General features: G+C 72.2%; 39 protein-coding genes and 1 pseudogene. 14 read left to right on the top strand and 26 right to left on the bottom strand.

Annotated features, from left to right (window positions below; genetic code table 11):
- Positions 1-71 precede the first annotated feature (71 nt).
- From ACFV0T_RS36755 to lipB, 4 genes are all read right to left on the bottom strand, one after another.
- Positions 72-773 (bottom strand): DUF4191 domain-containing protein, encoded by a 702-nt coding sequence (locus ACFV0T_RS36755; protein ID WP_385789033.1) that lies wholly within the window; start codon positions 771-773, stop codon positions 72-74.
- A gap of 68 nt (positions 774-841) precedes the next feature.
- Positions 842-1,042, bottom strand: a complete 201-nt coding sequence (locus ACFV0T_RS36750) for a hypothetical protein (protein WP_385789032.1) — start codon at positions 1,040-1,042, stop codon at positions 842-844.
- Positions 1,043-1,383: 341 nt separating this feature from the next.
- Positions 1,384-2,349, bottom strand: a complete 966-nt coding sequence (gene lipA, locus ACFV0T_RS36745) for a lipoyl synthase (RefSeq protein WP_385789030.1) — start codon at positions 2,347-2,349, stop codon at positions 1,384-1,386.
- Between the two features lie 122 nt (positions 2,350-2,471).
- On the bottom strand, positions 2,472-3,314 hold the full coding sequence (lipB, locus tag ACFV0T_RS36740) for a lipoyl(octanoyl) transferase LipB (protein ID WP_385789029.1): 843 nt from the start codon (positions 3,312-3,314) through the stop codon (positions 2,472-2,474).
- A gap of 199 nt (positions 3,315-3,513) precedes the next feature.
- Here lipB and ACFV0T_RS36735 point away from each other — a divergent pair, with 199 nt between their 5' ends.
- Positions 3,514-4,989 (top strand): regulator, encoded by a 1,476-nt coding sequence (locus ACFV0T_RS36735; RefSeq protein ID WP_385789027.1) that lies wholly within the window; start codon positions 3,514-3,516, stop codon positions 4,987-4,989.
- Positions 4,990-5,009: 20 nt separating this feature from the next.
- On the opposite strand, the gene ACFV0T_RS36730 is transcribed toward ACFV0T_RS36735, so the two are convergent.
- The 3 genes from ACFV0T_RS36730 to ACFV0T_RS36720 all read right to left on the bottom strand — a co-directional run bounded on the left by ACFV0T_RS36730 (position 5,010) and on the right by ACFV0T_RS36720 (position 8,725).
- A complete protein-coding gene (locus ACFV0T_RS36730) occupies positions 5,010-6,407 on the bottom strand; it encodes an NAD(P)/FAD-dependent oxidoreductase (RefSeq protein WP_385789026.1) in 1,398 nt (465 codons plus the stop codon).
- 161 nt (positions 6,408-6,568) lie between these two features.
- The gene (locus tag ACFV0T_RS36725) at positions 6,569-7,462 is read right to left on the bottom strand and encodes a TIGR01777 family oxidoreductase (protein ID WP_385789024.1); all 894 of its coding nucleotides are present in this window, start codon (positions 7,460-7,462) and stop codon (positions 6,569-6,571) included.
- Positions 7,463-7,540: 78 nt separating this feature from the next.
- The gene (locus tag ACFV0T_RS36720) at positions 7,541-8,725 is read right to left on the bottom strand and encodes a MarP family serine protease (RefSeq protein WP_385789022.1); all 1,185 of its coding nucleotides are present in this window, start codon (positions 8,723-8,725) and stop codon (positions 7,541-7,543) included.
- A gap of 281 nt (positions 8,726-9,006) precedes the next feature.
- On the opposite strand from ACFV0T_RS36720, the gene ACFV0T_RS36715 reads away from it, so the two are divergent.
- Positions 9,007-9,777, top strand: a complete 771-nt coding sequence (locus tag ACFV0T_RS36715; RefSeq protein ID WP_385789039.1) for a peptidoglycan recognition protein — start codon at positions 9,007-9,009, stop codon at positions 9,775-9,777.
- A 364-nt stretch (positions 9,778-10,141) separates the two neighbouring features.
- Here the strand turns inward: ACFV0T_RS36715 and ACFV0T_RS36710 are convergent, their stop codons facing one another.
- From ACFV0T_RS36710 to ACFV0T_RS36675, 8 genes are all read right to left on the bottom strand, one after another.
- On the bottom strand, positions 10,142-10,660 hold the full coding sequence (locus ACFV0T_RS36710) for a DUF4240 domain-containing protein (protein WP_385789037.1): 519 nt from the start codon (positions 10,658-10,660) through the stop codon (positions 10,142-10,144).
- 56 nt (positions 10,661-10,716) lie between these two features.
- A complete protein-coding gene (locus tag ACFV0T_RS36705; RefSeq protein WP_385789020.1) occupies positions 10,717-11,742 on the bottom strand; it encodes a helix-turn-helix transcriptional regulator in 1,026 nt (341 codons plus the stop codon).
- 78 nt (positions 11,743-11,820) lie between these two features.
- Positions 11,821-14,523, bottom strand: a complete 2,703-nt coding sequence (gene aceE, locus ACFV0T_RS36700) for a pyruvate dehydrogenase (acetyl-transferring), homodimeric type (protein WP_385789018.1) — start codon at positions 14,521-14,523, stop codon at positions 11,821-11,823.
- 297 nt (positions 14,524-14,820) lie between these two features.
- The gene (locus tag ACFV0T_RS36695) at positions 14,821-15,444 is read right to left on the bottom strand and encodes a GntR family transcriptional regulator (protein WP_385789016.1); all 624 of its coding nucleotides are present in this window, start codon (positions 15,442-15,444) and stop codon (positions 14,821-14,823) included.
- Positions 15,445-15,709: 265 nt separating this feature from the next.
- The gene (gene sucB, locus ACFV0T_RS36690) at positions 15,710-17,506 is read right to left on the bottom strand and encodes a 2-oxoglutarate dehydrogenase, E2 component, dihydrolipoamide succinyltransferase (RefSeq protein ID WP_385789014.1); all 1,797 of its coding nucleotides are present in this window, start codon (positions 17,504-17,506) and stop codon (positions 15,710-15,712) included.
- A gap of 59 nt (positions 17,507-17,565) precedes the next feature.
- Positions 17,566-18,954, bottom strand: a complete 1,389-nt coding sequence (gene lpdA, locus ACFV0T_RS36685) for a dihydrolipoyl dehydrogenase (RefSeq protein ID WP_385789012.1) — start codon at positions 18,952-18,954, stop codon at positions 17,566-17,568.
- Positions 18,955-19,287: 333 nt separating this feature from the next.
- On the bottom strand, positions 19,288-20,814 hold the full coding sequence (locus tag ACFV0T_RS36680) for a leucyl aminopeptidase (protein ID WP_385789010.1): 1,527 nt from the start codon (positions 20,812-20,814) through the stop codon (positions 19,288-19,290).
- A gap of 285 nt (positions 20,815-21,099) precedes the next feature.
- Positions 21,100-21,888, bottom strand: a complete 789-nt coding sequence (locus tag ACFV0T_RS36675) for an adenosylcobinamide-GDP ribazoletransferase (RefSeq protein ID WP_385789009.1) — start codon at positions 21,886-21,888, stop codon at positions 21,100-21,102.
- A 60-nt stretch (positions 21,889-21,948) separates the two neighbouring features.
- Here ACFV0T_RS36675 and ACFV0T_RS36670 point away from each other — a divergent pair, with 60 nt between their 5' ends.
- Positions 21,949-22,725 carry a hypothetical protein gene (locus ACFV0T_RS36670; RefSeq protein ID WP_385789007.1) on the top strand — a complete coding sequence of 259 codons (777 nt, stop codon included), beginning with the start codon at positions 21,949-21,951 and terminating at the stop codon, positions 22,723-22,725.
- Between the two features lie 630 nt (positions 22,726-23,355).
- Here the strand turns inward: ACFV0T_RS36670 and ACFV0T_RS36665 are convergent.
- The 3 genes from ACFV0T_RS36665 to cobT all read right to left on the bottom strand — a co-directional run bounded on the left by ACFV0T_RS36665 (position 23,356) and on the right by cobT (position 27,238).
- Positions 23,356-24,075: a hypothetical protein gene (locus ACFV0T_RS36665; protein ID WP_385789005.1), complete on the bottom strand. Its 720-nt coding sequence runs from the start codon at positions 24,073-24,075 to the stop codon at positions 23,356-23,358.
- Positions 24,076-24,099: 24 nt separating this feature from the next.
- Complete coding sequence (locus ACFV0T_RS36660) at positions 24,100-25,866, bottom strand: phosphatidylglycerol lysyltransferase domain-containing protein (RefSeq protein ID WP_385789003.1); 1,767 nt, start codon at positions 25,864-25,866, stop codon at positions 24,100-24,102.
- Positions 25,867-26,092: 226 nt separating this feature from the next.
- Entirely contained in the window at positions 26,093-27,238 is a 1,146-nt protein-coding gene (gene cobT / locus ACFV0T_RS36655; protein WP_385789001.1) for a nicotinate-nucleotide--dimethylbenzimidazole phosphoribosyltransferase, read from the bottom strand.
- A gap of 170 nt (positions 27,239-27,408) precedes the next feature.
- On the opposite strand from cobT, the gene ACFV0T_RS36650 reads away from it, so the two are divergent.
- Entirely contained in the window at positions 27,409-28,560 is a 1,152-nt protein-coding gene (locus tag ACFV0T_RS36650) for a class I SAM-dependent methyltransferase (protein ID WP_385788999.1), read from the top strand.
- 20 nt (positions 28,561-28,580) lie between these two features.
- Here the strand turns inward: ACFV0T_RS36650 and ACFV0T_RS36645 are convergent, their stop codons facing one another.
- Positions 28,581-29,789 carry a bifunctional adenosylcobinamide kinase/adenosylcobinamide-phosphate guanylyltransferase gene (locus ACFV0T_RS36645; RefSeq protein ID WP_385788997.1) on the bottom strand — a complete coding sequence of 403 codons (1,209 nt, stop codon included), beginning with the start codon at positions 29,787-29,789 and terminating at the stop codon, positions 28,581-28,583.
- A 261-nt stretch (positions 29,790-30,050) separates the two neighbouring features.
- Between ACFV0T_RS36645 and ACFV0T_RS36640 the strand changes: the two genes are divergently transcribed.
- The gene (locus tag ACFV0T_RS36640; protein WP_385788995.1) at positions 30,051-30,263 is read left to right on the top strand and encodes a hypothetical protein; all 213 of its coding nucleotides are present in this window, start codon (positions 30,051-30,053) and stop codon (positions 30,261-30,263) included.
- A 45-nt stretch (positions 30,264-30,308) separates the two neighbouring features.
- Here ACFV0T_RS36640 and ACFV0T_RS36635 read toward each other — a convergent pair whose 3' ends face one another.
- From ACFV0T_RS36635 to ACFV0T_RS36625, 3 genes are all read right to left on the bottom strand, one after another.
- Positions 30,309-31,379, bottom strand: a complete 1,071-nt coding sequence (locus tag ACFV0T_RS36635) for a S1C family serine protease (protein ID WP_385788993.1) — start codon at positions 31,377-31,379, stop codon at positions 30,309-30,311.
- 417 nt (positions 31,380-31,796) lie between these two features.
- A complete protein-coding gene (locus ACFV0T_RS36630; protein WP_385788992.1) occupies positions 31,797-32,498 on the bottom strand; it encodes a class I SAM-dependent methyltransferase in 702 nt (233 codons plus the stop codon).
- A gap of 83 nt (positions 32,499-32,581) precedes the next feature.
- A complete protein-coding gene (locus ACFV0T_RS36625; RefSeq protein ID WP_385788990.1) occupies positions 32,582-33,211 on the bottom strand; it encodes a DUF3043 domain-containing protein in 630 nt (209 codons plus the stop codon).
- A 278-nt stretch (positions 33,212-33,489) separates the two neighbouring features.
- Between ACFV0T_RS36625 and ACFV0T_RS36620 the strand changes: the two genes are divergently transcribed.
- From ACFV0T_RS36620 to ACFV0T_RS36600, 5 genes are all read left to right on the top strand, one after another.
- Complete coding sequence (locus ACFV0T_RS36620; protein WP_385789035.1) at positions 33,490-34,287, top strand: PspA/IM30 family protein; 798 nt, start codon at positions 33,490-33,492, stop codon at positions 34,285-34,287.
- 47 nt (positions 34,288-34,334) lie between these two features.
- Positions 34,335-34,613, top strand: coding sequence for a hypothetical protein (locus tag ACFV0T_RS36615; protein ID WP_385788988.1), 279 nt, complete (start codon positions 34,335-34,337; stop codon positions 34,611-34,613).
- A 66-nt stretch (positions 34,614-34,679) separates the two neighbouring features.
- On the top strand, positions 34,680-35,912 hold the full coding sequence (locus ACFV0T_RS36610; protein WP_385788986.1) for a sensor histidine kinase: 1,233 nt from the start codon (positions 34,680-34,682) through the stop codon (positions 35,910-35,912).
- On the top strand, positions 35,909-36,589 hold the full coding sequence (locus ACFV0T_RS36605; RefSeq protein ID WP_385788984.1) for a response regulator: 681 nt from the start codon (positions 35,909-35,911) through the stop codon (positions 36,587-36,589). The genes ACFV0T_RS36610 and ACFV0T_RS36605 overlap by 4 nt, the downstream gene beginning before the upstream one ends.
- 168 nt (positions 36,590-36,757) lie before the next feature.
- A complete protein-coding gene (locus ACFV0T_RS36600) occupies positions 36,758-39,880 on the top strand; it encodes an efflux RND transporter permease subunit (protein ID WP_385788982.1) in 3,123 nt (1,040 codons plus the stop codon).
- 107 nt (positions 39,881-39,987) lie between these two features.
- On the opposite strand, the gene nadA is transcribed toward ACFV0T_RS36600, so the two are convergent.
- On the bottom strand, positions 39,988-41,172 hold the full coding sequence (gene nadA / locus ACFV0T_RS36595; protein WP_385788980.1) for a quinolinate synthase NadA: 1,185 nt from the start codon (positions 41,170-41,172) through the stop codon (positions 39,988-39,990).
- A 315-nt stretch (positions 41,173-41,487) separates the two neighbouring features.
- On the opposite strand from nadA, the gene ACFV0T_RS36590 reads away from it, so the two are divergent.
- On the top strand, positions 41,488-41,844 hold the full coding sequence (locus tag ACFV0T_RS36590; RefSeq protein ID WP_385788978.1) for a HesB/IscA family protein: 357 nt from the start codon (positions 41,488-41,490) through the stop codon (positions 41,842-41,844).
- Positions 41,845-41,947: 103 nt separating this feature from the next.
- Here the strand turns inward: ACFV0T_RS36590 and ACFV0T_RS36585 are convergent, their stop codons facing one another.
- Positions 41,948-43,903, bottom strand: a complete 1,956-nt coding sequence (locus ACFV0T_RS36585; protein ID WP_385788976.1) for a hypothetical protein — start codon at positions 43,901-43,903, stop codon at positions 41,948-41,950.
- A 168-nt stretch (positions 43,904-44,071) separates the two neighbouring features.
- On the bottom strand, positions 44,072-44,281 hold the full coding sequence (locus ACFV0T_RS36580; protein WP_385788974.1) for a hypothetical protein: 210 nt from the start codon (positions 44,279-44,281) through the stop codon (positions 44,072-44,074).
- Between the two features lie 130 nt (positions 44,282-44,411).
- On the opposite strand from ACFV0T_RS36580, the gene ACFV0T_RS36575 reads away from it, so the two are divergent.
- Positions 44,412-45,386 carry a carbohydrate kinase family protein gene (locus tag ACFV0T_RS36575; protein ID WP_385788972.1) on the top strand — a complete coding sequence of 325 codons (975 nt, stop codon included), beginning with the start codon at positions 44,412-44,414 and terminating at the stop codon, positions 45,384-45,386.
- A gap of 35 nt (positions 45,387-45,421) precedes the next feature.
- Here ACFV0T_RS36575 and ACFV0T_RS36570 read toward each other — a convergent pair whose 3' ends face one another.
- Positions 45,422-46,798, bottom strand: a complete 1,377-nt coding sequence (locus tag ACFV0T_RS36570; protein ID WP_385788970.1) for a cysteine desulfurase/sulfurtransferase TusA family protein — start codon at positions 46,796-46,798, stop codon at positions 45,422-45,424.
- 291 nt (positions 46,799-47,089) lie between these two features.
- On the opposite strand from ACFV0T_RS36570, the gene coxB reads away from it, so the two are divergent.
- The gene (coxB, locus tag ACFV0T_RS36565) at positions 47,090-48,049 is read left to right on the top strand and encodes a cytochrome c oxidase subunit II (RefSeq protein ID WP_385788968.1); all 960 of its coding nucleotides are present in this window, start codon (positions 47,090-47,092) and stop codon (positions 48,047-48,049) included.
- Positions 48,046-48,263 (top strand): annotated as a pseudogene (locus ACFV0T_RS36560) (cytochrome ubiquinol oxidase subunit I); the annotation flags it as partial. The gene coxB and the pseudogene ACFV0T_RS36560, both read left to right, overlap by 4 nt.

The following is a 48,263-nucleotide window of genomic DNA, read 5'->3' as shown; positions in this document are numbered from 1 at the left end:
GCGCCCGGAGTGATCCGGGCGCCCCTTTCGCGTATGAGGTCGTCGTACGGGAATCCGTACGCCGTGGTGGTTCAGCGGCCGTTCTGTCCGCCCTTGGGCAGGCGCATGCCCTTCGGCATCGGCCCCTTCGGCAGCGGCATGTTGCTCATCAGGTCGCCCAGCGCGCGCAGCCGGTCGGTGGTCGCGGTGACCTGCGGGCCGGTCAGCACGCGCGGCAGCTTCAGCATGGTCGTGCGCAGCTTCTTCAGCTCGACCTGCCCCTCGCCCGTGCCGACGATCACGTCGTGCACCGGCACGTCCGCCACCACGCGGTTCATCTTCTTCTTCTCCGCGGCCAGCAGGGACTTCACCCGGTTCGGGTTGCCCTCGGCCACCAGGACGATGCCCGCCTTGCCGACGGCGCGGTGCACCACGTCCTGGCTGCGGTTCATCGCCACCGCGGGGGTCGTCGTCCAGCCCCGGCCGATGTTGTCCAGCACGGCCGCTGCGGCGCCCGGCTGACCCTCCATCTGTCCGAAGGCCGCCCGCTCGGCCCGGCGCCCGAACACGATCGCCGTCGCGAGGAAGGCGAGCAGAAGGCCCAGGATGCCGAGATAGATGGGGTGACCGATCAGAAAACCGATCGCGAGGAAGACACCGAAGGTGATGATGCCGACAGCCGCGAGTACAAGACCGATCTTCTTATCGGCCTTGCGGGTCATCTTGTACGTCAGAGCGATCTGCTTCAGTCGCCCGGTGTTCGCGGCGTCCGCCGCGTTGTCCTTCCTCGCCATGCCACGAAGTCTACGTGGCCCCCGGAGCGCCGACGACGGCAGTGCCCGGAGAGCGGGGAGGGGTGCGGTCAGCGACGGGCGGACAGGGTCTCGTCGAGGACGCGCTGGGTCTCGACGCGGTCCTTGGCGCGCCGGCGGTCCTCCAGTACGGAGGTCCAGGCGTTGCGGCGCGCGGTGCGCTGGCCGCTGCTCATGAGCAGCGACTCGACGGCACGCAGTGCGTCGGTGAAGGACGGAATCGCGGTGGCGCGAACGGGCGCGGCCTGCATGGTGGGAGGTCCCCCCTCGGTACGGCTCCGGGAACGGGTGCGGTCTACGTGGTGTGACATCAGCGTCACTGATTGGTGTTACCAGGGCGTGACCGACCGGTCAAACGCCAATGAAACCTTGATGCGGGTCCCCGAAAGACTGACGCGGTCCTGACGACGCCCTCATCTGCGAGGACGGTCGGGACCGCGTCGAATCAGCCGTTACTGGCCAGTAGTATCTTGTGCGCGAATTCACACGCTTGTCTCGCGCCCATCCGGGGTACGGCGGGTGACGGTCCGTCGAGCGGACCGTCGGCCCGATCGTCGGGTGGAACCGCCGGGGCGGACCGTCGGGCGGTTCGTCAGACGGCCTGCGTGGCGATGTAGGCGCCCCGCTTCTCGACGGCCATCTGGTAGAGCCGCCCGGCCCGGTACGACGACCGGACCAGCGGGCCCGACATCACACCGGAGAAGCCGATCTGCTCGGCCTCGTCCTTCAGCTCGACGAACTCGTGCGGCTTCACCCAGCGTTCCACCGGGTGATGGCGCACGGAGGGGCGCAGGTACTGCGTGATGGTGATCAGCTCGCAGCCGGCGTCGTGCAGCTGCCGGAGCGCCTCGCTGACCTCCTCGCGGGTCTCGCCCATGCCGAGGATCAGGTTGGACTTGGTGACCAGGCCGTAGTCGCGCGCGGCGGTGATCACCTGCAGGGAGCGCTCGTAGCGGAAGCCGGGGCGGATCCGCTTGAAGATCCGGGGGACCGTCTCGACGTTGTGCGCGAAGACCTCGGGCCGGGCGGAGAAGACCTCCGCCAGCAGCTCGGGGACGGCGTTGAAGTCGGGGGCGAGCAGCTCGACCTTGGTGCGGCCGGCCTCGCGCTCGGCGGTCTGCGCGTGGATCTGGCGAACCGTCTCGGCGTACAGCCAGGCGCCGCCGTCCTCCAGGTCGTCGCGGGCGACGCCGGTGATGGTGGCGTAGTTCAGGTCCATGGTGACCACGGACTCGCCCACGCGGCGCGGCTCGTCACGGTCGAGCGCCTCGGGCTTGCCGGTGTCGATCTGGCAGAAGTCGCAGCGCCGGGTGCACTGGTCGCCGCCGATGAGGAAGGTCGCCTCGCGGTCCTCCCAGCACTCGTAGATGTTCGGGCAGCCGGCTTCCTGGCAGACCGTGTGCAGGCCCTCGCTCTTCACGAGGTTCTGCATCTTCGTGTACTCGGGACCCATTTTCGCCCGGGTCTTGATCCACTCGGGCTTGCGCTCGATGGGGGTCTGGGCGTTCCGGACCTCCAGGCGCAGCATCTTGCGTCCGTCGGGTGCGACTGCGGACACATCGGCTCCCTGCTGATTGCTGTGAGTAGTCTTCGATTCTTCGGCGTACACCAGCGTACGCCCGTGTTTGCCGGGCTCTGCCGTGAGGCCAACCCGAGAACCGCCGGTTGCATTCCCCGGGGTCAGGCGGTCGCCCTCTCGATCTCGCGCGGCTTGAGGTCCGCGTTCCCCAGGACGTCCCTCAGGTGCCGTTCGGCGACCGGCAGCACGTCGGCGATGGTGAGGGCGCGGCCCAGTTCGTGGGCGAGGGACGTCACCCCGGCGTCGCGGATGCCGCACGGGATGATCTTGTCGAAGCTGGAGGTGTCCGGGTTCACGTTCAGGGCGAAGCCGTGCATGGTGACGCCCTTGGCGACGCGGATGCCCATGGCGCAGATCTTGCGGTCCTCGCGGCGCTGACCGGCGTTGGAGGGCGCGTACTCGGGGCCGTTGAGACGCGGGTCGAACTCCTCGTCGGTCAGCCGCGGGTCGAAGTCCAGCGAGAGGCCGCCGATCGACGGGCGCTGTTCCACCGGGTCACCCAGCACCCACACGCCGGCCCGGCCCTCGACCCGGCTGGTCTCGACGCCCAACTCGGCGCAGACGCGGATCATCGCGTCCTCCAGGCGGCGCAGATGGGCGACGACGTCGACCGGACGCGGGAGCTTCTGGATGGGGTAGCCCACCAACTGCCCCGGTCCGTGCCAGGTGATCTTGCCGCCGCGGTCCACGTCGACGACCGGGGTGCCGTCGAGCGGGCGTTCGTTGTCCGCCGTGCGCCGGCCCGCCGTGTAGACCGGCGGGTGCTCCAGGAGCAGCACGGTGTCGGGGACCTCGTCGGCGAACCGCGCCGCGTGCACCCGGCGCTGCTCGTCCCACGCCTGCTGGTACTCGACGGCATCCGCACCGAACCCCATGCGGACGAACCGCAACTCACTCACGGCAAGCGCCTCCCTAGAAGCTCGTAAGGCACGAAACGTGCCCACGCCACTGTACGTCCGGCGGAATCCCGTCAGCCTTGCGGTCAATCCTCACACGATCGGATGAATGAACGTCGAGATGTGCGATCGACTGCTTACGCTCCGCTACATTCGCGCCGTTCACGAGGCCATTTGGGCTGCTCACAGGCAATCCGGGCACCGCAGGGCCTCCGCGAGGCCCGAAAGGCAGGAGACCGCACCGCAGATGACGGACCGACCCGCGCAGCGCACTCCCAACCGCCAGCTCGCCGCGCTCATCGCAGAAGCGGGGTTCTCCAACGCAGGTCTCGCCCGTCGCGTGGACCAGCTCGGTCTCGAGCACGGGCTCGACCTGAGATACGACAAGACATCCGTGACGCGCTGGCTGCGCGGACAGCAGCCCCGGGGCGCCACCCCCGCGTTGATCGCCGAGGTCTTCACCCGCCGGCTCGGACGCCGGCTCTCGGCCCAGGACCTCGGCCTGGACGCCTGCGCCCCGGTGTACGCCGGGCTGGAGTTCGCCGGCACCCCCGAGGAGGCCATCGACATCGTCAGCGGGCTGTGGCGCAAGGACTCCGGCAGCCACGCCGAACTGCGCAAGATCGCGTTCACCCCGGCGGGACTCGTCGTGCCCAGCCGGGACTGGCTGATCGGCCGGGCCGACGAACGGGTCGCCCGCGGCGAACCGGCCGCCCGGGTGCCCGCCCAGGGTCCGGCCCCGGTGCCGGCCCAGCTGTCGGTCCAGGCCCGCTCCGCCGTACCCCGCCAGCGCGGCCAGGCCGAACGCGGCATCGGGCAGCGCGTCACCGGCGGCGACATCGCGGCGCTGCGCTCGGTCGGCGAACTGTTCCGCACCCTCGACGACGCCTACGGCGGCGGCCACGCCCGCCAGGCCCTCGTGCGCTACCTGGAGCACGAGTGCGAGCCGATGCTGCGCGGCACCTACGGCGAGCAGACCGGGCGCCGGCTCTTCGCCGCGGCCGCCGACCTGACCCGGCTGGCCGGCTGGACCTCGTACGACATCGCCGCGCACGGGCTCGCCCAGCGCTACTTCGTGCAGGCGCTGCGGCTGGCACAGGCGGCCGGCGACCGGGCGTACGGCTCGTACGTCCTGGTCACCATGAGCCGCCAGGCCGTGTACCTGGGGCACGGGCGCGAGGCCGTGCAGCTCGCGCGCGTGGCCCAGCAGGGCGTCGGCACCAGCGCCCCGCCGGTCGTGCAGGCGCTGCTGCACTCGGTCGAGGCCCGCGCGCACGGGACGCTGGGCGAGGTGCGGGCCAGCACCGCCTCCCTCGTGCGGGCCGAGCGCGCCCTGGAGGCGGCCAGGACCGGGGACGACGTGCCGTACTGGGCGAGGTTCTTCGACGAGGCACAGCTCGCCGACGAGTTCGGGCACTGCCACCGGGACCTGCAACAGTTCCGGGCCGCCGCCCAGCACGCCGAGCGCTCGCTGCAACTGCGCGCCCCCGCCTTCGCCCGCAGCCGGGTGTTCTGCCGGATCGTGCTCGCCTCCGCCCGGCTCGGTCTCGGCGAACTCGACCAGGCCTGCCTGCTCGGCGCCGAGGCGGCCGGGCAGGCGGCGGAGATGCGGTCGGTGCGGGCGATCGAGTACGTGCGGGACTTCGAACGGAGGCTGGAGCCGTACAAGGACGCGGCGCCGGTGCGCGGATACCGGGACAAGGTGGCCGCCGCCCTGGGGTGAGGGGGCGGGCGGCGGCCGGCTCAGGCCGCGGACCGCAGCGGCTCGGCCGCGTGCGGCGATCCCGCAGCCCCCAGGTCCGCCAGGATCGCCGCGCAGGCCCGCCGGCCCGAGTGCAGCGCTCCCTGCACGGTGCTGGTGTCGCGGTGGTCACCGCACACGTACAGACCCGCCAGCAGCCGCACCGGCCGCCGCAGGTCGTGCGGTGGCCGCATCGCGGGCACGGCCTCGGCGGTGTGGTGCACGGCGAGGGTCTCCCAGCGCGCGGTCGAGGTGCCGTACAGCCGGGCCAGGTGTGTCCGTACGGCGGTGTCGAGGTCGGCCGGGGGCGTGCCGAGGACCGTGGACGACACCAGGGCCCGGCCCTCGGGCGCGCGGCTGGGGTCGACCTCGCTGACCACGGCGGTGTGCGCGACGGGACCGCCGCGGTCGGCGTCCAGCAGCAGGGACGCGCCGGTCCGCGGCGGCTCGTCCGTGGCGTGGTGGACGACCGTCACGGGGTGGAAGTCCGGCACCCGCAGCCCGGGCAGCAGTTCGGCGGCGGTGCGCGCGTCGGTGGCCAGCAGGACGGCGCGGCAGCGGAACTCGCCGTGCTCCGCGGTGGTCACCACGTTCGTGGCGACCGAGGTGACCCGGACGCCGGTGCGCACGGTGCCCGGCGGCAGCGTCCGCGCGAGCAGTTCGGGCAGCACCTCGGCGCCGCCCTCCGGCAGGCACAGCCGGCCGGACGCGAAGGAGTGCAGGGCGAGGTCGGCGCACCGGCTGGAGGTGGTGAGGTCCGGGTCGCACAGCAGGGCGGCGAGCAGCGGGCGCAGGAAGCCGTCGATGGTCCGGGCGGGCACACCCCGGGCGGCGAGGGCGTCGGCCGCCGGTGCCTCGGGGCGGGCCAGCAGCCGTTCGACCGGGGTGTGCGCGATCCGGGTGAGCGCGGCGCCCAGCCGGGCCTGGTCGACGGCGGAGCCCAGCGGTGCGCCGGTGCGGGCCCGGGGCACGGACGACGGCCTCGGGACGCCGCTGCGCGGCCGGGGCAGTGGGCGGGGCAGGGCGGCGGGCCGGGGGGCGCTTGCGAGGGCGCGTACGGCGTGGAGTGCGCCCCTTGCGCTCCCTCCGCCCGCCGGGGCGCCCGCCCGGCGCCGCTGCCCGTCGCTGTGCAGCAGGACGCCCGGGGCGAAGGGGCGCAGCACGAGCGCGTCCAGCCCCGGGGTCCGGCCCAGTTCGGGATACGACGTGGACAGCAGCTGTCCGATCCGGTCCAGCCGGAACCCGTCGACTTTCTCGGTCGCCATACGGCCGCCCACGCAGGGGGCGGCCTCCAGGACCACGGTCGTGATTCCTGCGCTGGTCAGCCGATGCGCCGCGGTGAGACCGGCGACCCCGGCTCCCACGACGACCACATCTGCCTGGTACGTGGGCTCAAGCACGTGCCCCTCCTCGAGGTTGCGCGGCCGGTGGAGACGTCATGCCCCCAACGGGCGTCCGGGATGCCCGAGTTCGGATCGAGGTTAGGGCTGTGATCGGTCAGGGGCAGTCGCGCATGGGCAGGGCACGGTCGCACGGCGGTCGCATACGGGCGCCGACGGGGTCACGCCGCCCGGACGGCGTCCTCGATCCCCGGAAACGCAAACGCGAACCCCGACTCCAACAGCCGCTTCGGCACCACCCGTTGACTGCCCAGCACGTCGTCGGCCAGCTCCCCGAGGGCCGTGCGCAGCACCGGCTCGGGCACCGTGAAGAGCGTCGGCCGGTGCAGCACGCGCCCCATCGCCGCCGTGATCTCACGGTTCGTCAGCGGCTGCGGGGCGGTCAGATTGAACGGCCCCGACAGATCGTCGCGGTCGAGGAGATGCCGGATCGCGGCGACCTCGTCGTGCAGCGAGATGTACGACCAGTACTGCCGCCCGTCGCCCAGCCGCCCCCCGAGCCCCGCCTTGAACAGCGGGAACAGCCGGCCCCAGGCCCCGCCGCCGCGCGCCACCACCAGCCCGGTCCGCGGGAACACCGTGCGCACGCCCGCCTCCCGCGCGGGCGCCGCGGCCGCCTCCCACTCCACGCAGAGCTCGGGCAGGAAGCCGCGCCCGGCCGGCGTGTCCTCGTCGGCGACCCGGTCCCCGGTGTCCCCGTAGAAGCCGATCGCACTGCCGTTGACGAACACCCGCGGCGGCCGGTCCAGCGCGGCCACCGCCTCCGCGAGCGCCGTCGTGCCGAGCACCCGGCTGTCGTGGATCCGTTTCTTGTACGCCTGCGTCCAGCGCCGGTCGCCCACCCCGGCCCCCGCCAGATTGACCACGGCGTCACAGCCGTCGAGCCCGGCCGTGTTCACGTACCGCTCCGACGGGTCCCAGCAGACCTCGTCCCCGCCCCGGGCCGCCCGGCGCACCAGCCGCACCACCTCGTGCCCGTCGGCGGTCAGGGACCGCACCAGAGCGCTGCCGATGAGACCGGACGCACCGGCCACCGCGATTCGCGTACGTTCCATGGTCACCATCCTGACCCGTGTACCCCCGCGAAGCCCATCAGAGCGACGCGAGGGGATCAGGAAGCGATCGGGACCCGATCAGGAACTGATCAGGTCGCCCGTGTCCACCCGTGCCTTCGCCTTCGCCGCGCGCGCCGCGTCGGAGGCGACCTCGGCCGCCGTCAGGGCGTAGCCGGTCTGGTCGTCCGAGGTGGAGCGGGCGAAGACGACGCCGAACACGCGGCCGTCGGTGGTCAGCAGCGGGCCGCCCGAGTTGCCCGGAAGGACGGTCGAGCGGATCGAGTAGATCTCACGGGTGACGGTGGAGTCGTTGTAGATGTTCCGGCCGGTCGCCTTCAAGCGGTTCGCGACCGTCGCCGCCTGGAGGTCCAGGGCGCCGTCCTGCGGATAGCCCGCGACCACCGCCTGGTCGCCGCGCGCCGCACGGTCGTCGAACCGCAGCACGGGGGCGTGCAGACCGGGGACGTACAGCACGGCCACGTCCTTGTTCGGGTCGAACAGCACGACCCGGGCCTCGTACGACCGCCCGACGCCGCCGACGCGCACGTTCGGCCGGTCGATGCCCGCCACCACGTGCGCGTTGGTCATCACGTGCTCGGTGGCGTACACGAAGCCGCTGCCCTCGCGGCCCTGGGCGCCGGAGGCACCCTCGATCTTCACCGTGCTCAGCTTGGCGGCGTTGGTCGCGCTCGCCGTGACGCTGTCCCCGGACGGCTCGGCGACCTCGGCGGTCGACTCGTTCTCGAACGGGTTGAAGACCTGGGGGAAGCCCGCCTGGGTGAGCGCGGACGTGGCGTTCGAGAACCAGGCCGGAGTGGTCTCCGGCATGGCTCTCTGCACGGTCCCCAGCAGCGCCGAGTCACGGATCGCCGTCGTCACCAGCGGGGACGAGGACGCGCCCAGGACGCTCGCCGCCACCCACGCCACGATCAGCACGGAGACCGTGTTGGCCGCGGCGCCGCCGACCCCGTCCGCCACCCGCAGCGGCCCCCGGTCCAGCTCGCGCCGCAGTTTCAGGGCCAGCCGCCCGGCAAGCTCGTGGCCCACGGCGGCCGGGGCGAGCACCGTCAGCACCGCCGTGACCGTCGCCGCCGTCGTCCCCGGCGTGACCAGGTCCATCACCCACGGCAGGATCCACACGCCGACCACCGCACCGCCCACGAACCCGGCGAGCGAGACGCAGCCGGCCACCAGGCCGCGCCGGTAGCCGGATCCGGCGTAGGCCAGGATCACCAGCAACAGCAGGATGTCGAGCAGGTCCACGGAGCCGCCTTTCTCTCGGACCCTCAGGGGGCGTCTCCTAGTACGCGCGGGACGGTCTCGGTGATCAGTCACGCGCCCGTGGCCGATCGGAACCGTCACGCGTGCGTGTACCCCGAAAAACGTCGCGGACCGGGACGATGGTTCCACCGGGTGGCACAGCACACATCGCGGACGTCGCGGTTCGCGCCGACAGTGGGTCCATGTCTGTCTTCCGACCGGGCCTCCGAAGAACACGGAGCGACCGACCGCGGCGTGTTCCGCGGGTACCGAGCACCGTGCTGGTGCTGCTGGCCTGTCTGCCCGGACTCACCGCCCTCGGCGCGCTGGTGCTGTGCGCGGACGGCGTCGACAACGCCGTGTCGGCCTCCCTGGCCGCCCGTCCGGCGCGTCCCTCCGTCGCCCGCGACCTGTCCGCCCCGCACACCGCGGACAAACCCCGCATCGTGCCGCGCTCGGTCTGGGTGGACGCCGGGAACCCGCACGCACAGCCGCCCCCGCGCTACGACGACAAGATCCTCGCCGTCTTCGTCCACCACACCGACTCGCCCAACGGCTACGCGTGCGCCGACGCCCCCGAGATCATCCGCCACCTCTACGAGGGCCAGACCGGCGCCCGCCAGTGGGACGACATCGGCTACAACTTCCTCGTCGACCGCTGCGGCACCATCTACGAGGGCCGCGCGGGCGGTGTCGACCGCGCCGTCACCGGCGCCCACACCCAGGGTTTCAACCACCGCACCACCGGCATCGCCGCCCTCGGCACCTTCACCTCCGGGGTCACCGTCCCGAAGGCGATGACCGACGCGATCGCGGCACTGGCCGCCTGGAAACTGGGCCCCGCCGACATCGACCCGCGCGCCACCGTCCACCTGGTCTCCAGCAACAGCCTCAGCCGCTATCCCGTCGGCAGCACCGCCACCCTCGCCGCCCTGGCCGCCCACAAGGACGGCTTCATGACCAACTGCCCCGGCGCGGCCCTGGACGCCAAGCTGCCGGAGATCCGGAAGGCGGCGGCCCGGCTCCAGGGCCGTACGGTCACAGCGACGCCATAGGCGGCACGCGGACTCCCCGGATCCCGGCGCCCTGCGCTCGCGACATCACCAGTCGGCTGGCGGGGAGCTCATGACCGGCAGTCGTACGACCCGTACGAACAGCCGCCGCACGGAGCGCGCGGGGGCCGTACGAGCGCGGAGGCGGCGGAGCGGGCCTCGGGCCGATGGCGGGCCGCGCGCGGCCCTGGGGGGTGGTCTGTGCGGTCGCGGCCGTCGTCCTGGGGCCGACCACGGTGACCGGGTCCGCTCTCGACCAGGCCGACAGGGCGCCGCTCCACCACGCGGTGCGGGCCGGACTGAAGCAGGCGTACATCCCGTCGGACCCGGGCCGTCGCCGTGCGCCGGCGTGACGCGCGCGTGAGCGTCAGCCCCTGAACCGGTCCCAGAGCTTGGGGTAGCGCTCCGCGAGCGTCGTCTCGCTCTCGAAGTCGACCGGCGTGCCCTCGGGCTCCGCGGAGGCGGGCGGGATGCCGAGGTCCGGGGCGACGACGCCGGTGAGCTGCTCGTAGGCCTCGTCGGCCGCGTAGCCCAGCTCCTCGCCGTCGCCGTCGATCTCCTCGTCGAAGTCGTCCAGCAGGTCGGCCAGCGAGTCCGGGCCGTGCAGCGCGCCCTCGAAGATCTCCCGGCCCTGGCCGATCAGCCAGCAGCGGAAGAAGTCGAACGCGTCGTCACTGGCCCCGTCCAGGAGCACCCACGCGGCGCCCCACAGATCCCAGGTGTAGGCGCGGTTGTAGCGCGACTCGAAGTGACGGGCGAAGTCCAGCACCGAGTCCGGATCCAGCTGGAGCAGCCGGTCCGTCAGCACCTCGGCCTGCTCCTCGGGGTCGCCGTCGGCGGCCTCACGGGCGGCGTCCACGAGTTCCCAGAACTCCGTCTCGTCCATCACGGGTCCAGCATCGTGCCTGGCGGAGGGGGACGCACGTGGAGTGTGGCGGATCGTTATGGGCCGTACAGCCCGGCGAGCCGCGCCGCGTCCCGCGCGAACCGCTCCCGCAGCCCCGCGGGCGCCAGCACCTCCACCTCCGGCCCGAGCCCGGTGAGCTGGGAGTGGGCGACCTCCTCGGACTCCACCGGCAGGGTCGCCGTCACCCGTCCCTCCTCGTCCGGGGCGCCCGCGGCCGCCAGCGCCTCCCGGGCGGCGGGCGGACCGACGGCGTACGGCAGCCTGCGCACCCCCTCCCCGGACAGCCGGACCACGACCTCGGACCGCAGGATGGAGCGCGCGAACTGCTCGGCCCGCTCCGCCCAGAAGGCCGGCAGATCGAACGCCTCGTCACGCTCGAAGCGCTCGCCGTCGGCGGCCACCGCGGTGAACCGCTCGATCCGGTACACCCTGAAGCCGCCGTCGCCAGCCACTCGCGCGCACAGGTACCAGACACCCGCCTTGAGCACGAGCCCGTACGGCTCCAGCAGCCGCTCGACCTCCCGGGCGCCCGAGCGCTCACCCTCGCGCACGGCCTCCCGCGCGGCGTCCTCCTGCCCGCCGCGCCGGTATCGCGCGGTGATCCGCCGGTCGTCCCACACCGCGTCCGCCACGGCCGGCAGCAGCTCGGGCGTGGCGGGTTCCTCGAACCAGTTGGGCGCGTCCAGATGGAACCGCTGCGCGGCCGTGCGGGACGCGTCGCGCAGGGAGGGCAGCAGCGCCGCCGACACCTTCAGCCGGGCCGCCGAGGCCGCGTCGTCCAGGCCCATCTCCCGTAGCGCCCCGGGCACACCGCTCAGGAACAGCGCCTCCGCCTCACCGCGGGCCAGCCCGGTCAGCCGCGTCCGATACCCGCCGACCAGTCGGTACCCTCCGGCCCGGCCCCGTTCGGCGTACACCGGCACACCCGCCTCCGACAGCGCCTGCGCGTCCCGGGTGACGGTCCGCTCCGAGACGTCCAGTTCCCGGGCGAGTTCGGCGGCGGTCATGGTGGGCCGGGACTGGAGCAGCAGCACCATCTTGATGAGCCGGGCAGCGCGCATACGGCCATGATGCCGGGCTCCACTGACAGTGGAGGGGTACGGCGGTCGGTCGCCGTACCCCTCCACCACTGACCAGTGTTACAGGCCGTACCTGTCCCGCGCTTCCTTCACCGCGGTCGCCTTGACCTCGCCGCGCCGGGCGAGCTGGGCCAGGGCCGCGACGACGACCGACTGGGGGTCGACGCCGAAGTGACGGCGGGCCGCCGCACGGGTGTCCGACAGACCGAAGCCGTCGGCGCCCAGGGACGAGTAGTCCTGCTCGACCCACTGCGCGATCTGGTCCGGGACCTGGCGCATGTAGTCGGAGACCGCCAGCACCGGACCCTCGGCGCCGTGCAGCGCCTGACGCAGGTACGGGATGCGCTCCTCGCCGCGCAGCAGGGCCGCGTCGGCCTCCAGCGCGTCACGTCGCAGCTCGGTCCAGGAGGTCGCGGACCACACGTCGGCCGCGACACCCCACTCCTCGGCGAGCAGCCGCTGTGCCTCCAGGGTCCAGTGGATCGCCGTGCCGGAGCCCAGCAGCTGGATCCGCGGGGCGTTGGCCGCCGGGGACAGGCCCGCCGACTCCGCCGTGTTGAAGCGGTACAGGCCCTTGACGATGCCCTCGTCGACGCCCGGGCCGGACGGCTTGGCCGGCTGCGGCATCGGCTCGTTGTAGACGGTGAGGTAGTAGAAGACGTTCGGGTCCTCGCCCGGAGCCGCCTCGCCGTACATCCGGCGCAGACCGTCCTTGACGATCGCCGCGATCTCGTACGCGAAGGCCGGGTCGTACGTCAGGGCCGCCGGGTTGGTCGCGGCGATGACGGGGGAGTGACCGTCCGCGTGCTGGAGGCCCTCACCGGTCAGCGTCGTCCGGCCGGCCGTGGCGCCGACCAGGAAGCCGCGGCCGAGCTGGTCGCCGAGCTGCCACATCTGGTCGGCCGTGCGCTGCCAGCCGAACATCGAGTAGAAGATGTAGAACGGGATCATCGCTTCGCCGTGCGTGGCGTACGCGGTGGACGCGGCGATGAAGTCGGCCATCGAACCGGCCTCGGTGATCCCCTCGTTGAGGATCTGGCCGTTCTTGGCCTCCTTGTAGTACATCAGCTGGTCGCGGTCGACCGGCTCGTACGTCTGGCCCTTGGGCGAGTAGATGCCCAGCGACGGGAACAGGCTCTCCATGCCGAAGGTGCGCGCCTCGTCCGGGACGATCGGCACCCAGCGCTTCCCGGTCTCCTTGTCGCGCACCAGGTCCTTGATCAGGCGGACGAAGGCCATGGTGGTGGCGATGTTCTGGGAGCCGGAGCCCTTGTCGAAGGAGGCGAACGCCTTCTCGGCGGGGGCCGGCAGCGGAGCGAGCGCGTGCGTACGGCGGGCCGGGGCCGGGCCGCCCAGGGCCGCGCGGCTCTCCTGGAGGTAACGGACCTCGGGGGAGTCGGCGCCCGGGTGGGCGTAGGGGACCACGCCGTCGACGAACCGGCTGTCGGGGATCGGCAGCTCCAGCAGGTCGCGCATCGTCTTGAACTCGTCCACCGTCAGCTTCTTCATCTGGTGGTTGGCGTTCTTCGACGCGAAGCCCTCGCCGAGGGTGTGCCCCTTGACGGTCTGGGCCAGGATGACGGTCGGCGCGCCCTTGAACTCCACCGCCGCCTTGTAGGCCGCGTAGACCTTGCGGGCCTCGTGGCCGCCGCGGGAGAGGTGGAAGCAGTCGAGGATCTTGTCGTCGCTCAGCAGCTTCGCCATCTCGGCGAGCGCCGGGTCCTTGCCGAAGAAGTCCTCGCGGATGTAGGCGGCGCCGCGGGTCTGGTACGTCTGCACCTGCGCGTCCGGTACCTCGCGCAGCCGACGGACCAGCGCGCCGGTGGTGTCCAGCTGGAACAGCTCGTCCCAGGCGGTGCCCCACAGCGTCTTGATGACGTTCCAGCCGGCACCGCGGAACTGGGCCTCCAGCTCCTGCACGATCTTGAAGTTCGCGCGGACCGGGCCGTCGAGGCGCTGGAGGTTGCAGTTGATGACGAAGGTCAGGTTGTCCAGACCCTCGCGGGAGGCGAGTGCGAGTGCCGCCGTCGACTCCGGCTCGTCCATCTCGCCGTCGCCGAGGAAGGCCCAGACGTGGGACGCGGAGACGTCCTTGATGTCGCGGTTGGTCAGGTAGCGGTTGAAGCGCGCCTGGTAGATCGCGGAGAGCGGGCCGAGGCCCATCGACACCGTCGGGAACTCCCACAGCCAGGGCAGCCGCCGCGGGTGCGGGTAGGAGGGCAGGCCGTTGCCGCCGGCCTCCTGACGGAAGTTGTCGAGGTGGTGCTCGTTGAGCCGGCCGTCGAGGAAGGCGCGGGCGTAGATGCCCGGGGAGGCGTGGCCCTGGATGTAGAGCTGGTCGCCCGAGCCGTCGCCCTCCTTGCCCTTGAAGAAGTGGTTGAAGCCGGTCTCGTACAGCCAGGCCGCGGAGGCGAAGGTGGCGATGTGGCCACCGACGCCGTGCTTCGCGCCGCGGGTCACCATGGCGGCCGCGTTCCAGCGGTTCCAGGCGGTGATCCTGGCTTCCATCGCGGCGTCACCGGGCACGGTCGGCTCGGCGGCGGTCGGGATGGTGTTGACGTAGTCCGTCTCGAGGAGCTTGGGCAGCGCGATGCCGTTGCCCTCCGCGCGCTCCAGCGTCCGGCGCATCAGGTACGCCGCACGGTGCGGTCCGGCCGCTGCGGTCACCGCGTCCAGCGAGGCCTGCCATTCGGCGGTCTCCTCCGGGTCACGGTCCGGGAGCTGGTCGAGCGCGCTCGGCTGGATGGCGTTGGGGTCGGTCATGTCGCCGCCTCCCTCAGTCGAAGGGGGGTTCCCTGTGAGGTGTTGGTTCGGGGGTGCCCTTGGTCTTTGGCAGGACAGGGCGTGGGGCTCTGGTGCGGTGCCGGTGTGTGGCTCCGCCGCGCGGCCCGTCGGAGACTGTAACCCCCTGATCGATGATCGATCAAAGGGTTGAGGCCCAAAACCTCTTGATCACGAGAAAGTCGGCACCGGGTGCCTGCGTTCCAGGCACCCGGTGCCGACTTTTCGAGGGATTTCTCACTGTGTTTTCGCAGGTGAGCGGGTGCGTGCTCGGCTGCGTCAGGGGCGCGGCGCGCACCCCAGGACATGGGCCTTCACGAGCTCCGCGATCCGCGGGTCCCGGCGCCGGAACGCCTGCACCAACTCCTCGTGCTCCTCGGCGTACGACTGCTGCACCGTCCCCAGCCACCGGATCGACAGCGCCGTGAAGACCTCGATGCCGAGCCCCTCCCAGGTGTGCAGCAGCACCGAGTTGTCGGCCGCCCGCACCAGCTCCCGGTGGAAGCCCACCGTGTGCCGCACCTGGCCGGTCCCGTCGGCCTTGCGGTCGGCCTCGTACAGCGCCGCGACATGCGGCTCCAGGGCCGAGCAGTCCTCCGCCAGCCGCTCCGCCGCCAGCTCCGCCGCGATGGCCTCCAGACCGGCCCTGACCGGGTAGCTCTCCTCCAGGTCGGCCGCGGTCAGGTTCCGCACCCGTACGCCCTTGTTCGGCGCCGACTCGATCAGCCGCAGGGACTCCAGCTCGCGCAGCGCCTCGCGCACCGGCGTCTGGCTGACCTCCAGCTCGGTCGCGATCCGCCGCTCCACGATCCGCTCGCCCGGCTGCCAGCGCCCGCTGACGATCCCCTCCACGATGTGCTCGCGGATCTGTTCGCGCAGCGAGTGGACGACGGGCGCGGTCATGAGGGCTCCTTAGGGAGAGGCTCAGAATCCATGCGGTGGGCCGAAGGGCCTCGTTGAGGGGCGGCGGTCGGGCGGCGAGCGGGACGGCGTTCGACGTTTAGACAATAAGGCCGCGGGAGCCTTCCGGTGGGGCGCACGGGGGCGCTTCGGTGCAGGTGAGACGAGGCTTACACGCTGCTGACAAGGCGTGACCCGTGCGGACGTCACACGACGGTGCCCCGGCCGGAAGACTCCGGCCGGGGCACCGTACGACTGCTCCTGAGGGCTACAGACCGAGCTCGACCTCGAACTCGCCGGCCTCCAGGATCGCCTTGACCGCGGTCAGGTAACGCGCGGCGTCGGCACCGTCGACCAGACGGTGGTCGTAGGACAGGGTCAGGTACGTCATGTCGCGGACGCCGATGACCGTGCCCTCCTCCGTCTCGATGACGGCCGGACGCTTGACCGTGGCACCGATGCCGAGGATCGCGACCTGGTTCGGCGGCACGATGATCGTGTCGAACAGCGCGCCGCGCGAGCCGGTGTTGCTGATGGTGAAGGTCGCGCCGGACAGCTCGTCCGGGGTGATCTTGTTGGCCCGGACCTTGCCCGCGAGCTCGGCGGTGGCCTTGGCGATACCGGCGATGTTGAGGTCGCCCGCGTGCTTGATGACCGGGGTCATCAGGCCCTTCTCGGAGTCCACCGCGATACCGACGCTCTCGGTGTCGAAGTAGGTGATCGTGCCCTCTTCGACGTTGATCCGGGCGTTGATGGCCGGGTGGGCCTTCAGCGCCTGGGCCGCCGCCTTCACGAAGAACGGCATCGGGGAGAGCTTGACGCCCTCGCGCGCGGCGAAGGAGTCCTTGGCCTGGGCGCGCAGCCGCATCAGCCGCGTGACGTCGACCTCGACGACCGACGACAGCTGGGCCTGCTCGTGCAGCGCCTTGACCATGTTGTCGCCGATGACCTTGCGGATGCGGGGCATCTTGACGGTCTGGCCGCGCAGCGGGGAGACCTCGAGCTTCGGCGTCTTCCTGCCGGCCGGGGCAGCGGCGGCGGCCGGAGCCGGAGCGGCTGCGGCGGCCTTCGCGGCCTCGGCGGCGGCGAGGACGTCCTGCTTGCGGATGCGACCGCCGACGCCGGTGCCCTTGACGGCGGACAGCTCGACACCGTGCTCGGCGGCGAGCTTGCGCACCAGCGGGGTCACGTAGGCGCCGTCGTCACCGGCGGGCGCGGCCGGAGCCGGAGCCGAAGGAGCCGGGGCGACCGGGGCCGGAGCCGCCGGGGCGACCGGGGCCGGAGCCGGGGCGGCGGCGACCGGGGCGGGAGCCGGAGCCGGGGCGGGAGCCGGAGCTGCCGGAGCCGCGGGGGCGGCCGGGGCGGGCGCCGGGGCAGCGGCGGCGGGCGCCGGAGCCGGGGCGGCCGGGGCCGGGGCAGCCGCCGGAGCGGCACCCGGGGCGCCGATGACGGCGAGCTTGGCGCCGACCTCGGCGGTCTCGTCCTCGGCGACCACGATCTCCAGCAGCACGCCGGAGACGGGCGCCGGGATCTCGGTGTCGACCTTGTCCGTGGAGACCTCGAGCAGGGGCTCGTCCTCCGAGACCTCCTCGCCGACCTCCTTCAGCCAGCGGGTGACGGTGCCCTCGGTGACGGACTCACCGAGCGCGGGCAGGACCACGTCCGTGCCCGACGCGCCACCGGCCGGAGCCGCCGCGGCGGCGGGGGCCTGCGGAGCCGGGGCGGCGGGGGCGGCCTCGGCCACGGGGGCCGGAGCGGCGGCCGGAGCCGGAGCGGCGGCCGGGGCCGGCTCGGCGGCCGGGGCCGGAGCGGCAGCGGGCGCGCCCTTGCCGTCGTCGATGACGGCGAGCTCGGCGCCGACCTCGACGGTCTCGTCCTCGGCGACCTTGATGGAGGCCAGCACACCGGCGACGGGCGAGGGGATCTCGGTGTCGACCTTGTCGGTCGAGACCTCGAGCAACGGCTCGTCGGCCTCGACGCGCTCACCCTCGGCTTTCAGCCAGCGGGTGACGGTGCCCTCGGTGACGCTCTCGCCGAGCGCCGGAAGGGTTACGGAAACCGCCATGGTTTCGGTTGCTCCTTACGAATTGCGGAAGTCTGTGTCGTCGCGTGGGTGACCGAGGGTCAGTCGTGCGAGTGGAGCGGCTTGCCGGCCAGGGCCAGGTGGGCCTCGCCGAGTGCCTCGTTCTGCGTCGGGTGGGCGTGGATGAGCTGGGCCACCTCGGCCGGCAGCGCCTCCCAGTTGTAGATCAGCTGGGCCTCGCCCACCTGCTCGCCCATGCGGTCGCCCACCATGTGGACGCCCACCACGGCACCGTCCTTGACCTGGACGAGCTTGATCTCGCCCGAGGTGTTGAGGATCTTGCTCTTGCCGTTGCCCGCCAGGTTGTACTTCAGAGCGACGACCTTGTCCGCGCCGTAGATCTCCTTGGCCTTGGCCTCGGTGATGCCCACGGAGGCGACCTCGGGGTGGCAGTACGTCACCCGCGGCACGCCGTCGTAGTCGATCGGAACGGTCTTCAGGCCGGCCAGACGCTCCGCCACCAGCATGCCCTCGGCGAAGCCGACGTGCGCGAGCTGGAGCGTCGGGACCAGGTCACCGACGGCGGAGATGGTCGGGACGTTGGTGCGCATGTACTCGTCGACCAGGACGTAGCCGCGGTCCATCGCGACGCCCTGCTCCTCGTAGCCGAGGCCGGCCGAGACCGGGCCGCGGCCGACGGCGACGAGGAGGACCTCCGCCTCGAACTCCTTGCCGTCCGCGAGGGTGACCTTGACACCGTTCTGGGTGTACTCGGCCTTCGAGAAGAAGGTGCCCAGGTTGAACTTGATGCCGCGCTTGCGGAACGCGCGCTCGAGAAGCTTGGAGGAGTTCTCGTCCTCGACCGGGACGAGGTGCTTCAGGCCCTCGATCACCGTGACGTCGGAGCCGAAGGACTTCCACGCGGAGGCGAACTCGACGCCGATGACTCCGCCGCCCAGGATGATCGCGGACTGCGGCACGCGGTCCAGGACGAGGGCGTGGTCGGAGGAGATGATGCGGTTGCCGTCGATCTCCAGGCCCGGCAGCGACTTCGGCACGGAACCGGTCGCCAGGAGCACGTGACGGCCCTGGATCCGCTGACCGTTGACGTCGACGGAGGTCGGCGAGGACAGTCGGCCCGTACCCTCGATGTACGTCACCTTGCGGGACGCGATCAGCCCCTGCAGACCCTTGTACAGGCCGGAGATGACGCCGTCCTTGTACTTGTGGACGGCGGGGACGTCGATGCCCTCGAACGTGGCCTTGACACCGAACTGCTCGCTCTCGCGGGCCTGGTCGGCGATCTCGCCCGCGTGCAGCAGGGCCTTGGTGGGGATGCAACCCCGGTGCAGGCAGGTACCGCCGACCTTGTCCTTCTCGATCAGGGCGACGTCCAGACCCAGCTGCGCTCCGCGCAGGGCCGCGGCGTAACCACCGCTGCCACCGCCGAGGATCACTAGGTCGAAAACGGTGCTGGCGTCGTTCGCCACGTCACGTCCTCCATGCATGTGCGCCACGCCGGTCTCCAGTGACCGGTCGGCGGCTGGTGTCCGGCCGCTCTTTGTCATCGGCCCTTCGGTGGGGGCCCTGTCCTGCCGTGCCCCATCTTCGCACCTGTCGGCGGCGGACGAGACGCGGGGCCGGGGTGTGAGACGTCCCACGTTCAGTCCCGACGTGGGGAGACCGCCTGCGCCGAAGGGGCGCGGGACCATGCGGATCCGCGGCCGCGCCGCGTGGGCGCGTCCGGCGAACACCCGGCCCGCCGCCGTCGTACGACGCAACGAGCCGGGTGATGAGGAGCACAGCCCCGCCCCGCGGGGGACTCAGCCGAGTTCGCCCGCGGCCGTGACCTCCGCGAGCCGCACCAGCGTGCGCACCGCCGTGCCCGTGCCGCCCTTCGGCGTGTAACCGAACGCGCCGCCCTCGTTGAAGGCCGGTCCCGCGATGTCGAGGTGCGCCCACGTGATGCCCTCGCCGACGAACTCACGCAGGAAGAGACCGGCGACCAGGCCGCCGCCCATCCGCTCGCCCATGTTCGCGATGTCCGCGGTGGCGGAGTCCATGCCCTTGCGCAGGTGCTCCGGCAGCGGCATCGGCCAGGCCGGCTCGCCGACCTCCTCGGCGGCCTCGTGCACCGCGGAGCGGAACGAGTCGTCGTTCGCCATGATGCCGAAGGTGCGGCTGCCCAGCGCCAGCATCATCGCGCCGGTCAGGGTCGCCACGTCCACGACGGCGTCGGGCTTCTCCTGGGAGGCGGCCCACAGCGCGTCCGCGAGCACCAGGCGGCCCTCGGCGTCGGTGTTGAGGACCTCGACGGTCTTGCCGCTGAACATGCGCAGCACGTCACCCGGACGGGTGGCGGAGCCCGACGGCATGTTCTCCGCCAGCGCCAGCCAGCCGGTGACGTTGACCTCCAGGCCCAGGCGGGCCGCCGTGACGACCGCGGCGAACACGGCGGCGGCACCGCTCATGTCGCACTTCATCGTCTCGTTGTGACCGGCCGGCTTCAGGGAGATGCCGCCCGAGTCGTAGGTGATGCCCTTGCCGACGAACGCGAGGTGCTTGTCCGCCTTCGAGGAGGTGTACGACAGCTTGACCAGACGGGGGCCGGAGGACGAGCCCTTGCCGACGCCGAGGATGCCGCCGTAGCCGCCCTTCTCCAGGGCCTTCTCGTCGAGCACCTGCACCTTGAGGCCGTGCTCCTTGGCCGCGGCCTGCGCGATGGCGGCGAACGCCGCCGGGTCCAGGTCGTTCGGCGGCATGTTGATCAGGTCGCGGGCGCGGTTGAGCTCCTCGGCGACGGCCGTGGCCCGCTCGACGGCGGCCTTGTGCTCCTTGTCGCGGGGCTTGCCGCCGAGCAGCGAGGCCTCGCCGAGCGGGGTCTTGCCGGCCCGCGCCTTGGCGTCCTTGCCGTTGTCCTTGTAGGTGTCGAAGGAGTACGCGCCGAGCAGCACGCCCTCGCCGATCGCGCCGAGGTCGGCGGCGTCGTCGAGCGGCAGCGCGAAGGCGGCCTTCTTGGCGCCGACCAGGGTGCGGGCGGCCGCGCCTGCGGCCTTGCGCAGCGCCTCGGCGTCGTAGGAGGAGTCCTTCTCGGGTACCGGGCCCAGCCCCACCGCCACCACGAGGGGCGCCTTGAAGCCCGTCGGTGCCGGCAGCTTGGTCACCTCGCCCTCGGCACCGGAGGCACCGAGGGTCTCGAGGACGCCGGCGAGCCTGCCGTCGTAGGCCTGGTCCACGGCCTCGGCGCCCGGCGCGACGACCGGACCCTTCGGACCCTTGCCGACACCGATCACGATGGCGTCGGCCCGCAGACCGGGCGCCGCGGCGGTGCTGAGAGTGAGAGCAGTCACGGTGGTGAAATCTCGCTTCCGATGTGAAGTTTCAGTGGCCGAACTGTGTGGGTCGACCGAGCCCGGCTGTCGACCCTAGATCCGGTCGACGGGAGCGGTCTCCACCGGGGCCCTCACCGGTGCGGCGGACCGGTGCGGACACCTGGGAGGAGACTACGCGCGTACGGGCGTCCGCTCAGTCCCGCGGGCGTTCACTCGCGGGTGGCGTCGTCGTCACCTGCCGATCCTCGCACTCCATGACCTGGGCCACACGCATCGGGTGCGCAACCGCTTGCACCCGCCGCGTCAACGGCCGAGGGACAGCACCACGAGCGCGGCCGTCGCGGCCGTCTCCGCGAGGGCGCCGAACACATCACCGGTGATCCCGCCGAAGCGGCGCGTGCAGCGGCGCAGCAGGAGTTCGGCGACGGCGACGGCGGCGAGCACGGCGAGGGCCGTGCGCACGATGTCGTACGTCCCGAGGAGCGCGCCCCCGGCCGCGGCGCCGAGGACCACGACGGCCGCCGCGCCCGCCGCCGCCCGCACCGGGACCACCCCGGCGACGGCGGCCCCCAGCCCCTCCGGCCGGGCGGCCGGCACCCCGCCGCGGGCGGCCAGGGTCAGGGCCAGCCGTGCGGCGGTCGCCGAGACCACCGCGGCGAGCGCGCCGCGGGCCCAGGAGGCGCCGTACAGCTGGGAGAGCGCCGCCATCTGGGTGAGCAGCACGAGCACGAGCGTGATCACCCCGAACGGTCCGATGTCCGACTGCTTCATGATCCGCAGGGCGTCCTCGGCGGGCTTGCCGCTGCCCAGCCCGTCGGCGGTGTCGGCCAGCCCGTCGAGGTGCAGCCCGCGGGTGAGGGCGGCGGGCACGGCGGCGGTGGCGACGGCGGCGAGCAGCGGGCCGGCCCCGAGGAACAGCAGCAGCGCGCCGAGTGCGGCGGCGCAGCCGCCGACCACCAGGCCGGCCAGCGGCGCGCACAGCATCCCGCCGCGCGCGGCCTCGCGGTCCCACCGGGTCACCCGTACCGGGAGGACGGTCAGGGTGCCGAAGGCGAAACGGAGGCCGTCCGGCAGGGCGGGGGTCTTGGACACCGGCGCAGATTACCCGGCGGCCCGGGAAGCCCTCACGGGCCTCATGGATAAAGTGCGCATATGGGACATTGGTTGTACCGGAACATCGTCGAGCCGGGCAAACTACCGCTGCTCCTCGCCCTCGCGTCCTTCGTCGTCACCTTCGTCGTCACCCGGGTCATCACCCGCATGATCCGCGCGGGCAAGGGCCCCTTCGGCAACGTCAAGGCCGGCGGCATGCACATCCACCACGTGGTCCCGGGTGTCGTACTCACCGTCATCGGCGGTTTCGGGGCGGTCGCCAGCGGCCGGCACGGCTTCGGCGCGGCCCTGTGCGCGGTCATCTTCGGCGTCGGCGCGGGCCTCGTCCTGGACGAGTTCGCGCTGATCCTCCACCTCGACGACGTCTACTGGACCGAGCAGGGGCGCAAGAGCGTGGAGGTCGTGGTGGTCACGGCCGCGCTGGTCGGCCTGCTGCTCTCCGGCTTCGCCCCGTTCGGCGTCAACGACCTCTCCCAGGACGAACTCCAGGACCGCGGCGGAGTCCTCGCGACCGTCGCCGTGAACTTCTTCTTCTCCCTCCTCGCGCTGAGCAAGGGCAAGGCGCGGACCGCGATCTTCGGGGTGATCGTCCCCGTCGTCGCCGTCCTCGGCGCGATCCGCCTGGCCCGCCCCGGCTCCCCCTGGGCCAAGCGCTTCTACCGCCGCCGTCCCCGCGCCCGCGCCAGGTCCCGACTGCGCGCCTACCGCCACGACCGCCGCTGGCTGGGCCCCCGCCGCGCCCTGGAGAACTGGATCGGCGGCAAACCGGACCCCACCCCGGCCCGGCTGCCGGGCGCGGGGCCGGAAACTCGATAGGGGGTTCGGGGCGGTGCGGGGGAGGCCCGGTGCGGGGGAGGGCTCGGGCCGGAGCTCGGGGTAGGGCTCGAGGTAGGGCTCGAGGTAGGGCCCGGCCGGGGTTCGGCCCGGACCTGGGTCCGAACCTCGCCGGGTCGTCGGCCTGTTGACAGTCGCCCCGGCAGCCGGAGGCCAGGCAGTCAGTGGCCCTGCGGCCGATGGCCCGGAGGCAGCTGGCCCGGCGGGTCCCGACGGCCCGATGACCGTCGCCTCGGCAGTCGGCAGTCGGCAGTCGGCAGTCGGCAGTCGGCAGTCGGCAGCCGGTGGCCGGTGGCCGATGCCCGGTGGCCCAGCGGGCAGTGGCCAGGGTGGCCGATGGCCCGCGGTCGGTGGCTCGGAGGCAGTTGGCCCGGCGGGTCCCGACGGCCCGATGACCGTCGCCTCGGCAGTCGGCAGCCGGTGGCCGGTGGCCGGTGGCCGATGCCCGGTGGCCGGTGGCCCAGCGGGCAGTGGCCAGGGTGGCCGATGGCCCCCGGTCGGTGGCTCGGAGGCAGTTGGCCCGGCGGGTCCCGACGGCCCGATGACAGTCGCCCCGGCAGCCGACAGTCGGCAGCCCAGCGCGCAGTGGCCCGATGGCTGCCGGCCCCGCGGTCAGCGGCCCGGTGGTCGTCGGGCCGGTGGTCGGTGGCCGCGTGGTCGGCGGTCCCGTAGCCGTCGGCCCGGCGGCCGGCCGCGCAGGGTCGTCGCGCCGCACAGCAGCACCGCCACCGCGATCGCCGCCAGGTGCTCCTTGCCGGCCAGGTTGTCCTTCAGGAGCACCTCGACGACCATCGCGAGGGCCACCGCACCCGCGGTCACATACGCGCCGTAGCGCCAGCCGAGGAAGATCGCCAGCCCCACCACGGCCGCGGACGGCCCGGTGTCCACGACCTGGGCGTCCGAGGCGGGCAGCCCCAGCGGGTGGCCGGGGCCGAGCCGGATGCCGAGACGGGCGTAGAGCGTTCCGGCGAATGTGGCGACGTAGGCGATGACCAGGGTCCGCCACCAGCCGAGGCAGATCTCCGCGATCCCGAACACGAACAGGATCTGGGCCAGCGCACCCCATACCGGCAGGTCGAGCGCCGGTACGAACAGCGACAGAGGCGTGCGCAGCAGGGCCGGCCAGAGCGGGTCCTCGGCGCGCACGGCACCGACGTCCTGCACGAACCGAAAGCCCCACGACTGGTTCTGCACGATCTGTATGACCGTCGTCAGACACACCGCCCCGATGCTCATCGGCATCGCCCGCCAGCGCCGCTTCAGCAGCGGCTCCCGCACCGTGACGTACAGCAGCCCCCATTCGGCGCGGGCCCAACGGGCGAGCCTGTTCATCCGGTGTTCCTCATCCCCGTGGTCTCATCTGTGCGTGTCCAGGTGCCTGCGGTGCAGCCACTTGGGCAGGCCCGGCGCCTCCAGGAACCCCTCCGCCCGCGCCGACGCGACGCCGATGCGCGGCAGGTCCGCGCTCTTCTCGAAGAGCAGGAAGCGCGGCTCCCAGATGGGCCGGTACTTGGCGTTGGCGCGGTACAGCGACTCGATCTGCCACCAGCGCGAGAAGAAACTGAGCAGCGATCGCCACAGCCTCAGCACCGGCCCGGCACCGAGACGCGCACCACGTTCGAAGACCGAACGGAACATGGCGAAGTTGAGCGAGACCTGCGTGACCTCGATCTCGCGGCCCCGCCGCAGCAGTTCGATGACCATGAACTCCATCAGCCCGTTGTCGGAGTCCCGGTCCCGCCGCATGAGGTCGAGCGACAGCCCGTGCGGCCCCCACGGCACGAAGGAGAGCAGCGCCCTCAACTCCCCGTCCGCGTCGGTGCACTCCAGCATCACGCAGCGCCCGTCCTCCGGGTCGGCCAGCCGGCCCAGGGCCATGCTGAACCCGCGCTCGGTCGCGCCGTCGCGCCAGTCGTCGGCACGCCGGACGAGGTACGCCATCTCGTCCGCGCCGATGTCCTCGTGCCGCCGGATCCGTACGCCGTGGCCCGCCCGCCTCACGCGGTTGTGCGCCTGCCGCACGGTCCGCAAGGCCCGGCCCTCCAGCGTGAACTCGGCGACCTCCACGAGCGCCTCGTCGCCGAGTTCGAGCGCGTCCAGGCCGTGGCGCGCGTACACGGTCCCCGCCTCCTCGCTCGCTCCCATCACCGCCGGGATCCACCCGTGCGCGCGGGCCTCGGCGAGCCACGGCTCGATGGCCCCCGGCCAGGCCTCCGGGTCCCCGATCGGATCCCCGGACGCCAGCGACACCCCGCCGATGACCCGGTAGGCGACCGCCGCCTTGCCCGTAGGTGACCAGACGACGCTCTTCTCCCGTCGCAGCGCGAAGTACCCCAGTGAATCGCGCTCGCCCTGCTGTTCGAGCAGCGCCCGCAACCGCTTCTCGTCGTCCTCGGTGAGCGGGTCGACGGCGCGCCGCGAGCGGAAGGCGGCGTAGAACACGGCCAGCACCAGGGCCGTACTGAGCACGTTGACGGCGACGTCGGCCCAGTTCGGCGTCGAGATGCCCGGGTAGCGGGACTCGTCGGCCGCGACCGAGACCAGCCGCAGTGTGCCGTACCGCCAGCGCTCCGGGAACGTCGAACGTCCCGCGTCCGCCGCCTGGTTGGTGACCGTCACGAGCAGCGCGGCCAGCAGCGAGGAGAGCAGCAGCCCGCCGACGGCCACGACCGCGGCGAGCCGGGGGTTGGCGCGGTCGCCCTTGGCGTAGAACTCGCGCCGCCCGACCAGCAGGGTGCCCACGAAGGCGGCGGTGAGGCCCAGGGAGATCCAGTTCTGCGGGTACCGCCGGACCTCCGGGAACACCATCGCGAAGGCGAACAGCGCCAGGAACGGCCCGCTGAGTCCGAGGTTGAGGATCCAGGAGGCCCGCTTGCGGCGCCGCATGGTGACGGCCAGGAACGCGGTGAACACACCCGAGGCGAACCCGGCCGTCAGCAGGTAGGGCGTGAAGAAGTCCTCCTGGTTGTGTCGCCGTACGTCCTGCCCCAGGGAGACCCACACCGCGCTGAGGAAGTTGACGAAGGCGACGGCCCGCAGGTACCAGACGGCGAGGCCGGCGGCCCGCCGGGAGGCTCCGGTGCTACGGCGGTCCTGGAAAGGCGCGATTCGGACATCTCCCATGAAGGGTGATCATATGGGCGTGTAACCCTCGAATCGCTCTTTCGTCGCCGCCCTTTCTGGCGGCTACGCCTCCTGCCCGCCCGCGTGCCTCCTGCTCACCCCGCGTGTCCTGCTCGCCCCGCGGCCCGGCTTCGCCCTTCGAGCTCCACGAGCCCTTCGAGTCCCACGCGCCCTTCGAGTCCCACGCGCCCTACGAGTCCCACGCGCCCTACGAGTCCCACGCGCCCTACGAGTCCTGCGGGCCCTGCCCGGCCCGCCCCTCGTGCTCGGCCGGCTCTTCCCGCTCGGCCTGCGACGCGTCCTCGGTGTCCTTGGCGTCCTCGGCCTCCGGCTTCTCCGGCAGCTCCGCCGCCAGCGCAGCCGCGGCCTGCACCAGGGGCAGGGCCAGCAGGGCCCCCGCCCCTTCGCCGACGGTCACCCCCTGGTCGAGCAGCGGCTCCAGCGCCATCCGGTCCAGCGCCTTGGCCTGTCCCGGCTCCCCGCTGCTGTGCCCGGCCAGCCACCAGTCCGGCGCCCGGAACGCGACCCGCTGGGCGACCAGCGCGCACGCGGCCGCCACGACCCCGTCCAGGACCACCGGCATCTTCCGTACCGCGCTCTGCAACAGGAACCCGGTCATCGCGGCGAGGTCGGCCCCGCCGACCGTCGCCAGCAGCCGCAACTGGTCCCCGAGCACCGGCCGGGCCCGACGCAGCGCGTCGCGGATCGCCGCGCACTTGCGCATCCAGGCCAGGTCGTCGATCGCCAGGCCGCCGCGCCCGGTCACCACGGACGCGTCGGTCCCGCACAGCGCGGCGATCAGGACCCCCGCCACCGTGGTCCCGCCCACGCTCACATCGCCGAGCACCACCAGATCCGTACCGGAGTCGGCCTCCTCGTCGGCCACCGCGACCCCGGCCCGGAAGGCGGCCTCCGCCTCCTCCAGGGTCAGCGCGTCCTCGACGTCGACGGACCCGCTGCCGCGCCGCACCCGATGCCGTACGACATCCTCGGGCAGCGTGTCCGGTGCGCAGTCCAGGGCCATGTCCACGACCCGTACGGGCACACCCAGCCGGCGCGCGAGCACGGAGACGGGCCGGCCGCCCTCCAGCACCTCGCGCACCAGTTCCGCCGCGCTGCCCGCGGGCCGGGCCGAGACGCCCCGCCCGGCGATCCCGTGGTCCCCGGCGAAGAGCACGACCCGGGGCCGCTCGATCGGCCGCACCGGCACGGCCGACTGCGCCGCGGCCAGCCACTCGCCCAGGTCGTCGAGGCGCCCCAGCGATCCGGGCGGCACGATCTGACGCTCCCTGCGCGCCTCGGCGTCGCGGCGCACCCCGCCGTCGGGACGCTCGATCAGATCGGTGAAGTCGTCGAGATTAAGCGAGCTCATTCGCCGAACAGTACCGGCACTGATCGAACGTGTCGGCGCCACATCGCCACCCCGCGGACACGACGTCGTTGCACCCAAGATCGCGATCCCATACGTTCCACTTTGCGGCGAATTGGCCCGCTCGTGATCCTGCTCCGCTCGCCGCCCTCTCGCCCCACCGGGAGCCGCACATGTCCGCCCAGCCCGCCCCGACCCCCGCCCCGACCCCCGGCTCGCCCCCCGGCTCGCCCCCCGCCTCGACCCCCGCCCCGTCCGGCGCCCCCCAGGCGGCCGAGCGGCGCCGCGCCCGCTACGCCGCGGAACTCGCCGAGGGCACCGACCACTTCCACGAGCCGCGCCGCGCGGACTGCCCCTGGTGCGGCTCGACCCGGCTGCGCACCCGGCTGCGCGCCCCCGACCTGCTCCAGGGCAAGCCGGGCACGTTCGTCGTCGACGAGTGCGGCAGTTGCGCGCACGCCTTCCAGAACCCTCGGCTGACCGCCGAAGGCCTGGCCTTCTACCACCGTGACCTGCACGAAGGACACCTCGACGAGATCGCCGCCCTCGCGGAACGCGCCCTCGGGGCCCGCGGTCGCCGCCGGCACCTGCGCGCCACCGCCCGCGCGATGCTGTCCTTCCCCGAGCCGGAGAGCTGGCTGGACGTGGGGACGGGCCACGCCCACTTCCCGGAGACCGCGAAGGAGGTGTTCGCCTACACCTCCTTCGACGGCCTCGACCCCACCCCGCGGGTGACCCGGGCCAGGGCGGCCGGCCGCGTCGAGGAGGCGTACATCGGCCGGCTGACCTCCCCGGAGATCACCACCCGGCTGCGCGCCCGTTACGACGTGGTGAGCATGCTCCACCACCTCGAACACACCCCGGATCCCCGCGAGGAACTCCGTGCCGCCCTCACCGCCCTGCGCCCCGGCGGCCACCTGCTGCTCGAACTCCCCGACCCGCAGAGCGTGTTCGCCACCCTGCTGGGCAAGTGGTGGCTCCCGTACGGCCAGCCCCGGCACCTCCACCTCATCCCGCTGCCCAACCTGCGCACGGAACTGGAGTCCCAGGGCTGCACGATCGTCACCGTCGACCGCCGGGCCTCCCACGTCCCGCACGACCTGGCCGGCGCCCTGTCCCTCGGCCTGACCCGGGCCCTCCCCGAGCCGGACGCACCCTGGCGAGCCGCCCCGCCCGGCGAGTTCCAGCGCCGGCTGCGCGCGGTGCTGCTCGCCGCGAGCACGCCGCTCGTCGCCGCGGCCGCGACCCTGGACCACACCCTGGCCCCGTTGCTCCGCCGCACCCGCTTCTCGAACACCTACCGCGTCATCGCCCGGCGGAACTGACCCCCGCCCCCGCACGGCGCTCAGCCGCGCAGTACCAGCGCCTGCCCCGCCACCACCAACAGCACCTGCTCGCACTCCCCGGCGAACGCGGCGTTGAGCCGCCCCAGCTCGTCCCGGTACCGGCGCCCCGACGCCGTGGCCGGCACGATCCCCGACCCCACCTCGTTCGACACGGCCACCACCGTCCGCCGGGCGGCGCGCACCGCCGCCGTCAGCTCCCGCACCCGCTCCCGCAGCGCCCGTTCGCCCCCGTCCGCCCACAGCGCGTCGTCCCACGCCCCGACCGTGTCCATCGCGTCGGTCAGCCAGAGCGACAGACAGTCGATCAGCAGCGGTGCCCCGTCCTCCGCCAGCAACGGCACCAGGTCGCACGTCTCCACCGTCCGCCACGACCCCGGCCGCCGCTCCCGGTGCGCCGAGACCCGCGCCGCCCACTCCTGGTCGCCGCCGCGCGAACCGCCGGTGGCGACGTACAGCACGTCGGGGAAGGCCTCCAGCCTGCGTTCGGCCTCCACCGACTTCCCGGACCGCGCGCCGCCCAGCACCAGCGTCCTTCGCGGTACGTCGGGCACGTCCTCGTACATCCCCACCAGCAGCGTCGACCCGTCGGGCACCGCCCGCGCCCCGGCCGCCGCCAGCCGCCGCCGCAACTCGGGTCCCGGCGGCACGTCGTGATCGAGGTGCACGGCGACGACGTCGGTCGTCGGCCCCACCGCGCCCACCGCCCGCAGCTTCGCGAGCGCGTCCGGGCGCCCCACGACATCGGCGAGCACCATGTCGTACGGTGCCGCCGTCTCGTTCCCCTCCTCCAGCCCCGCGGGCGCGCACCCCGGCGGCAGATACAGCAGCCGCTGCCCGTCCTGCCCCGTCACCGCGTACCCCGTGCCCGGCGCGTCCATCGCCAGCGCCCGCACCCGATGCCCCGTCAGCAGCGCCAACTCCCGCCCGTCGGGCACCCGGCCGGGCTGCGGCAGCCCGGCCGGCACCTCCACCGCGGGCCCGTTGTGCGGATGCGACAGCAGCACCTGCCGTACGCCGCCCAGCGTGCGCCCCGCCCGGGCCGCCGCGAAGGCCGCGCCGGGCGTCAGGTCCAGCAGCAGCGTGCCGTCCACGAGCAGCGAGGTGGCCGCCCGCGCGTCGGCGCCGAGCGCGCAGGCACAGGCCGCGCAGGGACAGTCGGGGCGGGGGAGTCCCGCGGGGGCACCGGTGCCGAGCAGAGTCAGTTCCACGGAAGCGATTTTCGCCTGTCACCGCTGGTCCCGCGTGATGGAGACCCCCTTAAGGGGCGTGGCGCCGTCTGCCCGTGGGGCTTCGTCGGCCCGTACGGGTGCGCCGGGCGGGCGCGGGCGGCCCCGGCCGGCGCGGCCCGCGCCCGACGGATGATCCGCGGCCTGCTCACGGCCGACCCGGCGGAGCGCATAGGCTTCGGGGCAGCGGCCGGACCAAGATCCGGCTTCTGCTCTGCATGTGCTCACATCTGGGAGGCGTACATGGCGGCATGGCTGTGGCGGTTCGAGAAGGCCGACGGGACAGAGGTTCAGCCCGCGGTGCAGCCCGAGGAGTTCACGACGCAGGGGGACGCCGAGTCCTGGATCGGGGAGGCCTGGAAGGCCCTGGTCGAAGGCGGCGCGGACCAGGTGCGGCTGTTCGAGGACTCCACGGAGATCTACGGGCCGATGAGCCTGCACGCCGAGGAGGCCTGAGCCCCGAGCCCCCGGGCGGGGGCCGCCGTCCGGCCCTCGCCCCGCTCACTGCTCGCCCAGCGTCACCTCCGCCGTCCCGCCGACGCCGTCGCGCGTGAACGTCACCGTCGCCCTGTCCCCGGGCCGCTTCGCCGCGAGTGCCTCCGACAGGGTGGTGACGGAGGTGATGTCGGCGGTGCCCAGCCCGGTGACGACGTCCCCGGCCCGCAGACCGGCCCGGGACGCGGCGCCGCCGCTCTGCACCTCGACCAGGGCGACCCCGGTGGCCCGGTAGGCGTCGTCGACGACCGTACGGCCGGTGATGCCGAGCGACGCCCGGCCCGAGTCGGTCACCTTGCCGGTCCTGACGATCTGGTCGGCGATCTTCCGCACCGTCGAGGCGGGGATCGCGAACCCGATCCCGGGCGCCATGGCGCCCCCGAGCCCGGGGTCGGCGGCGGCGAGCGTCGGGATGCCGATGACCCGGCCGGCCAGGTTGACGAGCGCGCCCCCGCTGTTGCCGGGGTTGATGGCCGCCGAGGTCTGCACCATGTCGCCGATGGTGGCGCCGGTGCCCCCGTCCGTCTGTCCCTCGCTGACCGTCCGTCCGGTGGCGGACACGATGCCCTGGGTCACGCTGGACGACAGCCCGAGGGGCGAGCCCATGGCCAGCACGATGTGCCCCACCTGCACCGTGGCGGAGTCCCCGAAGACCGCGGCCCGCAGCCCCTTCGGCGCCTTGTCGAGTCTGATGACGGCGAGGTCCTGCTCCGGGTAGGAGCGGACCAGGCTCGCGGTCAGCGGCTGCTCGTCGTCGGCGGTCGTCACCTGGAAGGTCGTCGCCTGTCCGACGACGTGCGCGTTGGTGACGATGTGCCCCTTGTCGTCGTAGACGACGCCCGATCCCAGGTCCTCGTCGGCCTGGATCTGCACGACCGACGGCAGTACGTCCTTGATCACCCGCTGGTAGGCGCTCTCCAGGTCGTTGACCGGCCCGGGCACGGCCGCGGCGTCCGCGGCAGTCCGCGCCGCGTCCGCGGTCCCGCCCGGTGAGCCGAACGTGGAGCACCCGCAGACGAGCGCGGCGGAACAGACGAGCACGGCCGGCCGCAGGGCACGGGCAGGGAAGACGTCCATACCCCGAGTCTCCCGGCGGGGTGGGCCCCCGGCTTGCCCTGCTCCCCCGAACGAGCGCACCCTCGCGCGAAGGCGGTTCTCGCGCCGCACCGGGGCGATGTCCGCGCGTTGCCGGTCTGCTGAGTCCCGCATTCCACCCGAGCGCGGCCGCACACTCCGCGCGGGCTCAGCCCCGTAGTCCGCGCAGGCGCGACGCCGTACTCCGGGCGGTCGTGCCCTTGTACCCGCTCCGGGCGGTTGTGCTCTCGTGCCGGTTCCGGTCGGTTGTGCTCTCGTACCCGCTCCGGTCGGTCGTGCTCTCGTACCGGTTCCGGTCGGTCGTGCTCTCGTACCCGCTCCGGGCGGTCGTGCTCTCGTACCGGTTCCGGGCGGTCGTGCTCTCGTACCCGCTCCGCGCGAGGGCGACCTCGCGAAAGCTCAGCCCCGTACCCCGCACAGGTGCAGCAGCGCCGCGACGGCACGGTACGGGTCCGTGCGCCCGGCCCGTTCCTCGGCCGCCAGCAGTGTGTCCATGTCGGCCGGCGGTTCCGCGTCGTCCGGCGCGGTGTCCGTGAAGACCCGCACGCCGTACCAGGCGTGCAGCGGCGCTCCGATACCGGCGAGCGTGGCGGTCAGCGTGGCGAGGCGGTCCGCGCGGACGTCGAGGCCGAGCCGGTTGCGGTAGACCGTGCCGTCGAAGGCGGCCAGCGTGCCCGGCCAGTCCTCGGACAGCCCCGGCCGCAGCGCCAGCGCGTCCGCGTTGCGCACCAGCAAAGACAGCAGTCCGCCCGGCGCCAGCATGCGCGCGAGCCCCGCCACCAGCGGGTCGGGCTCCTCGACGTACATGAGGACGCCATGACACAGCACGACATCGAAACTGCCCGGCAGGAAGTGCACCCCGGTGTCCCGGCCGTCACCCTCCAGGATCCGCACCCGGTCGCGGATCCCCTCCGGCTCCGACGCCAGTGACTCCCGCGCCGTCGCGACCATCGTCGCGTCCCGTTCGAGCCCGGTCACCTCATGACCGGCCCGCGCCAGCCGCAGCGCCTGCGTGCCCTGGCCCATCCCGACGTCCAGCACCCGCAGCCGTTGCCCGACGGGAAACCGCCCGGCTATCTGCTCGTCCAGCTGGCGAGCCACCAGCTCCTGCCTTACGACGTTCCGCAGCCCGCCCAGCTTGCTCAGCCAGGCATCCGCCGCGCCCCCGGAGAAAGACGTTGTGCTCAGGGCCGCGCTCCGCGCTTGACCTGCGGCTTCGGCAGCCGGAGCCGGCGCATCTGGAGGGAGCGCATCAGGCCGTAGGCGACCGCGCCCCGCCTGCTCTGGTCGGGGAAGCGCTCGGCCAGCCGCTTCTTCAGGCGGAAGCCGGAGAGGATCGAGTCCAGCACGATCAGCACGATCACCACGAGCCACAGCAGCAGCGCGATGCTCTGCAGCGAGCCCACCCGCACCATGCTCAGCACGAGGATGACCACGGCCATCGGCAGGAAGAACTCCGCGATGTTGAAGCGCGAGTCGATGAAGTCGCGCGCGAACTTGCGCACCGGACCCTTGTCACGGGCCGGGAGGTACCGCTCGTCGCCACTGGCGAGCGCCTGACGCTGCCGGTCCATGGCCTGGCGGCGCTCCTCGCGCTGACGCTTGGAGGCGTCCTTGCGCGAGAGCGACGAGGTGCTGGCGACGCTGCGGCGCTGGGACTGGGCCTCACTGCGCTTGGGCGTGGGCCTGCCCTTCGGGGCCTGCGGGTCGCGGGTCTGCTTGGAGTCGGTCACCTGCGCCTTGTCGGCGGGGGCCTTCTCTTCCTTGGCACGGCTACGGAACACAAAACCCAAGGGTACGGGGTGCGGGGGCATGGACCCCAGCCCGGCGGGGAACGATCCGGCAACACCGGTCGTCTGTAGGGGGACAGAGGGGACGTTGCAGACGGTTCACCCGGTGCACACCCGGGAGGCCACCGCGGGCAACCCCGGGGGTCACCTACTCCTCACGCCGGAGCGGAGTCGTCGTCAGTCGTCCTTGGGGATGAGCGCATCCGTCCCCGAACAGTGCGGTAATGGATGTGGGGCCCGTACTGTGGGTCCTGTTGCAGTCGCTGGAGCTGGAGTCCGTCAGAAGGGGGCGCGCGAAGCCCATGAGCGGTGTCATGAAGCGTATGGGGATGATCTTCCGCGCGAAGGCGAACAAGGCCCTTGACCGGGCCGAGGACCCGCGCGAAACCCTCGATTACTCGTACCAGAAGCAGCTGGAGCTGCTCCAGAAGGTGCGCCGAGGTGTCGCCGACGTGGCGACCTCGCGCAAGCGGCTGGAACTCCAGCTCAACCAGTTGCAGCAGCAGTCCTCCAAGCTGGAGGACCAGGGCCGCAAGGCGCTCGCGCTGGGTCGCGAGGATCTGGCCCGCGAGGCCCTCTCCCGCCGCGCCGCGCTCCAGCAGCAGGTGACGGACCTGGAGACGCAGCACTCCACGCTCCAGGGCGAGGAGGAGAAGCTCACCCTGGCGGCCCAGCGACTCCAGGCCAAGGTCGACGCCTTCCGTACGAAGAAGGAGACGATCAAGGCGACCTACACGGCGGCCCAGGCCCAGACCCGGATCGGCGAGGCCTTCTCCGGCATCTCCGAGGAGATGGGCGACGTCGGCCTGGCCATTCAGCGCGCCGAGGACAAGACGGCCCAGCTCCAGGCCCGCGCCGGCGCCCTCGACGAACTGCTCGCCTCGGGTGCCCTCGACGACCCCACCGGCATGGCCAAGGACGACCTCCAGGCCGAGCTGGACCGGCTCTCCGGTGGTACGGATGTAGAGCTGGAGCTGCAGCGCATGAAGGCGGAGCTGGCCGGAGGCACGTCCGCGGGCCAGCAGGCCATCGAAGGCGGCACGGGTCAGGCGCAGTCCCAGCAGCAGCCGCAGGACACCCCGCGCTTCGACAAGCAGTAGTCCGTTCCCACAGACCGCAGCCGGGGCCCACGCCGAGGAGGGCGAACATGATCGTACGGATCATGGGGGAGGGGCAGGTGAGGCTGGCCGAAAGCCACCTCACCGAGCTGAACACGCTGGACGACGAGCTCCTGGCCGAGGTGGAGAAGGGGGACGGCCCCGGTTTCCGGCGTACCCTCCAGGCACTCCTGACCAGGGTCCGCGAGCTGGGCGAGCCCCTCGCGGACGACTCCCTGGAACCGTCGGAGCTCATCCTGCCCGCCGAGGACGCGACCCTGCAGGAAGTCCGGGACCTGCTCAGCGACGACGGCCTGATCCCGGGCTGACACCCGCGGTACGGGGGTACGACGGCACCGGTTCCGGCGCCGACGACTCCCCCGTACTGTTCAACCGTGAGCACCCTCGAGCGCGCCCGCGGCCGGCTGAAGGCCCATCCCCTGGCGCTGGACGCGGCGCTGGCGGCGGCCGTGCTCGTCTGCATGGTGGCCGGTTCCTTCGTACGGCCGCAGGGTGAGCACGGCGTCAGCTGGAGCTTCCGTTCCCCGGACCCGCTCAGCCTCGTCCTGATCACCCTCGGCGCGGTGGCGCTCGTCTTCCGCCGCAGCGCCCCCATGACGGTGCTCGCCCTCACCGGAGGATTCGCGCTCGTCGAGAGCGTCACCGGCGACCCCCGCGCCCCCGTCGCGATGTGCGCCGTCATCGCCCTCTACACCGTGGCCTCCACCACCGACCGCCACACCACCTGGCGCGTGGGCCTGCTCACCATGAGCGTTCTGACCGGCGCGTCCATGCTCGCCGGACCGCTGCCCTGGTACGCCCAGGAGAACCTCGCCATCTTCGCCTGGACCGGCATCGGCGCCACCGCGGGAGACGCCGTCCGCAGCCGCCGCGCCGTCGTCCAGGCCATCCGCGACCGCGCCGACCGCGCCGAACGCACCCGCGAGGAGGAGGCCCGCCGCCGGGTCGCCGAGGAACGCCTGCGGATCGCCCGCGACCTGCACGACGTCGTCGCCCATCACATCGCCCTGGTCAACGTGCAGGCCGGAGTCGCCGCCCACGTCATGGACAAGCGCCCCGACCAGGCCAAGGAGGCCCTCGCCCACGTCCGCGAGGCCAGCCGCTCCGCGCTCAACGAACTGCGCGCCACCGTCGGCCTGCTCCGCCAGTCCGGCGACCCCGAGGCGCCCACCGAGCCCGCCCCCGGCCTCGACCGCCTCGACGAACTCGTCGGCACCTTCCGCAGCGCCGGTCTCCAGGTCGAGGTCGCCCGCGCCGACCAGGACACCGCCCTCCCCGCCGCCGTCGACCTGGCCGCCTACCGCATCGTCCAGGAGGCCCTCACCAACGTGCAGAAACACGCCGGCACCGAGGCCAAGGCCGAGGTCAGCGTCGTACGCGTGGGACCGCACATCGAGATCACCGTCCTCGACGACGGCCGCCCGGCCCCCGACGACGTCCCGCACGCCGGCGGCGGCCACGGGCTGCTCGGCATGCGCGAGCGCGTCACCGCCCTGCGCGGCACCCTCACCACCGGTCCCCGGTACGGCGGCGGCTTCCGCGTCCATGCGATCCTGCCGGTCAAGCCCCGCACCACCGCGGCGGGAGAGCCGGGGGAGACCGTATGACCATCCGTGTCCTGCTCGCCGACGACCAGGCACTGCTGCGCAGCGCCTTCCGCGTGCTCGTCGACTCCGAGCCCGACATGGAGGTGGTGGGCGAGGCGTCCGACGGCGCCCAGGCGGTCCGGCTGGCCAAGGAGGAACGCGCCGACGTCGTCCTGATGGACATCCGGATGCCCGGCACGGACGGCCTCGCGGCCACCCGCCTGATCAGCGCCGACCCGGCCCTCGCCCAGGTCCGCGTGGTGATCCTGACGACCTTCGAGGTCGACGACTACGTCGTGCAGTCGCTGCGGGCCGGCGCCTCCGGCTTCCTCGGCAAGGGGAGCGAACCGGAGGAACTGCTCGCCGCCATCCGGATCGCGGCCGGTGGCGAGGCCCTGCTGTCCCCGGCCGCCACCAAGGGACTCATCGCCCGGTTCCTCGCCCAGGGCGACGCGTCGGAGGGCGCCGACCCGGTCCGCTCCGAACGGCTCGGGGCACTCACCGTGCGCGAGCGCGAGGTACTGGTCCAGGTGGCCGGCGGCCACTCCAACGACGAGATCGCCGAACGCCTGGAGGTCAGCCCGCTGACGGTGAAGACGCACGTCAACCGGGCCATGGCCAAGCTCGGCGCCCGGGACCGGGCCCAGCTCGTGGTGATCGCGTACGAGTCGGGACTGGTACGTCCGAGGGTGGAGTGACCTCTACCCCCTCGTACTGCGCCGGGAGTAGGTGCCGTATAAGGAAATGGACCTGGGGCCTACGGAACACCGCCCCGCGATGGCCCAGGGTGTAGGGGCGGGCGCTCACATGTGCGTGTGCGTGCGCTCTGTGACGTCTGCCGTCCCCAAAAGAGAGACCCAAGATCCATGTCCTGGCTGTCCAGGTTCAGCCTCGGGCAACGGGCCCTGATAGGCCTGATGTCCCTCATCGCGATCGCCTTCGGCGCGATCGCGATCCCGCAGCTCAAGCAGCAGCTCCTGCCCACCATCGAACTGCCCATGGTGTCGGTGCTCGCGCCCTACCAGGGAGCGTCCCCGGACGTCGTCGAGAAGCAGGTCGTCGAACCGATCGAGGACACCCTCGAAGCGGTCGACGGCATCTCGGGTGTCACCTCCACGGCCGCCGAGGGCAACGCCGTGATCGTGGCGTCCTTCGACTACGGCATCGACTCCAAGCAGCTCGTCGCCGACGTCCAGCAGGCCGTCAACCGGGCCCGTGCCCAGCTGCCGGACGACGTGGACCCGCAGGTCGTCGCCGGCTCGACGGACGACATGCCGACCGTCGTCCTCGCCGTCACCTCGGACAAGGACCAGCAGGCCCTGGCCGACCAGCTCGACCGGACCGTCGTCCCGACCCTGAAGGACATCGACGGCGTCGGCCGGGTCATGGTCAACGGGGTACGCGACCTCCAGGTCACCGTCACCCCCGACGACGCGAAGCTGAAGAAGGCGGGCCTGACCACGGCCGCCCTCGCCCAGGCCCTCCAGGCCGGCGGCGCGACCGTCCCGGCCGGCTCCTTCGACGAGGCCGGCCAGAACCGGACCGTGCGGGTCGGCGGCGGCTTCACCACGCTGGAGCAGATCGAGAACCTGATGGTGACGGGACCGGCCGGCAAGAAGCCGGTGGCCCTCGCCGACGTGGCCTCGGTCCGCCAGCAGGAGGCCCCGGCCGACTCCATCACCCGTACGAACGGCAAGCCGAGCCTCGCCGTGATGGTCACCATGGACCACGGCGGCAGCGCGGTCGCGATCTCGAACGCCGTCGAGGACAAGCTGCCGGCCCTGCGCAAGGACCTGGGCACCGGCGCGTCGATCACCGTCGCCAGCGACCAGGGCCCCGCCGTGTCGAAGGCCATCGAGGGCCTGACCACGGAGGGCGGCCTCGGCCTGCTCTTCGCGGTCCTGGTGATCCTGGTCTTCCTCGCGTCGATCCGCTCGACGCTGGTGACCGCGGTCTCGATCCCGCTCTCCGTGGTCCTGGCACTGATCGTGCTGTGGACGCGCGACCTGTCGCTCAACATGCTGACCCTCGGCGCGCTGACGATCGCGATCGGCCGGGTCGTGGACGACTCGATCGTCGTCCTGGAGAACATCAAGCGCCACCTCGGCTACGGCGAGGAGCGCCAGTCCGCGATCATCGACGCGGTCCGTGAGGTGGCCGGCGCGGTCACCTCCTCGACCCTGACCACGGTCGCGGTCTTCCTCCCGATCGGTCTGGTCGGCGGCATGGTGGGCGCGCTGTTCGGCTCGTTCAGCATCACGGTGACGGCGGCCCTGCTGGCCTCGCTCCTCGTCTCGCTGACGGTCGTCCCGGTCCTGTCGTACTGGTTCCTGCGCGCCCCCAAGGACACGCCCGCGGACGCGCAGGAGGCCCGTCGCAAGGCCGAGGAGAAGGAGGCCCGCAGCCGCCTCCAGCGCTTCTACGTCCCCGTCCTGCGCTTCGCGACCCGTCGCCGCCTCACCAGCGTGGCGATCGCGGTGGTCGTCCTCATCGGCACCTTCGCCATGGCCCCGCTGCTGAAGACGAACTTCTTCGACCAGGGCGACCAAGAGGTCCTCACCGTCAAGCAGGAGCTCGCACCGGGCACCGGCCTGGCGGCGACCGACGAGCAGGCGCGGAAGGTCGAGCAGCTGCTCGCCGGAGTGAAGGGCGTTAAGGACTACCAGGTCACGGTCGGCTCCTCCGGCTTCATGGCGGCCTTCGGCGGCAGCACGGACACCAACCAGGCGTCCTACCAGGTCATGCTCGACGACTCGGCGTCGTACACCGACGTGCAGAACAGCATCGAGAAGGGCCTCGCCGGGCTGAAGGGCATCGGCACGACCACGGTCTCCGCCGGTGACGGCTTCGGCAGCCAGGACCTCAGCGTGGTCGTCAAGGCCGCCGACGAGGACGTGCTGCGCGAGGCGGCGGGCCAGGTCCGCGACACCGTGGCCGGCCTCGACGACGTCACGGACGTCACCAGCGACCTGGCCCAGAGCGTGCCGCGCATCTCGGTCAGGGCGAACGCGAAGGCCGCGGCCGCGGGCTTCGACGACCAGACGCTCGGCGCGGCGGTCGCCCAGGCGGTCCGGGGTACGACGGCCGGGAAGGCGATCGTCGACAACACCGAGCGCGACGTCGTCATCAAGTCGGCCAAGCCCGCCCGGACGCTGGAGCAGCTCCGCGACCTGCGCCTGGGCGCGGTCGAGCTGGGCGACATCGCCACGGTGGAGCTGGTGGACGGCCCGGTGTCGATGACCCGGATCGACGGCCAGCGGGCGGCGACCATCACCGCCAAGCCGACCGGCGACAACACGGGCGCGGTGAGCGCCGACCTGACGTCGAAGCTCAAGTCCCTGAAGCTCCCGGCGGGTGCGACGGCGCAGATCGGCGGCGTCTCGCAGAACCAGGACGACGCGTTCAAGAACCTCGCCCTGGCGATGCTCGCGGCCATCGCGATCGTCTTCATGCTGCTGGTGGCGACGTTCCGCTCGCTGGTCCAGCCGCTGATCCTGCTGGTGTCCATCCCGTTCGCGGCGACGGGCGCGATCGGCCTGCTGCTGGTCACCGGCACTCCGATGGGCGTCCCCGCGATGATCGGCATGCTGATGCTGATCGGCATCGTGGTGACGAACGCGATCGTGCTGATCGACCTGATCAACCAGTACCGGCGACAGGGCTACGGCGTCGTCGAAGCGGTCGTCGAGGGCGGCCGCCACCGACTGCGCCCGATCCTGATGACCGCACTGGCGACGATCTTCGCCCTGCTCCCGATGGCGCTGGGCGTCACCGGCGAGGGCGGCTTCATCGCCCAGCCGCTCGCGGTGGTCGTGATCGGCGGTCTGATCACCTCCACGCTGCTGACCCTGCTGCTGGTCCCGACGCTCTACGCGATGCTGGAGCTGCGCAAGGAGCGCCGCGCGAAGAAGCGCGCGGCCAAGCGGGAGGCGCAGGCGAAGGGGCCGGAGAAGGTCGAGGCGCAGGTGCCGGAGCCGGCGAACGTATGACGCCGTGACGCCTTGAGCGACAGAGCGACGGCCGGGTCTCGAATCGAGACCCGGCCGTCCTTGCTCTGTGCCCTCGCGCCGAAGGCTTCGTGCCCTGGCGCCGGGGGCTACGGCAGCGCCAGCATCCGCTCAAGCGCCAGCTTCGCGAACGCCTCGGTCTCCTTGTCGACCTCGATGCGGTTGACGAGGGTGCCCTCCGCCAGCGACTCCAGGGTCCACACCAGGTGGGGGAGGTCGATGCGGTTCATGGTGGAGCAGAAGCAGACCGTCTTGTCGAGGAAGACGATCTCCTTGCCCTCGGGGGCGAAACGGTTCGCCAGCCGGCGGACCAGGTTCAGTTCCGTGCCGATGGCCCACTTGGAGCCGGCCGGGGCGGCCTCCAGGGCCTTGATGATGTACTCCGTGGAGCCCACGTGGTCCGCCGCCGCCACGACCTCGTGCCGGCACTCGGGGTGGACCAGGACGTTGACACCCGGGATGCGCTCGCGCACGTCGTTCACCGAGTCCAGCGAGAACCGGCCGTGCACCGAGCAGTGGCCGCGCCACAGGATCATCTTCGCGTCACGCAGCTGCTCCGCGGTCAGGCCGCCGTTCGGCTTGTGCGGGTTGTAGAGCACGCAGTCGTCGAGGGACATGCCCATGTCGCGGACCGCGGTGTTGCGGCCGAGGTGCTGGTCGGGGAGGAAGAGCACCTTCTCGCCCTGCTCGAACGCCCAGTCCAGTGCCTTCTTGGCGTTGGAAGAGGTGCAGATCGTGCCGCCGTGCTTGCCGGTGAACGCCTTGATGTCCGCGGACGAGTTCATGTACGAGACCGGCACGACCTGCTCGGCGATCCCGGCCTCGGTCAGCACGTCCCAGCACTCGGCGACCTGCTCGGCGGTGGCCATGTCGGCCATCGAGCAGCCGGCGGCGAGGTCGGGGAGAACGACCTTCTGGTCGTCGCCGGTCAGGATGTCCGCGGACTCCGCCATGAAGTGCACACCGCAGAACACGATGTACTCGGCCTCGGGGCGGGCGGCCGCGTCCCGGGCCAGCTTGAAGGAGTCGCCCGTGACGTCCGCGAACTGGATGACCTCGTCGCGCTGGTAGTGGTGGCCGAGCACGAAGACCTTGTCGCCGAGCTTCTCCTTGGCCGCGCGGGCGCGTTCGACCAGGTCCGGGTCTGACGGCGAGGGGAGGTCACCGGGACACTCGACACCGCGCTCGCTCCTCGGGTCGGCCTCCCGGCCGAGAAGCAGCAGGGCGAGGGGCGTCGGCTGTACGTCGAGCTCCGTGGTCTGGGCGGTGGTCACGACACGCACCCTTTCTGTTCTGCGGCTCGCCGGCTCGGAACATCCGGGCCGACGCTACTTTTCGTCTAAATGACGTTATCTATCATAACCGCTTCACGTCACTTTGACGATGCCGAGATTGTCGGTGTGACGTGAATCCCGATCAGCCGTTTTCCGCTCCCCGGCACATGTGCGAGCATGAAGAGGGAAACGAAGGAACCGAAGGAACCCACACGGAACCGACGGAACCGAAAGACACGCGCCCGGAATGAATCCGCGGCCCCGCCGGTTGCAACCGTCGGCAAGCAGTCTCCGTACAACCCGGGAGAGATGTAGATGTCCGTATCGGACGAGACCGGCACCGTCACCGACGGCATCATCCTTAGCGACGCCGCCGCGTCCAAGGTCAAGGCCCTGCTCGACCAGGAAGGCCGCGAGGACCTCGCCCTGCGCGTCGCCGTCCAGCCCGGCGGCTGCTCGGGCCTGCGCTACCAGCTGTTCTTCGACGAGCGCTCCCTCGACGGTGACGTCGTCAAGGACTTCGGCGGCGTCAAGGTCGTCACCGACCGCATGAGCGCTCCGTACCTGGGCGGCGCCTCCATCGACTTCGTCGACACCATCGAGAAGCAGGGCTTCACGATCGACAATCCGAACGCGACGGGCTCCTGCGCCTGCGGTGACTCCTTCAGCTGAGCCTGAGCACCCTCAGCCGGACCTGAACGACGAGAAGGCGGCGGCCCCCTCCGAGGGACCGCCGCCTTCTCGTCGCGCGCGGACATGACCGCGGCCCGGCGGGCTACCGCGGAAGCCGGGCCCCCGCCTTCTCCAGCGGGACGTCCTTGCCGTCCGAGCCCACGACCTTCCGGTCGCCCAGCGGCTGGTCGAGCCGCACGGTCTGGTGGAACAGCTTGGCGATCTTGATGCAGATCTTGTTCGGCCACGGCTTCCCGGTCACCTTCACCGTCACCTTGTCCGAGCTCTCGACCGCCTTCGCGTCGTAGTCGGCGCAGACCCCGCCCGTGTAGCTCACGGTGAGCTCCCTGCCCTCGGCCGTGTAGCCGTCCACCTTCACGTCGTACGACGTCGGCGCCGCGGTCGGCTCGGGCGCGGTGGCCGACGGGGCCGGCGTCAGGTACTTCGGGTCCACCGCCGGATACGTCACGGTGAAGTCGTCCTGCGCGCCCGACCCGCGGGCCTCGAACAGCCACGACGGCACCAGCGCCTGCCGCCCGTTCGCCCCGCGCACGGTCAGCCCGAGCACCGCGTCCTCGACGGTGATCGTCTGCCGGTCCCCACCGGGTGCTGCGGTCGACGCGCTCGACGACCCGCACGGCTCCTCCAGCCGGTCCTTCAGCGGGACGGGGCTGGCGCAGCCGCCGATGCCCATGCGGTGCGCGGTCGACCCGGGTGCCGCGTTCATGAGGTCCAGCGTCTCGCGGGCGCTCAGCACGGGGTATGTGTCCCCCTTCGCCGGCGTGTTCAGCCGGCCGTTCCCGCCGACCACCTCGCCCTGCGTGTTGACGGTCAGCCCGGTCGTCAGGCCGGACGTGGGCAGCCCGCCGACCAGCGGGTCCGCGTTCACCACCCGCTGGGCGCCCATGACCTGGCTCGCGTCGATCTTCGCGTCGTCCTGGTCCAGCGCCTTCAGGACCGGCGCGGCCGCCTTCTTCGCGGCCGCCTCGCTCACCGGGTCGTCGGCCGGGGCGGCGGGGTCCTGCTCGCAGACGACCGTGCTCCTGCAGTTGTCCGTGCCCGGCGCGTAACGGCTGAAGGTCCAGGTCCCCGGCGCCTCCTTGCTCACCTGGAGCATCGGGCCCGCGCCGTCCTTGCCCGTGCCGACCTTCCAGACCTCTCCCCGCGCCACCGGTGTGCCGTCGACGCCGAGCGACTCGGCCAGCCGGGCCACCTCGTCCTTGGTGACCGTGCCGGTCGCCCAGTACACCGGTGCCGAGCCGGGGCCCTCGGGCAGCGTGCCCGCGGCCCGGTACGTCACGCCGTACGGATTCGGCTCACCCGGCGCGATGCCGTTCGAGCCGCCGGAGCTCCCCGCACCGCCCTCGGTGTAGCCGTCGAGGGCCAGCGGCGGGGGGTTGCCGTCGTCGCCCGCGGGCATCCCGGAGCCGGAGTCCTTACCGCCGCCCGAACCGCCGGACGCGCCGGCGGCGAGGTACGCGCCGCCGCCTCCGACGAGCAGCACGGCGGCGGCCACCGAGGCGACGACCACGGGCGAACGCCGCCGGCCCGCGGGCCGCCCGGCGCCACCCTCGTGGGTACCGTCCCGGTCCCGGTCCTGGTCGGCGGTGGCCTCGTCCGCGTGGTCCTTGCCGGCGGTGCCCCCGGCGAGTCCCTCCTCGGCGAGACCGACCTCCTCGGCGTGAGCCGCGGCGGGGACCTCCGGCGGGGCCGCCTTGGCACCGACCTCTTCGCGGTTCCCCTCGCGCTTCTCTTCACGGGTCTCGTCGCCGTCGCCGTCGCCGTCGCCGTCGGCATCGGGCTGGGCCGGTGCCCGGACCTCCTCGGCCAGGGCCCGGTTCCCGTCGCCGGGGGCCTTCGCCCGCTTCTCCTCGCGGGCCTCTTCACCGTCCCCGCCGCCGGGGGCCTCGGCCCGTTCCTCCTCGCGGGCCTCAGCCCGGTTTTCGCCGCCGCGAGGTCGAACCCGATCCTCGTCGCCCCGGACCTCTTCCGCACCGGCGGTCTCGGCGGCGCCCCGCTCGCGTGCGGTGTCGTCGTTGTCGGGTCGCTCGGTGTTCACCGCATCGCTCCTTCGGCTGGTGTCCCAGTAGCCGACCCTGACCCGGCCCTGTCAAAACGGCCGGCCTGAGGGTCGTATCCCGCATCCCCTAGACGGGGGACAGCGATGGGACGCAGCGGGGGAGCGCACGGTTCCCTGGAGCGCGCCGACGGGCGATCCGGGCGCCGCTCAGTCCCCGTACTCCGACATCGCGTCCAGCAGTCGCGCCGACCGGGACGGCACGGTCACGCCGTGAATGCGTGACGGGGACACCGGAAGGGGAGTGACCCGGTCGGGGACCGCCCAGTGCGGGGCCATCCGGGCGCAGTCGCCGCGCAGTGACGCGAGATCGCCCTCCAGGTCGGCCGGGGCGGGGGCGCAAGGCTTCAGGTTCGTCATATCGGCACCGTATGTAGGGGAAGCGCGCGAAGAAAGATCTACTATCGGGTAGTTTCGACTGCTTCAACGGTACCCGGCCGACCGGGTAGCGTGAACTGTCAATGCCCCTCCCCCCAGGAGAGTCCACGCCGTGCGCATCGCAGTCACCGGCTCCATCGCCACCGACCACCTCATGACCTTCCCCGGCCGCTTCGCCGACCAGCTCGTCGCGGAGCAGCTGCACACGGTCTCGCTCTCCTTCCTGGTCGACAACCTCGACGTACGCCGTGGTGGTGTCGGTGCGAACATCGCGTTCGGCATGGGACAGCTCGGTACGGAGCCGATCCTGGTCGGTGCCGCGGGCTTCGACTTCGACGAGTACCGGGCCTGGCTGGACCGGCACGGCGTCGACACCGACTCGGTCCGCATCTCCGAGACGCTGCACACCGCCCGCTTCGTGTGCACCACCGACGCCGACCACAACCAGATCGGCTCCTTCTACACCGGCGCGATGAGCGAGGCCCGGCTCATCGAGCTGAAGACGGTCGCCGACCGTGTGAACGGCCTCGACCTGGTCCTGATCGGCGCCGACGACCCGGAGGCGATGCTCCGGCACACCGAGGAGTGCCGCTCCCGGTCCATCCCGTTCGCCGCCGACTTCTCCCAGCAGATCGCCCGCATGAACGGCGACGAGATCCGGATACTGCTGGAGGGCGCGACGTACCTGTTCTCGAACGAGTACGAGAAGGGTCTGATCGAGACCAAGACCGGCTGGACGGACGCGGAGATCCTCGCCAAGGTCGGCCACCGCGTCACCACCCTCGGCTCGCGCGGTGTGCGCATCGAGCGGGTCGGCGCGGACCCGATCGAGGTCGGCTGTGCCGAGGAGGAGCGCAAGGCCGACCCCACCGGCGTCGGCGACGCCTTCCGCGCCGGCTTCCTCTCCGGCCTGGCCTGGGGCGTCTCCCTGGAGCGTGCCGCCCAGGTCGGCTGCATGCTCGCCACGCTCGTCATCGAGACGGTCGGCACCCAGGAGTACCAGCTGCGCCGCGGCCACTTCATGGAGCGCTTCACCAAGGCCTACGGCGACGAGGCCGCCGGCGAGGTCAAGCAGCACCTGGCGTAGTCACGACCCGGCGGACCACGTACGCCGAACCGTAGTCACGACACCCGGCGGACCACATAAGCCGAACCGTGGTCCGCCGGCTCCTCACCCACGTACTCCTGCCCCCGCATCTCGCACCACGCCGGGATGTCGAGCCGGGCCGCCGTGTCGTCGGACAGGACCCGGACCGTGCCGCCCACCGGCACGTCCCCGATCACCTTGGCCAGCTCGATGACCGGGATCGGGCACCGCTTGCCCAGCGCGTCCACCACGAGCTCGTCCGCGTGCACGACCGTCGTGGGAGCCGGTGCGCCGAGCTTCTCGCGCACCGCCGCCACCACACCCGGCAGCACGGACAGGAACCGCTCCACCTCGTCCGCCGGGGTACCGAAGGGCAGCGACACCCGGACGTTCCCCTCGCTCAGCACCCCCATCGCCCTGAGCACGTGGCTGGGCGTCAGCGTGCTGCTCGTGCAGGACGATCCGGACGAGACGGAGAAGCCCTCCCGGTCCAACTCGTGCAGCAGGGTCTCCCCGTCGACATAGAGACACGAGAACGTGACCACCCCGGGCAGGCGCCGTGCCGGATCGCCGACCACCTCGACATCCGGCACGACCGACGGCACCCGGGTCCTGATCCGGTCCGTCAGCTCCCGCAGCCGTACCGCCTCCTGCTCCGCCTCGGCCCGCACCGCCCGCAGCGAGGCCGCCGCCGCGACGATCGCCGGGAGGTTCTCGAAGCCGGCCGCCCGCCCCGACTCGCGCTCGTCCACCGGCCCTTGGGGCGCGAACCGCACCCCCTTGCGGACCACCAGCAGGCCCACCCCGGACGGTCCGCCCCATTTATGGGCACTCGCCGTCAGCACCGACCAGCCGCCCGCCACCCGGCCCCAGCCCAGCGACTGCGCGGCGTCCACCAGAAGGGGGACCTCCGCCTCCCGGCACACCTCGGCCACGGCCGCCACCGGCTGCTCGGTGCCCACCTCGTGGTTGGCCGACTGGAGACAGGCCAGCGCGGTGTCCGGGCGCAGGGCCTCGCCGTACGACTGCGCGGTCACCGCGCCCGTCCGCAGCACCGGCACCTGGGTCACCGAACCGCCCGCGGCCTCGTGCGCCTCGGCCGAATGGAGCACCGAAGAGTGTTCGACCGCAGACACGATCAGGTGGTTTCCGGCGCGCCGCCGGCCGGCCAGCGCACCCGCGATTCCCGCATGCACCGCCCGGGTGCCGGACGACGTGAACACCAGCTCGTCCGCCCGGCACCCCACCGCCTCGGCCGCCGCCTCCCGCGCGGCGTCCAGCAACAGCCGGGCCCGGCGCCCCTCCCGGTACAGCCGCGCGGGGTCGGCCCACCCCTCGTCGAGGGCGGCCGCCAGGGCCTGCCGGGCAACGGGGTGAAGGGGAGCGGCGGAAGCGGCATCGAAGTAGGACACACCGCAACGCTAAGACGTCCGGGCGGCGCGGCGGACCTCAGGGCGCCGTGGACACACCCGAGGCGGCCGGGCGCCCCGAACCCCTCGTCAGAAAACAGCCGCAGCAGGACAACCCACCCCGTTCGGGGTGACCGGCGGCGCGTTGGCCACCCTCCCCGCGCGACCCCAAATAGCGTCCAGTAGGGTTTGGTCCGCATAAACATCCAAACCCCTGCCCGACGCAGGGCGGCGACCGACCAGCGAGAAGGCCGCAGCCGAACAGCGCGGGCGAGACTCTCGGGAAGGCGCTACGTGAGTCCCAACGGCTCCGACCGCTCGCCGCGGCGCCCGATGCGGCGGAAGCTGCTCCAGGCATTGACCGCGGGCTTGGTCCTGTCGACCGCCACCGGTTGCACATACAAGGACTTCCCCCGCCTTGGTATGCCCACCCCGGTCACAGAAGAGGCTCCGCGGATCCTCTCCCTCTGGCAGGGCTCCTGGGCGGCCGCGCTCGCCACCGGCGTGCTGGTCTGGGGCCTGATCCTGTGGGCGACCATCTTCCACCGGCGCAGCCGCACCAAGGTCGAGGTTCCTCCGCAGACCCGGTACAACATGCCGATCGAGGCGCTGTACACGGTGGTCCCGATCATCATCGTCTCGGTGCTCTTCTACTTCACGGCACGCGACGAGTCGAAGCTCCTCAGTCTCGACAAGAAGCCCGACGTCACCGTCAACGTCGTGGGCTACCAGTGGAGCTGGGGCTTCAACTACATCGAGAGCGTCGACGGTTCGACCGGTGACGCGAAGACCGACAAGAACCTGGCCGCCATTCCGGACCGGTTCAAGAAGGAATTCCCGGCGAACGCCGGCGGTGTCTACGACGTCGGTACCCCCGGCATGCGTAACCCGCAGACCAACAACCCCGGTCCGACGCTGTGGCTCCCCAAGGGCGAGACGGTCCGCTTCGTCCTCACCTCGCGTGACGTCATCCACTCCTTCTGGGTGGTGCCGTTCCTGATGAAGCTGGACGTCATCCCGGGCCACACGAACTCCTTCCAGGTGACCCCCAACAAGGAGGGCACCTTCCTGGGCAAGTGCGCCGAACTGTGCGGCGTCGACCACTCCCGGATGCTGTTCAACGTGAAGGTCGTCTCCCCTGAGCGTTACCAGCAGCACCTCAAGGACCTCGCCAAGAAGGGGCAGACCGGTTACGTTCCCGCCGGCATCGCGCAGACGAGCCACGAGAAGAACCGGGAGACGAACAACCTGTGAGCATCGTCAACGAACCTCAGGGCGCCTCGGCGGCTGAACCCTCGTACTACGAGGACGAGCTGCCCCTACGGCGCAAGCAGCCCGGAAACGTCGTGATCAAGTGGCTCACCACCACGGACCACAAGACGATCGGCACGCTGTATCTCGTCACGTCGTTCGCGTTCTTCTGCATCGGCGGTGTGCTGGCTCTGGTCATGCGCGCCGAGCTGGCCCG

The organism is Streptomyces sp. NPDC059582 (genome assembly GCF_042735715.1).
GTDB lineage: Bacteria > Actinomycetota > Actinomycetes > Streptomycetales > Streptomycetaceae > Streptomyces.
The sequence above is the reverse complement of the archived record's forward strand: the minus strand, read 5'-3'. Positions and strand labels throughout refer to the sequence as shown.

Coding starts and splice junctions, on each gene's coding strand:
- cobT (WP_385789001.1), bottom strand. CDS start 27,238: ATGAGCTCGCTTAATCTCGACGACTTCACCGATCTGATCGAGCGTCCC.
- ACFV0T_RS36615 (WP_385788988.1), top strand. CDS start 34,335: ATGATCGTACGGATCATGGGGGAGGGGCAGGTGAGGCTGGCCGAAAGC.
- sucB (WP_385789014.1), bottom strand. CDS start 17,506: ATGGCGGTTTCCGTAACCCTTCCGGCGCTCGGCGAGAGCGTCACCGAG.
- ACFV0T_RS36750 (WP_385789032.1), bottom strand. CDS start 1,042: ATGCAGGCCGCGCCCGTTCGCGCCACCGCGATTCCGTCCTTCACCGAC.
- ACFV0T_RS36670 (WP_385789007.1), top strand. CDS start 21,949: ATGGGACATTGGTTGTACCGGAACATCGTCGAGCCGGGCAAACTACCG.
- ACFV0T_RS36725 (WP_385789024.1), bottom strand. CDS start 7,462: ATGGAACGTACGCGAATCGCGGTGGCCGGTGCGTCCGGTCTCATCGGC.
- ACFV0T_RS36600 (WP_385788982.1), top strand. CDS start 36,758: ATGTCCTGGCTGTCCAGGTTCAGCCTCGGGCAACGGGCCCTGATAGGC.
- ACFV0T_RS36705 (WP_385789020.1), bottom strand. CDS start 11,742: ATGCGCGCTGCCCGGCTCATCAAGATGGTGCTGCTGCTCCAGTCCCGG.
- ACFV0T_RS36660 (WP_385789003.1), bottom strand. CDS start 25,866: ATGGGAGATGTCCGAATCGCGCCTTTCCAGGACCGCCGTAGCACCGGA.
- ACFV0T_RS36620 (WP_385789035.1), top strand. CDS start 33,490: ATGAGCGGTGTCATGAAGCGTATGGGGATGATCTTCCGCGCGAAGGCG.
- ACFV0T_RS36735 (WP_385789027.1), top strand. CDS start 3,514: ATGACGGACCGACCCGCGCAGCGCACTCCCAACCGCCAGCTCGCCGCG.
- ACFV0T_RS36710 (WP_385789037.1), bottom strand. CDS start 10,660: ATGGACGAGACGGAGTTCTGGGAACTCGTGGACGCCGCCCGTGAGGCC.
- ACFV0T_RS36590 (WP_385788978.1), top strand. CDS start 41,488: ATGTCCGTATCGGACGAGACCGGCACCGTCACCGACGGCATCATCCTT.
- ACFV0T_RS36695 (WP_385789016.1), bottom strand. CDS start 15,444: ATGACCGCGCCCGTCGTCCACTCGCTGCGCGAACAGATCCGCGAGCAC.
- ACFV0T_RS36625 (WP_385788990.1), bottom strand. CDS start 33,211: ATGCCCCCGCACCCCGTACCCTTGGGTTTTGTGTTCCGTAGCCGTGCC.
- ACFV0T_RS36640 (WP_385788995.1), top strand. CDS start 30,051: ATGGCGGCATGGCTGTGGCGGTTCGAGAAGGCCGACGGGACAGAGGTT.
- ACFV0T_RS36605 (WP_385788984.1), top strand. CDS start 35,909: ATGACCATCCGTGTCCTGCTCGCCGACGACCAGGCACTGCTGCGCAGC.
- aceE (WP_385789018.1), bottom strand. CDS start 14,523: ATGACCGACCCCAACGCCATCCAGCCGAGCGCGCTCGACCAGCTCCCG.
- ACFV0T_RS36650 (WP_385788999.1), top strand. CDS start 27,409: ATGTCCGCCCAGCCCGCCCCGACCCCCGCCCCGACCCCCGGCTCGCCC.
- ACFV0T_RS36755 (WP_385789033.1), bottom strand. CDS start 773: ATGGCGAGGAAGGACAACGCGGCGGACGCCGCGAACACCGGGCGACTG.
- ACFV0T_RS36580 (WP_385788974.1), bottom strand. CDS start 44,281: ATGACGAACCTGAAGCCTTGCGCCCCCGCCCCGGCCGACCTGGAGGGC.
- ACFV0T_RS36635 (WP_385788993.1), bottom strand. CDS start 31,379: ATGGACGTCTTCCCTGCCCGTGCCCTGCGGCCGGCCGTGCTCGTCTGT.
- ACFV0T_RS36665 (WP_385789005.1), bottom strand. CDS start 24,075: ATGAACAGGCTCGCCCGTTGGGCCCGCGCCGAATGGGGGCTGCTGTAC.